The 57,305-nt window shown below is 62.9% G+C and carries 54 protein-coding genes and 1 other RNA gene (2 of these 55 only partly in view); 16 read left to right on the top strand and 39 right to left on the bottom strand.

The genetic code is table 11. The features are described 5' to 3' along the window. The 6 genes from rodA to MLD24_RS13180 form a co-directional block, all read right to left on the bottom strand. Positions 1–270 carry the 5' end (the start) of a rod shape-determining protein RodA gene (gene rodA / locus MLD24_RS13155; RefSeq protein WP_248167023.1) on the bottom strand. It extends 873 nt beyond the left edge of the window, so 270 of the gene's 1,143 nt are visible here — the first part of the coding sequence; it begins with the start codon at positions 268–270; the stop codon falls past the left edge of the window. Next, the gene (gene mrdA / locus MLD24_RS13160; protein WP_248167025.1) at positions 267–2,162 is read right to left on the bottom strand and encodes a penicillin-binding protein 2; all 1,896 of its coding nucleotides are present in this window, start codon (positions 2,160–2,162) and stop codon (positions 267–269) included. Before mrdA ends, rodA begins: the two co-directional genes overlap by 4 nt. Positions 2,163–2,171: 9 nt before the next feature. After that, positions 2,172–2,642, bottom strand: coding sequence for a 23S rRNA (pseudouridine(1915)-N(3))-methyltransferase RlmH (rlmH, locus tag MLD24_RS13165; RefSeq protein WP_248167027.1), 471 nt, complete (start codon positions 2,640–2,642; stop codon positions 2,172–2,174). After that, entirely contained in the window at positions 2,642–2,992 is a 351-nt protein-coding gene (rsfS, locus tag MLD24_RS13170) for a ribosome silencing factor (protein WP_248167029.1), read from the bottom strand. The genes rlmH and rsfS overlap by 1 nt, the downstream gene beginning before the upstream one ends. 70 nt (positions 2,993–3,062) lie before the next feature. Then, positions 3,063–3,728, bottom strand: coding sequence for a nicotinate-nucleotide adenylyltransferase (gene nadD / locus MLD24_RS13175; RefSeq protein ID WP_248167031.1), 666 nt, complete (start codon positions 3,726–3,728; stop codon positions 3,063–3,065). A gap of 23 nt (positions 3,729–3,751) precedes the next feature. Further along, entirely contained in the window at positions 3,752–5,008 is a 1,257-nt protein-coding gene (locus MLD24_RS13180) for a glutamate-5-semialdehyde dehydrogenase (protein WP_248167033.1), read from the bottom strand. A gap of 190 nt (positions 5,009–5,198) precedes the next feature. Between MLD24_RS13180 and MLD24_RS13185 the strand changes: the two genes are divergently transcribed. Genes MLD24_RS13185 through MLD24_RS13195 form a run of 3 tightly spaced genes read left to right on the top strand, consistent with a single transcriptional unit; the run spans position 5,199 to position 8,646 of the window. Further along, a complete protein-coding gene (locus MLD24_RS13185; RefSeq protein WP_248167035.1) occupies positions 5,199–6,206 on the top strand; it encodes a GGDEF domain-containing protein in 1,008 nt (335 codons plus the stop codon). Continuing rightward, complete coding sequence (locus MLD24_RS13190; protein WP_248167037.1) at positions 6,203–7,201, top strand: GGDEF domain-containing protein; 999 nt, start codon at positions 6,203–6,205, stop codon at positions 7,199–7,201. Before MLD24_RS13185 ends, MLD24_RS13190 begins: the two co-directional genes overlap by 4 nt. Further along, the gene (locus MLD24_RS13195) at positions 7,198–8,646 is read left to right on the top strand and encodes a bifunctional DedA family/phosphatase PAP2 family protein (protein WP_248167039.1); all 1,449 of its coding nucleotides are present in this window, start codon (positions 7,198–7,200) and stop codon (positions 8,644–8,646) included. Before MLD24_RS13190 ends, MLD24_RS13195 begins: the two co-directional genes overlap by 4 nt. A 34-nt stretch (positions 8,647–8,680) precedes the next feature. On the opposite strand, the gene MLD24_RS13200 is transcribed toward MLD24_RS13195, so the two are convergent. Both MLD24_RS13200 and MLD24_RS13205 read right to left on the bottom strand, forming a co-directional pair. Beyond that, entirely contained in the window at positions 8,681–9,268 is a 588-nt protein-coding gene (locus MLD24_RS13200) for an LON peptidase substrate-binding domain-containing protein (protein ID WP_248167041.1), read from the bottom strand. Between the two features lie 18 nt (positions 9,269–9,286). Beyond that, the gene (locus MLD24_RS13205) at positions 9,287–10,543 is read right to left on the bottom strand and encodes an HDOD domain-containing protein (RefSeq protein ID WP_248167043.1); all 1,257 of its coding nucleotides are present in this window, start codon (positions 10,541–10,543) and stop codon (positions 9,287–9,289) included. Positions 10,544–10,917: 374 nt separating this feature from the next. Between MLD24_RS13205 and ilvD the strand changes: the two genes are divergently transcribed. After that, positions 10,918–12,753 (top strand): dihydroxy-acid dehydratase, encoded by a 1,836-nt coding sequence (gene ilvD, locus MLD24_RS13210; RefSeq protein ID WP_248167045.1) that lies wholly within the window; start codon positions 10,918–10,920, stop codon positions 12,751–12,753. Positions 12,754–12,849: 96 nt separating this feature from the next. On the opposite strand, the gene MLD24_RS13215 is transcribed toward ilvD, so the two are convergent. Continuing rightward, positions 12,850–13,257: a peptidoglycan-binding domain-containing protein gene (locus MLD24_RS13215; protein ID WP_248167046.1), complete on the bottom strand. Its 408-nt coding sequence runs from the start codon at positions 13,255–13,257 to the stop codon at positions 12,850–12,852. Between the two features lie 121 nt (positions 13,258–13,378). Next, on the bottom strand, positions 13,379–14,479 hold the full coding sequence (locus MLD24_RS13220) for an AI-2E family transporter (protein WP_248167048.1): 1,101 nt from the start codon (positions 14,477–14,479) through the stop codon (positions 13,379–13,381). Positions 14,480–14,701: 222 nt separating this feature from the next. Between MLD24_RS13220 and MLD24_RS13225 the strand changes: the two genes are divergently transcribed. From MLD24_RS13225 to MLD24_RS13235, 3 genes are all read left to right on the top strand, one after another. After that, positions 14,702–15,046 (top strand): hypothetical protein, encoded by a 345-nt coding sequence (locus MLD24_RS13225; RefSeq protein WP_227172220.1) that lies wholly within the window; start codon positions 14,702–14,704, stop codon positions 15,044–15,046. Between the two features lie 120 nt (positions 15,047–15,166). Next, positions 15,167–15,415, top strand: coding sequence for a hypothetical protein (locus MLD24_RS13230; protein ID WP_227172221.1), 249 nt, complete (start codon positions 15,167–15,169; stop codon positions 15,413–15,415). A 121-nt stretch (positions 15,416–15,536) separates the two neighbouring features. Further along, entirely contained in the window at positions 15,537–16,436 is a 900-nt protein-coding gene (locus MLD24_RS13235) for a haloalkane dehalogenase (protein ID WP_248167050.1), read from the top strand. Positions 16,437–16,469: 33 nt separating this feature from the next. Here the strand turns inward: MLD24_RS13235 and MLD24_RS13240 are convergent, their stop codons facing one another. Next, entirely contained in the window at positions 16,470–17,255 is a 786-nt protein-coding gene (locus MLD24_RS13240) for an acyl-CoA thioesterase (RefSeq protein WP_248167052.1), read from the bottom strand. A 327-nt stretch (positions 17,256–17,582) separates the two neighbouring features. Between MLD24_RS13240 and MLD24_RS13245 the strand changes: the two genes are divergently transcribed. Beyond that, complete coding sequence (locus MLD24_RS13245) at positions 17,583–19,103, top strand: DEAD/DEAH box helicase (protein WP_227172224.1); 1,521 nt, start codon at positions 17,583–17,585, stop codon at positions 19,101–19,103. On the opposite strand, the gene folA is transcribed toward MLD24_RS13245, so the two are convergent. The 4 genes from folA to MLD24_RS13265 form a co-directional block, all read right to left on the bottom strand. Further along, positions 19,082–19,597 (bottom strand): type 3 dihydrofolate reductase, encoded by a 516-nt coding sequence (gene folA, locus MLD24_RS13250; RefSeq protein WP_248167054.1) that lies wholly within the window; start codon positions 19,595–19,597, stop codon positions 19,082–19,084. The genes MLD24_RS13245 and folA overlap by 22 nt on opposite strands. Positions 19,598–19,627: 30 nt before the next feature. Beyond that, a complete protein-coding gene (locus MLD24_RS13255) occupies positions 19,628–20,467 on the bottom strand; it encodes a thymidylate synthase (RefSeq protein ID WP_248167056.1) in 840 nt (279 codons plus the stop codon). Continuing rightward, complete coding sequence (gene lgt, locus MLD24_RS13260) at positions 20,467–21,252, bottom strand: prolipoprotein diacylglyceryl transferase (RefSeq protein WP_227172227.1); 786 nt, start codon at positions 21,250–21,252, stop codon at positions 20,467–20,469. Before lgt ends, MLD24_RS13255 begins: the two co-directional genes overlap by 1 nt. 65 nt (positions 21,253–21,317) lie before the next feature. Next, positions 21,318–22,115, bottom strand: coding sequence for a sulfite exporter TauE/SafE family protein (locus tag MLD24_RS13265; RefSeq protein WP_227172228.1), 798 nt, complete (start codon positions 22,113–22,115; stop codon positions 21,318–21,320). A 99-nt stretch (positions 22,116–22,214) separates the two neighbouring features. Here MLD24_RS13265 and MLD24_RS13270 point away from each other — a divergent pair, with 99 nt between their 5' ends. The 4 genes from MLD24_RS13270 to dxs all read left to right on the top strand — a co-directional run bounded on the left by MLD24_RS13270 (position 22,215) and on the right by dxs (position 26,248). After that, positions 22,215–23,003 carry an NRDE family protein gene (locus MLD24_RS13270; protein WP_248167058.1) on the top strand — a complete coding sequence of 263 codons (789 nt, stop codon included), beginning with the start codon at positions 22,215–22,217 and terminating at the stop codon, positions 23,001–23,003. 40 nt (positions 23,004–23,043) lie between these two features. After that, complete coding sequence (locus MLD24_RS13275; RefSeq protein WP_227172230.1) at positions 23,044–23,298, top strand: exodeoxyribonuclease VII small subunit; 255 nt, start codon at positions 23,044–23,046, stop codon at positions 23,296–23,298. Further along, positions 23,299–24,198 (top strand): (2E,6E)-farnesyl diphosphate synthase, encoded by a 900-nt coding sequence (gene ispA, locus MLD24_RS13280; protein ID WP_248167059.1) that lies wholly within the window; start codon positions 23,299–23,301, stop codon positions 24,196–24,198. It begins immediately after the preceding gene. 109 nt (positions 24,199–24,307) lie between these two features. Then, on the top strand, positions 24,308–26,248 hold the full coding sequence (gene dxs / locus MLD24_RS13285) for a 1-deoxy-D-xylulose-5-phosphate synthase (RefSeq protein WP_248167061.1): 1,941 nt from the start codon (positions 24,308–24,310) through the stop codon (positions 26,246–26,248). A gap of 37 nt (positions 26,249–26,285) precedes the next feature. Here the strand turns inward: dxs and ribA are convergent, their stop codons facing one another. From ribA to MLD24_RS13315, 6 genes are all read right to left on the bottom strand, one after another. Beyond that, on the bottom strand, positions 26,286–26,900 hold the full coding sequence (gene ribA, locus MLD24_RS13290) for a GTP cyclohydrolase II (protein WP_227172233.1): 615 nt from the start codon (positions 26,898–26,900) through the stop codon (positions 26,286–26,288). A gap of 100 nt (positions 26,901–27,000) precedes the next feature. Further along, positions 27,001–27,480 (bottom strand): cyclic pyranopterin monophosphate synthase MoaC, encoded by a 480-nt coding sequence (moaC, locus tag MLD24_RS13295; RefSeq protein WP_227172234.1) that lies wholly within the window; start codon positions 27,478–27,480, stop codon positions 27,001–27,003. A gap of 34 nt (positions 27,481–27,514) precedes the next feature. Beyond that, complete coding sequence (locus tag MLD24_RS13300; protein WP_248167063.1) at positions 27,515–28,453, bottom strand: Nudix family hydrolase; 939 nt, start codon at positions 28,451–28,453, stop codon at positions 27,515–27,517. A 2-nt stretch (positions 28,454–28,455) separates the two neighbouring features. Continuing rightward, positions 28,456–29,673: a bifunctional glutamate N-acetyltransferase/amino-acid acetyltransferase ArgJ gene (gene argJ / locus MLD24_RS13305; protein ID WP_248167065.1), complete on the bottom strand. Its 1,218-nt coding sequence runs from the start codon at positions 29,671–29,673 to the stop codon at positions 28,456–28,458. A 95-nt stretch (positions 29,674–29,768) separates the two neighbouring features. Then, positions 29,769–32,516, bottom strand: a complete 2,748-nt coding sequence (gene secA, locus MLD24_RS13310; RefSeq protein ID WP_248167066.1) for a preprotein translocase subunit SecA — start codon at positions 32,514–32,516, stop codon at positions 29,769–29,771. Between the two features lie 187 nt (positions 32,517–32,703). Continuing rightward, the gene (locus MLD24_RS13315) at positions 32,704–33,648 is read right to left on the bottom strand and encodes a M23 family metallopeptidase (RefSeq protein ID WP_248167068.1); all 945 of its coding nucleotides are present in this window, start codon (positions 33,646–33,648) and stop codon (positions 32,704–32,706) included. A gap of 310 nt (positions 33,649–33,958) precedes the next feature. On the opposite strand from MLD24_RS13315, the gene MLD24_RS13320 reads away from it, so the two are divergent. After that, on the top strand, positions 33,959–34,405 hold the full coding sequence (locus tag MLD24_RS13320; RefSeq protein ID WP_248167071.1) for a DciA family protein: 447 nt from the start codon (positions 33,959–33,961) through the stop codon (positions 34,403–34,405). An 11-nt stretch (positions 34,406–34,416) separates the two neighbouring features. Here the strand turns inward: MLD24_RS13320 and lpxC are convergent, their stop codons facing one another. The 18 genes from lpxC to rsmI all read right to left on the bottom strand — a co-directional run bounded on the left by lpxC (position 34,417) and on the right by rsmI (position 54,294). Continuing rightward, a complete protein-coding gene (lpxC, locus tag MLD24_RS13325; RefSeq protein ID WP_227172240.1) occupies positions 34,417–35,334 on the bottom strand; it encodes a UDP-3-O-acyl-N-acetylglucosamine deacetylase in 918 nt (305 codons plus the stop codon). Positions 35,335–35,587: 253 nt separating this feature from the next. Then, positions 35,588–36,745, bottom strand: coding sequence for a cell division protein FtsZ (gene ftsZ / locus MLD24_RS13330; RefSeq protein ID WP_227172241.1), 1,158 nt, complete (start codon positions 36,743–36,745; stop codon positions 35,588–35,590). A gap of 112 nt (positions 36,746–36,857) precedes the next feature. Then, positions 36,858–38,093, bottom strand: a complete 1,236-nt coding sequence (ftsA, locus tag MLD24_RS13335) for a cell division protein FtsA (protein WP_227172242.1) — start codon at positions 38,091–38,093, stop codon at positions 36,858–36,860. A 33-nt stretch (positions 38,094–38,126) separates the two neighbouring features. Next, positions 38,127–38,966: a cell division protein FtsQ/DivIB gene (locus tag MLD24_RS13340; protein ID WP_248167072.1), complete on the bottom strand. Its 840-nt coding sequence runs from the start codon at positions 38,964–38,966 to the stop codon at positions 38,127–38,129. Beyond that, a complete protein-coding gene (locus tag MLD24_RS13345) occupies positions 38,959–39,915 on the bottom strand; it encodes a D-alanine--D-alanine ligase (RefSeq protein ID WP_248167075.1) in 957 nt (318 codons plus the stop codon). Before MLD24_RS13345 ends, MLD24_RS13340 begins: the two co-directional genes overlap by 8 nt. Positions 39,916–39,930: 15 nt before the next feature. Then, entirely contained in the window at positions 39,931–41,376 is a 1,446-nt protein-coding gene (gene murC / locus MLD24_RS13350; RefSeq protein WP_248167077.1) for a UDP-N-acetylmuramate--L-alanine ligase, read from the bottom strand. Next, positions 41,369–42,451 carry an undecaprenyldiphospho-muramoylpentapeptide beta-N-acetylglucosaminyltransferase gene (gene murG / locus MLD24_RS13355; RefSeq protein WP_248167079.1) on the bottom strand — a complete coding sequence of 361 codons (1,083 nt, stop codon included), beginning with the start codon at positions 42,449–42,451 and terminating at the stop codon, positions 41,369–41,371. The genes murC and murG overlap by 8 nt, the downstream gene beginning before the upstream one ends. Next, a complete protein-coding gene (gene ftsW, locus MLD24_RS13360; RefSeq protein ID WP_248167081.1) occupies positions 42,444–43,637 on the bottom strand; it encodes a putative lipid II flippase FtsW in 1,194 nt (397 codons plus the stop codon). Before ftsW ends, murG begins: the two co-directional genes overlap by 8 nt. Next, entirely contained in the window at positions 43,634–44,977 is a 1,344-nt protein-coding gene (gene murD, locus MLD24_RS13365; protein WP_248167083.1) for a UDP-N-acetylmuramoyl-L-alanine--D-glutamate ligase, read from the bottom strand. The genes ftsW and murD overlap by 4 nt, the downstream gene beginning before the upstream one ends. A 51-nt stretch (positions 44,978–45,028) precedes the next feature. Beyond that, complete coding sequence (gene mraY, locus MLD24_RS13370; RefSeq protein WP_227172249.1) at positions 45,029–46,114, bottom strand: phospho-N-acetylmuramoyl-pentapeptide-transferase; 1,086 nt, start codon at positions 46,112–46,114, stop codon at positions 45,029–45,031. After that, entirely contained in the window at positions 46,099–47,478 is a 1,380-nt protein-coding gene (locus MLD24_RS13375) for a UDP-N-acetylmuramoyl-tripeptide--D-alanyl-D-alanine ligase (RefSeq protein WP_248167085.1), read from the bottom strand. Before MLD24_RS13375 ends, mraY begins: the two co-directional genes overlap by 16 nt. Beyond that, positions 47,475–48,959: a UDP-N-acetylmuramoyl-L-alanyl-D-glutamate--2,6-diaminopimelate ligase gene (locus tag MLD24_RS13380; protein WP_248167087.1), complete on the bottom strand. Its 1,485-nt coding sequence runs from the start codon at positions 48,957–48,959 to the stop codon at positions 47,475–47,477. The genes MLD24_RS13375 and MLD24_RS13380 overlap by 4 nt, the downstream gene beginning before the upstream one ends. 4 nt (positions 48,960–48,963) lie before the next feature. After that, positions 48,964–50,697, bottom strand: a complete 1,734-nt coding sequence (locus MLD24_RS13385) for a peptidoglycan D,D-transpeptidase FtsI family protein (RefSeq protein WP_248167089.1) — start codon at positions 50,695–50,697, stop codon at positions 48,964–48,966. Between the two features lie 36 nt (positions 50,698–50,733). Further along, positions 50,734–51,141 (bottom strand): cell division protein FtsL, encoded by a 408-nt coding sequence (gene ftsL / locus MLD24_RS13390; protein WP_248167091.1) that lies wholly within the window; start codon positions 51,139–51,141, stop codon positions 50,734–50,736. 1 nt (position 51,142) lies between these two features. Then, positions 51,143–52,129, bottom strand: coding sequence for a 16S rRNA (cytosine(1402)-N(4))-methyltransferase RsmH (rsmH, locus tag MLD24_RS13395; protein WP_248167093.1), 987 nt, complete (start codon positions 52,127–52,129; stop codon positions 51,143–51,145). Beyond that, complete coding sequence (gene mraZ / locus MLD24_RS13400) at positions 52,126–52,578, bottom strand: division/cell wall cluster transcriptional repressor MraZ (protein WP_248167095.1); 453 nt, start codon at positions 52,576–52,578, stop codon at positions 52,126–52,128. Before mraZ ends, rsmH begins: the two co-directional genes overlap by 4 nt. Before the next feature lie 452 nt (positions 52,579–53,030). After that, positions 53,031–53,380, bottom strand: an RNA gene (gene rnpB, locus MLD24_RS13405) — RNase P RNA component class A. Between the two features lie 38 nt (positions 53,381–53,418). Beyond that, positions 53,419–54,294, bottom strand: a complete 876-nt coding sequence (rsmI, locus tag MLD24_RS13410; protein ID WP_248167097.1) for a 16S rRNA (cytidine(1402)-2'-O)-methyltransferase — start codon at positions 54,292–54,294, stop codon at positions 53,419–53,421. 225 nt (positions 54,295–54,519) lie between these two features. Here rsmI and MLD24_RS13415 point away from each other — a divergent pair, with 225 nt between their 5' ends. The 3 genes from MLD24_RS13415 to MLD24_RS13425 all read left to right on the top strand — a co-directional run. Continuing rightward, positions 54,520–56,394: a penicillin-binding protein activator gene (locus MLD24_RS13415; RefSeq protein ID WP_248167099.1), complete on the top strand. Its 1,875-nt coding sequence runs from the start codon at positions 54,520–54,522 to the stop codon at positions 56,392–56,394. An 86-nt stretch (positions 56,395–56,480) separates the two neighbouring features. After that, positions 56,481–56,849: a YraN family protein gene (locus MLD24_RS13420; RefSeq protein ID WP_248167101.1), complete on the top strand. Its 369-nt coding sequence runs from the start codon at positions 56,481–56,483 to the stop codon at positions 56,847–56,849. After that, positions 56,846–57,305: the 5' portion of an SIS domain-containing protein gene (locus MLD24_RS13425; RefSeq protein WP_227172259.1), read on the top strand. 131 nt of this gene lie beyond the right edge of the window; only the first 460 of its 591 coding nucleotides appear in the window; its start codon is at positions 56,846–56,848; the stop codon falls past the right edge of the window. The genes MLD24_RS13420 and MLD24_RS13425 overlap by 4 nt, the downstream gene beginning before the upstream one ends.

Below are 57,305 nucleotides of genomic sequence, written 5' to 3' on the forward strand. Positions count from 1 at the left end.
ATACAACCACGGCGCCCAGCGCCGGTACACTGACGGATCAAGCTGGGCGAACACCAGCATCACCACCAGCGCCACACCCATCCGCACCGCCTGGGCTTCAACCACGGCAAAGTTACGGTCGGCGCCGCTGTACAGCACCACCATGCCGCCGGCAACCAACGCCAGCAGCAACAGCAACAGAATCGGGTCCAGGTGCAGGATCGACCACAGCCCACGACGACTGCCAAGGCCGCCGCTGGCCCGCTGACTGAACAGTTGACTGCCGGTCACCGGTCGCCCTCCGTTGGCAGTGCGCTGATGGAAACCACCTCATCCTCCTCCGGGAAACCGTCGATCCAGGCATCAAACAGTTCGCGGGCCACCGGCGCCGCGGTACTGCTGCCACCACCGCCATTCTCGACGATGACCGACACCACGATTTCGGGATCATCCACCGGCGCAAAGCCGACAAACAGGGCATGATCCCGCAGCCGCTCGCGGATTTCGTCGGCGTCGTACTCTTCGTCCTGGGCCAGACTGAACACCTGGGCAGTGCCGGTCTTGCCCGCCATGCGGTAGGAAGCACCAGCGCCGGAACGCCGGGCCGTGCCACGACGACCGTGCATGACTTCCTCCATCGAATCCACCACAAACTCCCAGTCGTCCTGATTCTTCAGCACCATGTCTTCCCGGGTGGCCTCCGGCAACACCGCAGCGAGGGGGTCGTCACCAACCACATCCCGCAGCAGCCTGGGCTGCACCCACTGTCCCCGGTTGGCCATCACCGCGGTGGCAGTTGCCAGTTGCAGCGGAGTCGCCAGCATAAAGCCCTGCCCAATGCCCAGATTGACCGAATCCCCCGGGTACCAGGGTTCGTTGCGGGTAGCCCGCTTCCAGTCCCGGGACGGCAGCAGCCCGGGCAGCGCGCCACGGACGTCCAGCGAGGTGTCCTCGCCGAAGCCGAACTGGTCTAGGTACTCGTACATGGTATCGATGCCCATCCGCACGGCGGCATCGTAGTAATAGATATCACAGGATTCCGCCATCGAACGGGTCAGGTCGACCCAGCCGTGACCACCCCGCTTCCAGTCGCGGTAGCGACGACCACCGGATTTGAGCTGAAAATAGCCCGGGTCCCACACTTCCCGCTCCCGGGTGGTCACGCCGCTGTCGAGAGCGGCCACCGCCATCATTGGCTTGATGGTGGACCCGGGCGGATATTGCCCCCGCAACGCCCGGTTGAACAGCGGCTTGTCGTGGGAGGTGCTCAGTTCGCGGTAGGCCGCCACGCTGATGCCGGTGACGAAGAGGTTGGCATCGAACCCCGGCACACTGGCCAGGGCCAGCAGGCCGCCGGACTCCGGATCAATCGCGACAATCGCTCCGCGACGACCGTCCAGCAGTTGGTAGGCCAGTTTTTGCAGCCGCAGGTCCAGGTGCAGCTTGAGATCTTCCCCGGGCACCGGGTTCTCCCGTGACAACACCCTCAGGGTACGGCCACGGGCGTTGGTTTCCACGTGCTGGTAACCCACCTTGCCGTGGAGCTTGTCTTCATAGAAGGATTCGATGCCGGACTTGCCGATGTAGTTGGTCCCGGCGTAGTTCACCGGATCAATCCGCTGCAGCTCTTCCCGGTTGATGCGGCCAACATAGCCCAACGCGTGGGAAGTGATCTCGCCGTGGGGGTAGTAGCGCACCAGCTCCGCGGCCACTTCCACCCCGGGCAGTTCGTGACGGTGCACCGCCAGCGCGGCAATTTCCTGTTCGTTGAGGTCATAGCGCAGGGGCAGCGCCTGATAGGGTCGGCGGGGTTCGTGCATTCGCCGCTTGAAGCGCTCCACATCCTCTTCGGAGACACTGAGCAGCCGCGACAGCGTGGCGAGGGTGACCTCCAGGTCTGGCACCCGCTCGGGCACGATGGTGACACTGAAGACCGGACGATTCTCCGCCAGCAGGGTATCGTTGCGATCGTAGATCAGACCGCGGGTGGGAGGAACCGACTGCACCTGAACCCGGTTCTTGTCCGACAGGGTGGTGTAGGTATCATGCTCCACCACCTGCAGCTGGTACATCCGCGCCACCAGCCCGCCCAACATCAGCAGTACGATCGCCAGGGCCACCAGCGACCGACGCTGGAACAGGCGGCGCTCGGCGGCGGTGTCTTTGAACTCGCCCCAGGGCATGGCGGTTTCCTAAGCGCGGTGGTACGGGTGGTTGCGGGTAATGCTCCAGGCGCGATACAGCTGCTCGGCCAGCAGGATACGCACCAGCGGATGAGGCAGGGTCAGCGGCGACAGCGACCACAGCTGGTCAGCCCGTTCACGACAGACCTGAGGCAGGCCATCCGGCCCGCCCACCAGGAAGCTGACATCACGACCATCGAGCTGCCAGGCTTCCAGTTGCTGGGCGAGTTTCTCCGTCGACCAGGGCCGACCGCCCACTTCCAGCGCCACCACCCGGTCGCGCTCGCCGGCAGCCGCCAGCAGGCTGTCGCCCTCTTTCTGCATCAGCCGGGGAATGTCCGGGTTCTTGCCCCGGTGCGCCATGGCAATCTCGGTCAGTTCCAGGGGCAGCTCCGGCGGCATCCGCCGGGCGTATTCCTGATAGCCCTGGGTGACCCAGTCCGGCATCTTCTGGCCGACGCACAAAAGGCGCAGCCGCATTATTCGCTGCCAGCCGCACCCAGGTCGGGAGCATCGCGCCAGAAGCGCTCCAGATCGTAGAACTCGCGGGTCGCCGGCATCATCACGTGCAATACCACGTCGCCGAGGTCCACCAGAATCCAGTCACTGGCCTTGTCCCCTTCCACGTTGGCTGCGCGAACGCCCTGCTCCTTGGCCTCTTCGACCACGGATTCCGCCAGCGATCGGACGTGCCGGTTGGAGGTGCCGGAAGCCAACACCATGTAATCGGTCACGCTGGTACGGTCGCGGACATCGATCACGCTGATGTCCTGCGCCTTGATGTTTTCCAGCGCGGTTACCACCAAGTCTTTAAGCTGCTCTGCCTGCATAATCACCCTGTTAGTGGGCCGGCGGCGGGCGCCGTCGACCTCAATGTCGTCTCAAGGCGGGATTGTAGCACTAAGAAACGTGGCCAGACGACTGGCGATCACCGCAATAACGATACAACCCGCGCTGGCGAATCGCCTGCCACACCGCATCAGGGATCAGGTAACGGGGCGAACGGCCATCGGCGATACGCTCCCGCACACCGGTGGCGGAGATCTCCAACAGCGGCAACTCCAGAAAATGACAGCGTCCGGCCGGGGCCTGGTGCAGCGCTGACAGGTCGGCACAATGGCGCTCGGCGAGCAATCGTGCCGGCGCACTGTCCGGGTCAAGCTCAACGCCGGGACGGGCTATTACCAGCAGGTGGGCCAGTTGGGGAATCTGCTGCCAGTCCTGCCAGCGGTCAAAGCCGGCGAAGGCATCGGTACCCACCACCATCACCAGGGGCTCGTCCGGCCCCAGCTCGGCCCGCAACTGCCGCAGAGTGATGGCGGTGTAGGAGGCACCGTCACGAGTCAGTTCCTGATCATCGATCCGCAACCCAGGCTCTCCGTCCACCGCCAGCTGCAGCAGCGCCAGGCGGTCGGCGCTGGTGGCGCCAGGGCTGGCCCGATGCGGCGGAATGTGGCAGGGCACCAGGCTGAGCGCCGGCACCTGCAACCGCTCCCGCAACTCCACCGCCAGCCGCAGGTGACCGTTGTGTACCGGATCGAAGGTGCCGCCGTAGATTACGTGCATAATCGTCTCAGCTGACCGCCGGATCAGGTACGGATGTGGCCGTCACCAAACACCACGTACTTCTGCGATGTCAGGCCTTCCAGGCCAACCGGGCCACGGGCATGGATCTTGTCGGTGGAAATGCCGATCTCCGCCCCCAGCCCATACTCGAAACCATCCGCAAAGCGTGTCGAGGCATTGACCATCACCGAGCTGGAATCCACCTCAGTCAGGAACCGGCGCGCCCGGGTAAAGTTCTCGGTCACAATGCAGTCGGTGTGCTGGGAGCTGTAGCGGTTGATGTGGGCAATCGCAGCATCCAGGCCCGCCACCACTTTGACCGCCAGGATCGGGGCCAGGTACTCCTCACTCCAGTCCGCCTCCGTGGCCGCCACAACCTGTGGCAGGATTGCCTGGGTCGCGGGGCAACCACGCAGCTCTACGTCCTTGGCACTGAAAGCTTCCGCCAACAGCGGCAACAGGTCGGCTGCAATTTCCTCATCGACCAGCAGGGTTTCCATGGTGTTGCAGGTACCGTACCGCTGGGTCTTGGCGTTGACGGCCACGGCCAGAGCCTTCTCCGGATCGGCATGACTATCGATGTAGACGTGGCAGATACCGTCCAAATGCTTGATCACCGGCACCCTGGCGTCAGCGCTGATGCGCTCGATCAGGCCCTTGCCGCCGCGCGGCACGATCACATCGACGAACTGCGGCATGGTAATCAACTCACCCACCGCAGCCCGATCGGTGGTTTTGACCACCTGCACCGCGGTCTCCGGCAGGCCGGCCTCCGCCAGCCCCCGCGCCAGGCACGCGGCAACGGCCTGATTGGAGTGAATGGATTCGGAACCGCCCCGCAGAATGGCCGCATTGCCGGACTTGAGACACAGGCTGGCGGCTTCCACCGTCACGTTGGGGCGGGATTCGTAAATGATGCCGATGACACCCAGCGGCACCCGCATCCGCCCGACCTGGATACCGGACGGACGATAGGTCATGTCGGTGATCTCACCAATCGGGTCCGGCAATGAGGCGACCTGGCGCAGGCCCTCGATCATGGTGTCAATGCGAGCCGGGGTCAGTTCCAGGCGATCCAGCATGGCCGGGTCCAGGCCGTTTTCCCGCCCCTTGTCCAGATCCTTGATGTTGGCCATGGTGAGTTCATCGCGGGCGGCGTCCAGAGCCTCAGCCGTCGCCAGCAAGGCCTGGTTGCGCATCGCGGTGGTCGAGCGTGCCACCAGGGTCGCTGCGGCCCTTGCCTGCTCGCCCAGTTCCGCCATGTATGCTGCAATTTCCATCTCATTACCCCAGCAAGAAACATAGAACGCCCTACTTTACCTGTACCGGGTAAAGTACGCACCCCGTGGACGCGGTCTCCGGACCTCTCGCCGTTCGCGACACACCGCCAATCCCCGGCGATTCGGATTTATTCAGGGGCTCGCAAACGTTTATGATAACGCCACAGACGCCGACGAAAGGATCGACATCATGGGCCAGATGGCCGACTTATTTCTGCTGAGGCGATTTGCCCGCATAGGCTGCGGCGCCCTGATGATACTGGCGCTGTATGCCCTGGCGAGCGGCCTCTGGGTGGCCGGCGTGGCGGCACTGCTGGCAGCGGCACTGATCTGGACCACTCCGGCCTTTGGCCCGGACCGGCCACGCCAGCCCTGGCAGTCGCTGACCCGGGGGTTACTGATCGCCCTCACCCTGCTGCTCTGCGGCAGCCTGTGGCAAACGCCCTGGACCATTGGCCATTGGCTGTATGCCCTGCCACTGATCGCGTTCGGTCTGCTGCCGCTGAGCTGGGCCTCGCTGCTGAGCCTGTTCTGCGTGGGTGCGGTGATGGGGGCCAACCAGGTCGCCGTGGGCGATCCGGTTCGACACCAGTTCATCAGTTCGCTGCTGCTGACCCTGGCTCTGTCCGGCCTGCTGGTGTATCTGCGCGAGTACAAGGCCCGACAACTGGCGCCACTGCGGCGCACCGACGAACTCACCCAGGCCGCCAGCCGGGAATACCTGTCCGCCGACCTGCACAAGGAAATCCAGCGCAGCGAGCGTGAAGGCACCGACATGTCGGTGGTGCTGATTGGCCTGGACAGCCACCTCAGCGACAGCGATGCCGACGAAGACATCCGCTCGGTGCTGCCACGAATCGGACGCTTCTTGCATTCGCAACTGCGGGACTTTGACAGCTACTACCGCGTTGCCGACCTGCAGTTCCTGGTGATCCTGCCAGGCATCGCCACCGCCGACGCCGCCCAACGTGCCGAACAGATCCGCAAAGGACTGGGCACCCTGTTGGGCTCCCATGGCCTCAAGCTCACCGCCAGCGCCGGGATCGCCGGGCTCAACATTGGCGATGACGCCGACAGCCTGCAGCTGTCGGTGGGCAACGCCCTGCGTCGGGCGCAACAGCAGGGCGGCAACCGCGTCCAGTCCTACAGCACCTGGTCTGAGTCCCAGGCAACACCGGCCAAGGGAGTCACACCGTGACCGAAACCCGCCTTCGCACCTACACCCACCTGGCGGGCTACGGCCTGACCACCCTGTTCATTGCCGTGCTGGCGATGCAGAACCTGCGCTACGGCTTCTACCCACTGTTCTATCTTGCCAGCGGCCTGGCCCTGCTCACCCTGGCGGGCATAGCCTACACCGTCCTGGCCCGGCGCCAGCAGCTAAGGGCCCCCGGCCACGGTTTCATTCTGGCGGCCCTCAACGGGATTGTCGTGGCCGCCCTGTTCACCCTGGACCACGCCGATATCAGCCACTGGTGTCTGCCTCTGCTGATGCTCAACCTGTTGATCCTGCCGTTGCGCCACGGCCTGATCCTGTCGCTGCTGACGGCGACCCTGCTGACCCTGTTCCTGCTGATCCACCAAAGCCTGTCGGACGCTGTGCTGGTTGGCTTCGCCGCCATCATCCTGATCAGCGCCGGCGCGCTGTACATCTGGCATTACGACCATATGGCCCAGTCAGCCGAGGACCTGGCCATTACCGACCCGGTCACCGGTGCCCACAACGCCCGCTTCCTGGACGAAACCCTGCAGAAGGAAATCAGCCGCAGCAACTTCACCGGTCACCCGCTGTCGGTGATCGCCCTGGGCATGGATTACCTGGACCAGAACCGGGATCTCCACGGCGAAGCCGGCCTGGCGGTGTTCTATCGCGAGGTGACCCAGCACCTGTTCGGTGTCATCCGGGCGGGCGACACCCTGTACACCCTGGGCCAGGGCGAGTTTTTCCTGATCCTGCCGTTTACCCCCGAAGAAGGCGTTCGCGTGATCGCCGAGCGGGTCCGACGCTCCATCGCCGAACGGGAGTGGCCGGTGGTGGGCAGCACCACCTTCTCCCTTGGCAGCACCACCCGGATTGACAGCGACAACCTCGCCGACGCCCTTCGCAAACGGGCCTGCCATGCGCTTTCAGAGGCCCGCCGACGAGGTCATGATTCGATCTGGTACAGTGTCGGAGAGCCGCCCAGCGCATGACCGGCGACAGCCTTCAACCCCTGCTCGACTGGCTGGCGGCCCACCCTGGCTGGCTGGCGCTGGCCCTGGCACTGGTGGCTTTCCTGGAGTCCCTGGCGATTGCAGGGATCGTGGTACCCGGGGTCGCCATCCTGTTCGCCATTGCCGCCCTCGCCGGGCAGACCGGGATGCCCCTGTGGCAGGCGCTGACCTGGGCCGGGCTGGGCGCTGTCGCCGGTGACGGCATCAGCTTTTGGCTGGGCCGGCGCTTTCAGGGCGGGCTGGACCGGGTCTGGCCGTTTCGCCGCTACCCCGGCCTGCTCGACCGGGGGGAACGGTTCTTCCATCTTCATGGCGGCAAGAGCGTGGTCATCGGCCGCTTCGTCGGCCCCATTCGTCCGGTCATACCGCTGGTGGCCGGGGCATTGATGATGCCGTCCCGCCGATTCCTTGCCTTCAACATCCTGTCAGCAATCGGCTGGGCGCCGGCCTACATTCTCCCGGGTTACCTGGTGGGCAGCGCCCTCGGCCAGCACCTCGACCTGCCGCCGCATTTCTACCCGGTACTCGGCGGCAGCCTGCTGGTACTGATGGCGATCTACCTGATGCTGTTCCGGTTCCAGCTGGGGCTCAACAGTGACAGTCGGCTGTACCAGCAACTGGCGACCCTGATGGCCCGCTACAACAGCACCCACCGGTTCTGGCGCGGGCTCAGCAGTGAGCGGCCGGCCTCCGGCGGGGAGTTTCCGCTGCCGTCGCTGATGCTCGCCCTAGGCTGCGGTGCGCTGTTTCTGATCTGGTCGCTGCTGGTATCGGCAACCAGTCAACTGGATGCGCTCAATCACTGGACCGCCGGCTTCTTCAGCATCCTGCGCCACCCCTGGCTGGACCCGGCCATGGTGCTGCTGACCCGGATCGGCGACCCGCCGGTGCTGCTGGCACTGGCACTGATGGCGGCCCTGGCCCTTGGCTTTCGCGGTTACTACGCCGCCGCTGCGCATGCTTTCCTGGCCTGTGTCGCCACCACCATCCTGGTCGCCGGCATGAAAGCGGGTTTTGCCATTCCCCGGCCCGAGCTGGTCGCCCAGCCGCCCGGCTCGGGCGCCTTCCCCAGCGGCCATACCACCGGCATCACCGTTACCCTGGGGCTGCTGGCCAGCTTTGTCGCCAGAGAGTTCGGGGCCCGCCGACGCTGGCGGATCTATCTGGTGTTCAGTGTGCCGATGGTGCTGATCGCCCTGTCACGGCTTTACCTCGGGGTGCACTGGTTTACCGATGTGGTGGGTGGGCTGCTGCTGGGGCTGTCAATCTGCGGTTTCGTGCGTGCCAGTTACAGCCGCTATGATCAGGTGCCGCTGGGAATGGATGTGGTGCTGGGCCTGGCGCTGCTGATCTTGACGGGGTGGGTAACCGGCTATCTGGCGATTACCTGGGATACTGCCATGGCGGCCTACCAGCCGCGGTAGCACGGCGCGCGGCGGTGAGTTAAACAGCGGCGTTTCAGTCCAGCTCGTCGACCAGTTCGGCCAGTTGCGCCAGCCGCTCGACCGGATCGTGCAGCTCCAGCAACCGCTGTTTTTCGTCCTTATGAATTGGCAGCAGCTCGGTCAACCGCCACCCCACCATGCGGGCATCGGCATAGTCCACAGCCATCTCCAGTTCCCGGACCACCGGATGCCGGCACAGCGCCTTCAGTACCAGCGGCAGCTCGCCAAATTCATCTGGAACCGCCACCTCGGGCTCGTCATCCAGCGGTGTCAGGTTGCCCAGGTGAAGACCGTCGGGCGCCTGCCAGCTGTGCTCGACCACGACCTTGCGGTCGCCTTCCACGGTGATGCCCAGCAGGCCATTTTCCAGCTGACGGAAATCCACGATGCGAACATAGGTGCCAATGTCATAGAACGAGGCCTGGGGGGTGGCTTCGCCACCTTCCCGCAGCAGCACCACCACGAAGCCCCGCTCTTCCTTCAGGCAGCGGGTCAGCATATCGATGTATCGCGGCTCAAACAGCTGCAGCGGTATCCGCCCCTGGGGCAGGATGACGGAATTGAGGGGAAACAGCGGTACGTGCTGGGTTGGCAGAGTCACGGCGATTGCAGCTCCAGGCTAGTGAATCGACAACAGTTGCTGGACCTCGTCGATCCGGGCCCGGGCTTCCGTCAGCAGCTTGAGGCTGCGGGACACGTTCAGTTCCAGCTCGCCCAGGCGGCGGTAGGCCGGCACCTGCTCAAACCGCGGCAGGTTGGCGCTCTGATTGGCGCCGATCAAGGCATGCAGGCGGGCGACGATGACCACGTCCACCAGTTGCGGTGCGGCCTCGCGGCACTCGTACTCCCAGTCGTCGGCGTAGCGGGCGGTTTCCACGAAGCTGGCCGGGAAGTTCCAGTTCTCCAGCACCGCGGCACCGACGTCGCCGCGCAACTCGGTGATCGCCCGCTTGAGGTTGACCTCATCGGCAAAAAGGTTGACGTGGCGTTCGGCATGCACCACCACCGGCACCACACCAATGTCGTGCAGCAGCCCCGCCAGCAAGGCCTCTTCCGGGTTGATCCGGGTGACACTGTCCGCCAGTACCCAGGACAGCGCCGCCACTTCCCGGGACCGTTTCCACAAATCTTCCATGGTTTTCTGCAGTAACGGCTGGCGACTCTGGAACACTTCCCGTAACGCGAACACGGTCACCAGCTGCCGGGTGGTGTTGGTGCCCAGCCGCACCACCGCCTCACGAACGTTGCGAACGTCATTGAAACCCCGGTAGAGCGGACTGTTGCAGGCCCGCACCAGCTTCGCCGCCATCGACGGGTCGGCGGTGATGGCGCTGGCAATCTGGTCGGCGGTGGAGTCTTCCCGATCCGCCATGCGACGCACTTTCCAGGCCACATCGGGCACGCTCGGCAGGGTCAGCTGGTTGGAGCGCAGATCGGCGTAGAACTCCATCATCAGCTGGTGCTCTTCGTCGGGTTCTCCGCCCTCGTCAGTGCTGCTGTCCATGTCCACCTGATTCACCGGCGCGGTTCGCAACATCTGGTTCAGCACATCCTGCTCCACCACCAGGAATTCGCAGGGCTGGGTGGCAAGCACGTCGTACATTCGAGGCTGCAGGCGGGCAACGGCATTAACGGCCTGGTCACTGCCCGCCTGGATACGGGAGCGGCGACCGTCGATCGACTCCAGCTCCACCGACCCCGCCAGCAGGAAGAAGTCCAGTCCGTCCCGGGCGCCCCGCTCCATGACCTTCTGACCAGGAGCCAGCTTGCGATGTTCGGCACGGCTGGCCAGCAGGACCAACTGATCGTCGGTCAACCGGTTCAACGGCTGAAACTGCTTGAGACGACGAGCTGGCGCGGTTTCCTGGCCAGACATAAGCACTCTCCTTCAACATGAGTTCTGAGGGACGGATGGTGGTGATCCGACAGAGCCAGACCGCAGAACGGCCATGATGTTCCCTATCCAGAGGGAAACGCGGCAACACAATGTTAACCATTGTAATATCACCAGTACAAAACAACCACGGCATTGACTTTTCTGTTGACCTGCAGCTGCCGAAGATTTCGGTCAGAGATGGTCCGGAGTTAATCAGAGGCGCCTTAAGCCTTTATTGCCCTAGCAACACCAATAGGGGAATCTGGTATGCTCTGAGGTTACCCCGGGCCGTCTTTTACTCGACGCGCAGAACCGACGAAGTGACGCTGACACCGGGGGCTGCGTAACTCACCGATGACGAGAGATCCATCCCGATGCCACAGTACCGCTCAAAGACTTCCACCGCCGGCCGCAATATGGCTGGCGCCCGCGCGCTCTGGCGTGCCACCGGCATGAAGAACGAAGATTTTGGCAAACCGATCATCGCAATCGCCAACTCCTTCACCCAGTTTGTGCCCGGCCACGTCCACCTGAAAGATCTCGGCCAACTGGTCGCCCGGGAGATTGAAGAAGCCGGCGGTGTGGCGAAAGAATTCAACACCATTGCAGTGGATGACGGCATCGCCATGGGTCACGACGGCATGCTGTACTCGCTGCCTTCGCGGGAGATCATTGCCGACTCGGTGGAATACATGGTCAATGCCCACTGCGCGGACGCCCTGGTGTGCATCTCCAACTGCGACAAGATCACCCCGGGAATGCTGTTGGCCGCCATGCGCCTGAACATTCCCACCGTTTTTGTTTCCGGCGGACCAATGGAAGCGGGCAAGACCAAGCTTTCCGAGCACAAGCTCGACCTGGTGGACGCCATGGTGATTGCCGCAGATCCCAACGCCAGCGACGAGCAGGTGGAAGAATATGAGCGTAGCGCCTGCCCCACCTGCGGCTCCTGCTCCGGCATGTTCACCGCCAATTCCATGAACTGCCTGACCGAAGCCATCGGCCTGTCGCTGCCGGGCAACGGCTCATTGCTGGCAACCCACGCCGACCGCGAGCAGCTGTTCCTGCAGGCCGGTCGTCAGATCGTCGCCAACGCCAAGCGCTACTACGAAGAAGACGACGCCAGCGTACTGCCGCTGAGCATCGCCTCCATGGCGGCGTTCGAGAACGCCATGGTGCTGGACATTGCCATGGGCGGGTCCACCAACACAATCCTGCATCTGCTGGCCGCCGCCCAGGAAGCCGGCGTCGACTTTGACCTGAGCCACATTGACCAGCTGTCCCGCAAGGTACCCCAGCTGTGCAAGGTCGCCCCCAACTCACCCAAGTACCATATGGAAGACGTCCACCGGGCCGGCGGCATCATGGGCATCCTGGGTGAACTGGACCGGGCCGGATTGCTCAACACCAGCCTGCCAACCGTGCACAGTAAAACCCTGGGCGATGCCCTGGACGCCTGGGACATCATGCGCCAGCCCTCCGAGGCGGTGGTGGAAATGTACAAAGCCGGGCCTGCTGGCATCCCCACCCAGCAGGCCTTCAGCCAGAGCACCCGCTGGCCGTCGCTGGACGGCGACCGCGCCAACGGCTGCATCCGATCGCTGGAGAATGCCTACTCCACCGAGGGCGGTCTCGCGGTGCTGTACGGCAACATTGCCGAAGACGGCTGCGTGGTGAAAACCGCAGGTGTGGATGAGAGCATCTACGTCTTCGAGGGGCGGGCACGGGTCTATGAAAGCCAGGACGCCGCGGTTCACGGCATTCTTGAGGATGAGGTCCAGGCCGGCGAGGTGGTGATTATTCGCTACGAAGGCCCCAAAGGCGGGCCGGGCATGCAGGAAATGCTCTACCCCACCAGCTACCTCAAGTCCAAGGGGCTGGGCAAGAACTGCGCGCTGCTGACCGACGGCCGTTTCTCCGGAGGCACCTCCGGGCTGTCCATCGGGCATGCCTCACCGGAAGCCGCGGCAGGCGGTGCGATCGGACTGATCGAGAACGGTGACACCATCGTGATCGACATCCCCAACCGCAGCATCAATGTGCAGCTCGACAAGGACGAGCTGGATCGCCGCCGTGCTGAACGCGACCAGCAAGGCTGGAAGCCGGCACAGCCCCGCGCCCGCAAGGTATCGGCGGCGCTCAAAGCTTACGCCCTGCTGGCCACCAGTGCCGACAAAGGCGCAGTGCGGGATCTCAGCAAGCTCGACTGATCCCCCAGCACGCCATCAGGCAGGTCGGCGCCAGAACGTGGCGTCGACCTGCTGTCACCGGGGACTGCAGGCCGAGACACACAGAGTCACCGAGACTCAGAAGAACGACCAGCCGCCGTCCTCGTCTTCCTCGATCACATCGTCTTCCACCACCGCGTCTTCCGGCTCGGGCTCAGCCGCAGTGCTCGCGGCAACCGGCTCATCTTCGGCACGGGGCGCAGCGGCCAGCTTCACTTCCACCATGCCCAGGGCCTTCTTGGTGGGCTCATCCAGCTCTCCGCTGACCTGAAGCCCGGCCTGATCACGCTGAAAAGCCCGCAGTGCAGCGCGGGTACTGTTGTCCATGGAGGCGCTGACATTCCGGATGTCGTAACCGGCGCCGTAGAGGGCATTCTTGAGGGCGACCACATCGTTGGCGGCCGTCGCGGGCAGCGACACCATGGCGGTGCCCGCGGCGAGCACGGATGTGGCGATAAGGGAACGGAGGTCTTTCAACGAGTGCATGCCTGTCTCCTGGATATCATCCTTATTATTGTTGGGGCCGCGAGCACGGCACAAGAACACGGCGCCCGCAATCACCATATCACAGAGTCAGAGCGACCGCCTGTCGACAGGTCTGTGTCCGTCAGGTCGCCGACGAGTCGTCGTCAGGTAGATCCCTGGGCCCCAGTCCCAGGGTGGTGTCATGCTCACCGAACTCGCGAATGAAGATACCCCAGAACGCCATGAACAGTGCCGCCACCAGCGGCCCCATGACAAAGCCATTGATGCCGAACATCACGATTCCGCCAAGGGTCGACAGCAACACGATGTAGTCCGGCAGCTTGGTGTCACGTCCCACAAAAATCGGCCGCAGGATGTTGTCCGCCAGGCCAATCACCACCACCCCAAACGCCGTCAGCACGGTGGCCTGCACCCAGTCGCCGACCGCAAACAGATACACCGCGGCCGGCACCCAGACAATGGCCGCCCCAACCGCTGGCAGCAGTGAGACGATGGCCATCACCACCCCCCACAGCAGCGCGCCCTTGATCCCGAGCACCCAGAAAATAAAGCCCCCCAGGGCCCCCTGAATGATGGCGATCAGCAGGTTGCCCTTGACCGTGGCCCGGGTCACTTCGGCAAACTTGGCGAACAACAGCCGCTCGCGGGCATCCCCCAGCGGCAGCGCCTTGATCAACAGCTCCACCAGCTTGTGACCATCCCGCAGCAGGAAGAACGCGAGGTACACCATCAGCGCCAGACTGAGGAAAAACTGAAAGGTGTTCTGCCCCACCCCCAGGGCCTGCTTGGCGAGAAACTGACTGCCGCCAACGAATGCATTGACGGCCCGCTCCCGCAGCCCACTGAGATCGATGTCGAACTGGCTCAACAGGGACTGAATGGCCGGAAATGACTGGGTTACCTTGTCGATGTACTCCCCCGGCCGCAGCTCGCCGTCCTGGATCTGCTGATACAGCGATACCCCTTCCGCCACCAGCGAGGTGATCAGCACAATCACCGGAATCACCACGATCACCATACACAGGGTGAGGGTCAGCAACGCCACGGTGTTGGGCCGGTCTCCGATCCGGCGCAGCAACCACTGCTGTACCGGGTGGAAGATCAATGCAATCGCCACCGCCCAGAAGATCGGGCCAAAGAAGGGCTTCATCAGCAACACGAAGGCAAGCGACACCCCAACCAGCAAGGCCAGAAAAGTCCGTGTTTCCAGTTTTTCGTACATTCGCAGTTCCTCAAGGTTATCCGTGGCGGGGCCGGCGGACAGAGTAACGGATCAAACACCAAAGGCACCAGCGCCAGGACAGCGACTTGGCAACAACACCGCCATTGGGGTTATAGTGAAAGGTTGTTGCCTGGGAACATCAGGTCGTGAACGTTTCGGATGATTACCTGTCCGATCTGCTGCGCCGGTTCCCGATGACTGAGTCAGAAAGGGGTTCCTTCGTTGGAAGCCACGGATTTCAACATCGACACAGCGCTTGAGGCGGCCCTGGCGCTGAACCAGGTGCTGGCCGCCCGCCGCCACCGCCGCAAGGTGCTGGGGCAGGACGTCCTGGTGCCAGGCCAGCTGGGCGACGCCCTGCACCTGCCCCGCATTGTCCGGCGTCTGCAGAGCAAGCAGAGCCGGCAGCGGGAGTTGGGCCTGGAGGACTTCCAGGCGCTGTGGCCAACGCTGTCCGCCGGTACCCGTGACAAGGTGCTGGATGGCCTGGGGTGGTATGACCCCAAGGAACTGGACTGGGACGACAAGCGCTCCAACCGGCGCCCCGTGCCAGGCCAGGATGACTGAGATGTAATCCGAAACCATCACCCCCGTGGTATAAGGGAGAGCGGTACCTATCAGAATCAGTAATAGAAGGAAAATTGTCACATTGCGCGAGTAATGTGGACAATCCAGAGGAGGAAAACAATGGATAGACAAGAGTATTTCGAAGCCATTCTGGTCGAGGGGAACGCCGTTCCCACCCTGCAGTGCGGCCATTGCCATTCAACACTGTCCCGCGCACGGATCTTTGCCAACGACGGCGATGACCGTTACCAGATTCCCTGCAACACCATCGCCCTGTGTTCGGCCGACGATTGCGGTGCCGTCAACTGCTGCGATTCAGCCCTGTCCAAGCTGGAAAATCCAGACGTTTTGCTGCAAATCGCATCTTGAATCAAACGGCCAACGCACTGTTACGCAAACCAAACACTACGAGTTCTCAGCTGCTATATCCTGATTGATATCTGGCCGGAGCGTCCGGTCACGCAACCACTCAGTCAGGACAGTCGATGGCATGCGTATTCTGAGAACCGACGAGGCCCGCTTTACCGGCCTTCCGGACTACCCGTTCACACCCAACTACCTTGAAGTTGAACCGGGTCTGAGGATGCACTACGTGGATCAGGGCCCCCGTGACGCGGCGCCGGTTGTCATGCTGCACGGTGAGCCTTCCTGGTCCTACATCTACCGCCACATGATCCCCCCTGTGGCGGCCGCGGGCCACCGGGTACTGGCTCCGGACCTGATCGGTTTCGGCAAGTCCGACAAACCCGCCCACCTGTCTGATTACAGTTACGAGCGTCACATGCAGTGGCTGAACCAGTGGCTGGATGCATTGAACCTCGACAACATGACACTGGTATGTCAGAACTGGGGATCACTGCTGGGCCTGCGTCTGGTGGCCGAGCAGCCCCACCGGTTTGAGCGCATCATCATCGGCAACGGCATGCTGCCCACCGGCGAGCAGCGGCCGGCGGCGTCGTATTCACTGTGGAAGGCGTTTGCCACCTACAGCCCCTGGTTCCCGATCAGTCGCATGGTACAGCTGGGCACCGGTCGTACCCTCAGCACCCAGGAGCTGGCCGCCTACGAGGCGCCGTTCCCCAGCAGCGAGTTCAAAGCCGGTGCGCGGGCGTTCGCCAAACTGATTCCTTCGTCCCCCAACGACCCGGCCGTGGCCGCCAACCAGGCCGCCTGGAAACAGCTGGAGCGCTGGCACAAGCCGTTCATCACCTGCTTCAGTAACGGCGATCCGATCAGCCGGGGCAACGACCGCTACATGCAGCGCCGCATCCCCGGCGCCCATGGCCAGCCCCACATCACCCTGCGCGGCGGTCACTTCCTGCAGGAGGACGCCCCGGAGGCGTTCGCCCGCATCATCAACGATGCCTGCCGACCGGAACTGGCCGCCTGATACCGGCGGCCACCCTCTTCGGGCCGACCAGCCTTAGCCAAACACCGTAACCGTCTGGCGACTCAACGCCACCAGCTCGCCCGACGCACTCCAGATCTGCGCCTGGGTGTGACCGTACCCGGCCGCCGCCTGATCGATGCTGGCGCGGTACAGCAGCCAGTCGTCCGGCGCGAGTGTCGGCCGCGGGTAGACAAACTCCAGGGTCCAGCTCAGGGAGCTGGCCGGTGCCGGCTGCTTCAGATGGGGCAACAGCGCCGGCGGCCAGGCATCCACCAGCGCCACCAGGTGAGCATCGGTCAGCGCCTCGGGCTGCTCCCGGAAACGCATCCAGCCCCCCATCTCCCGGCTGTCGCTCCCGGAGAACGGCAAGCCGCCAAAGGTCCAGCGCATGTCCAGGTGCTGAATGAAATCCGGAGTAATGCCCGGCAGATGCGGCAACGCCTTCAGGCTGTTGGCGGACGCCACCTCGGGTGCACGATCACCCGCTACGGCAACAGCGGACGCCCGTGAGCCACCGAAGCTGCCCAGCATGGCCAGCCGGACTTCGCCCTGTTGCAACATCCGCCCCTGCACCTGACTCACCGCCTTGCCTTCTCGCAGGACCTCAACCTCGATCTGTACCGGCTCATCCGCCGCCACCGGACCCACAAAGGAGATCTGCAGAGCTCGCATGGCGCGGTCCCCGGTAACCGCCTGCTGCATCTGTCGGGCCACCACCGCAGCCACCAGACCTCCGAAGGTTGCCCGCCCCTGGGCCCAGCTGGCAGGAAACGCCAGCTCCCCGGAACCCGCCGCCGTAAGCAGTTCATCAAATTGCATTGCACACTCCTCTTCAACCTGAACTAAGTTAGGGTCAACCGGTACTACGCTAGGATCAATATGAACTACATTAGGATCAGCAAGTACTACGTTGGGGTCGGGATACACGACCTCCGCCTCTAACACTGATTTGGCCCCAACACCAAGGGCCTACGGCCACTGAAGGGCCGGCCAGAATGACCGACCGCACCGCTCAGGGCAAGCCGGCCCCGGCATCTACCTATGGTTACCAAGGGGTCATTCATATATAAAAGCGGCCAAAACCGCTATAATGAAATCGATGCGTGCGCCCACCCTGCGGCGCCCCCTCCACTTCCGAGTAATTTGATGTCTACAGAATCCTTTGCCGAGCTTGGCCTTGATGCGGCCGTTCTCGAGGCCGTCACGGCCATTGGCTACGAAACCCCGTCGCCCATCCAGGCCCAGTCCATTCCGATCCTGCTGGGCGGCAAACACCTGCTGGGCATCGCCCAGACCGGTACCGGCAAGACCGCAGCCTTCGCACTGCCGCTGCTGAGCCGTATCGACGCCTCCAGCAATCACCCCCAAATCCTGGTGCTGACGCCAACCCGGGAGCTGGCCATTCAGGTTGCCGAAGCGTTCAATAGCTACGCCAGCCGGTTCCGCGATTTCCATGTTCTGCCGATCTACGGCGGGCAGGATTTCTATCCCCAGCTCAAGGCCCTCAAGCGTGGCGCCCAGGTAATTGTTGGCACCCCGGGTCGGACCCTGGACCACCTGCGTCGCGGCACCCTCAAGCTTGATCGCATCAAGGCACTGGTGCTGGATGAAGCCGACGAGATGCTGCGAATGGGCTTCATCGACGATGTTGAAGCCATCCTGGCCGCCACCCCGGCGGACTGCCAGCGGGCGCTGTTCTCCGCCACCATGCCGCCGCAGATTCGCAAGGTTGCACAGACCTACCTCAGCGACGCCCAGGAAGTTAAGATCGAGAGCCAGACCCGCACCGTCGAGCGGATCTCCCAGTTCATGCTGCCGGTCTACGCCGAACGCAAACTTGATGCCCTCACCCGCATCCTGGAAGTGGAACCGTTCGACGCCGCCATCATCTTCGTGCGCACCAAGGCCGAAACCGCACTGCTGGCTGACAAGCTGTCCGCCCGCGGCCATGCGGTTGCGCCCCTGAACGGCGATCTCAACCAGCGCCAGCGTGAACAGACGGTCGAAGACCTGAAACGGGGCAAGAAAGACATCGTCATTGCCACTGACGTCGCCGCCCGCGGCCTGGATGTCCCCCGCATCACCCACGTCATCAACTACGATGTGCCTTACGACAGCGAAGCGTACATCCATCGGGTAGGCCGTACCGGTCGCGCCGGTCGCAGCGGCAAGGCCATCCTGCTGGTCACCCCGCGGGAGCGCAGCTGGCTGCGCACCTTGGAGCGGGCCACCAACTCACCGATGGAGGCCTACCAGCTGCCGTCACCGGCGGATCTGCTGAAGCTGCGGGAACAGCAGTTTGAAAGCCAGCTGCTGGGCTTTGTGGAAGACCCCAAACTGGCCAAGGCCATGGCGCTGCTGGATGACATCGCCGAGCGGAACGACATGGACATCGCCATGCTCGCCGCGGCACTGGCCTGCGGCATGGAGGCGGGTCAGCCCGGCCTGCTGCCACTGGAGCAACCGGCGGATCTGCCGATTCCCTCTGCGGCACCGCGCCGCAAACAGGGTGGAGGCGGTCGCCCCCACGACAAGCGCCGTGGTCCGCGTCCGGGTCAGAAGCCTGGTTTCAAGAAAGGGCCGAAGGGTCGTGGTCGCCCGGACGGCTACAAAGGCAAGAGTGGCGGTGGTAGCAACGGCGGTCGTCAGTCCGACCGCAGGCGCTGATACACCACGAAGCTGTAGTCGTAAGGGTTGTTATCGGACGCGGAGAAATCCTCCCGTCCGATTTCCTCCCACTGATCCCAGTCCACTTCCGGGAACCAGGCATCACCCTCCACCTCTGCGTGCACCTGGGTGATGTACATCCGATCCACTTGCGGCAACGCCTCGGCGTAGATCTGGCCGCCGCCAATCACCATCACCTCGTCACCTCCCTCCAGCTCCGCCTGGGCTTCGGCCTTGACCAGCGCCTCGGCCAGTGAGCGCACGGTGGGAATGCCTTCCGGCGCGGACCACTGCGGATTCCGGGAAATCACCACATTCAGCCGTCCCGGCAAGGGCCGCCCAATGGATTCCCAGGTCTTGCGTCCCATGATGATCGGCTTGCCCATGGTGGCCTGCTTGAAGTAACGCAGATCACCCGGCAGGTACCAGGGCAAGGCGTTGTTGCGGCCGATCACCCGGTTGCGGGCCATGGCGACGATCAGGGCAGTTCTCATATCAATCTCTCGGTTCTTTCAGTTACACCACTAAATGGCAATCGGAGCACGGATCAGCGGCCAGGGTTCGTAACCCTCGAACTCGAAGTCATCCAGCTGATAGTCAAAAATGCTGTCCGGCCGCCGGCGGATCACCAGCTTCGGCAAAGCCCGGGGTTCCCGCCCCAGCTGTTCGAATACGATGTCGTCGGTGAGATGGTTCTGGTACAGGTGACAGTCACCGAAGGTGTGAACAAACTCCCCCACCTCCAGATCACACTGCTGCGCAATCATGTGAGTCAGCAGGCTGTAGGAGGCGATGTTGAAGGGCACACCCAAGAACAGGTCGGCGCTGCGCTGGTATAGCTGGCACGACAGCCGACCGTCCGCCACATAGAACTGGAACAGGCAATGGCATGGCGCCAGCGCCATCCGCCCCTGCTCAACGTTGGCCTGAGGGGCGATGGTTTCATCCGGCAACTCCGCCGGGTTCCAGGCCGACACAATCAGCCGGCGGGAATTGGGTTTGCTGCGAATCTGTTCGATAACATCGCTGATCTGGTCCACCACCTCACCATTGGGACACTGCCAGCTACGCCACTGCTTGCCGTAAATCGGCCCCAGGTCGCCATTCTCCAGCGCCCACTCGTTCCAGATCGAGACCTTGCGCTCTTTCAGCCAGGTGTTGTCCGTCGAGCCGTTCAGGAACCACAGCAGCTCATAGATGATGCTGCGCAGGTGGACCTTCTTGGTGGTGACCAGCGGGAAACCCTTGGCCAGATCAAAGCGGATCTGGCGGCCGAACACCGAGCGGGTGCCAACGCCGGTGCGGTCGCCCCGGTCGGTCCCATTGTCGACCACGTCCTGCATCAGTTCGAGATAGGCTTTCATCAGGTGTTTCTCCGATAGGCAAATACAATCAGGCCCAGGCCGGCCAGAATCATCGGCAGCGACAGCAACTGCCCCATGGTCAACCAGTCAAACGCAAGATAACCGAGCTGGGCATCCGGCTGGCGCACAAACTCCACCAGAATCCGGAAACAGCCGTACAGCACCAGGAACAGGCCAGACACCGCCATCGTCGGCCGTTTACGGGAAGAGAACCACCACAGCGCGATGAACAACGCCACTCCTTCCAGCGCAAACTGGTAAAGCTGGGAAGGATGCCTCGCCAGCAGGTCTGGCGCCTGGGGAAAGACCATGCCCCAGGGCACATCCGTGGGGCGGCCCCACAACTCGCCATTGATGAAGTTGCCGATGCGGCCGGCCCCCAGACCCACCGGCACCAGCGGCGCCACGAAGTCCGCCAGCTCAAAGAAGGTGCGTCCAATCTTGCGGGCATACCACCACATGGCCACCATGACCCCCAACAGGCCACCGTGGAATGCCATGCCGCCTTCCCAGACTCGGAACAGCCACAGCGGATCGGCCAGGAACTGGTCAAAGTTGTAGAACACCACATAGCCGAACCGGCCGCCGAGAATCACCCCCAGGGCGATGTAGAACAGCAGATCCCCCATCTGCTCCTCATTGAGGGGAGACCAGGGCTTACGGGTACGCAGCCGCCCCAGCCACCAGCCCACCAGGAAGCCCACCAGATAGGTCAATCCATACCAGTGCACTTTCAGGGGCCCCACAGAGATGGCGACCGGATCAAACTGGGGATGACGAAGCATCGATTACCTCAATTGTCAGCAGATAAATGGGTCAGGCCAGACGACAGCCGGCCGATGATCAGGTCTCAGTGAAACAGGAAGCGCACGCCCACCACGATCAGCAGCAGTGCGAAGATCCGCTTCAGCAGGCGGGCATCCAGCCGGTGGGCCAGATTGGCGCCAACCCGGGCGAACAGCACGCTGGTCAACACAATGCCAAGCAGTGCCGGCAGATAGACATAGCCCACGCTGTACTCAGGCAACTGGGGCTGGGACCAGCCGGTCGCCAGATTGGTGAGCGCACCGGCAACCGCAATCGGCAGACCGCAGGCCGCCGAGGTGGCCACCGCCTGCTGCATACGCACATTGCACCAGCTCAGAAACGGTACTGTCAGGGTTCCGCCGCCAATACCGAAGATCGCCGAGGCCCAGCCAATGCCGGCGCCGGCAGCCCCCAGCCCCGTACCACCCGGCACATCACGACTGGGACTGGGGTTTACTTCCAGCAGCATTTTCAGCGCCACCAGGATGACAAAGATCCCAATGATCAGTTCCAAGGCCGCACCGGACAATAGTGAAGCTGTCCAGGCACCGAGCACCGCCCCCAGCACAATGCCAACAGTCATCGGTCGGAACAGATCCCAGCGAACCGCTCCCTTGGCGTGGTGGGTACGCACCGAACTGATGGACGTGAACACAATGGTCGCCAGCGACGTTCCCACCGCCAGGTGCGCGGCCACATCCGGGGTCACACCCTGAAGCCCGAAACTGAAGATCAGCACCGGCACGATCACCAGACCGCCACCAATCCCGAACAGCCCCGCCAGGGTGCCGGCCAGGGCGCCCAGGCCGAGATAGAGAGCAAACAGAACCAGCAGCGACATTGGTCGATCATCCCGCCTGAAAAAACAAGGCTGGTATGATACACAAGCGCTGTCGAGAACACATTCCGCATCCCGCCGGCCGTTACAAAAGGACGCCCTATGTGCCTGATCGCTTTTGCCTTGGGACAACACCCCGACTACCCGCTGGTGGTGGCAGCCAACCGGGACGAGTTCCATCAGCGCCCCACCGCCGCCATGGACTGGTGGCCCGAGCCCAACATCCTCGCCGGTCGCGACCTGCAGGCCGGCGGCACCTGGCTGGCAGTGACCGCCAATGGCCGCGTGGCGGCGGTCACCAATGTCCGGGAGGGCACGCCGGAGCCGGCCCGGCTGAGCCGTGGCGAGCTGCCATTGCAGGCGCTCGCCAGCACCGAGGCGGTCAGCACCCACCTGGCACAGCACGGCACCGACTACGGCGGCTTCAACCTGGTGGTGCTGGGCACCGGGGGGCGACTGGACCAGGGTTGGTACTACAGCAACCGCGATGCTCACCCCGGCCGCCAATTACACCGGGCCAGCTACGGTCTCAGCAACCACCTACTCCAGAGCCCATGGCCCAAGCTGCTGCGATTACGCCAGGCGGTGATGACCACCCTGATGCTGGCACCGGCGGATGACACCTCCGGTCTGCACCAGCGGCTGATCCGACCATTGCAGGACCAGACCCCGGCACCGGATCACGCCCTGCCGGACACCGGCGTTGGCCTGGCTACCGAGCGCTTTCTGTCGTCCCCTTTCATCGTGGGGGAGCACTACGGCACCCGCGCCACCACCATTGTCACGGTCCGCCGTGACGGCGAAGTGACGGTGACCGAACAGAGCTGGCGCCCCGATGGCCACCCCAACCAGCGGCGACAGTTCTGCTGGCAGCGGGAACCTCTGATATAATCCCGCGAAAAACCGCCTGAGCAATGGGAGAGCCGGCACCATGGCCGATCAGCCAAGCACCACCTCGATTGCCGATTTCGAGAAGTCCCTCAACGAACTGGAACGCCTGGTCCGAGACCTGGAACAGGGGGAACTGTCGCTGGAACAATCCCTCGGCGCCTTCGAACAGGGCGTCAAGCTCACCCGGGACTGCCAACAGGCCCTGAAAGCCGCAGAACAGCGCATTGAGCAACTGGTTCAGCTGGAAGACGGCAGCCTCCAGTCGACACCGTTCAAGCCCGACGAGAACGCCTAAATGGAACAGAACACGGACCATACCCTGGTGTTCCTGGGTTCCTGCCAGGAGAGCGTTGACGCCGAGCTGACCCGCCTGCTGGACCAGGCCAGCGCCGCGCCGGCCCGCTTGCGCGAAGCCATGGCCTATAGCCTGCTGGGGGGAGGCAAACGCATCCGTCCGGCGCTATGCCTGGGCGCCGCCCAGGTGGTGGGGAACAGCGTTGAGGAAGCGCTGGTACCGGCCTGCGCCATTGAAGCGATCCACGCCTACTCGCTGGTACACGATGACCTGCCGGCGATGGACGACGACGACCTGCGGCGCGGTCGCCCCACGGTCCACATTGCGTTCGACGAAGCCACCGCCATCCTCGCTGGCGACGCCCTGCAGACCGCCGCATTCGAATGGCTGGCCAATGCCCCGCAGCTCGATGCTGACACCCGCCTCAAGATGGTGGCGGAACTGGCCCGGGCCAGTGGCCAGAGCGGCATGGTGGGAGGTCAGGCGATCGACCTGGCGTCCGTCGGCAAGGCACTGTCGCTGGACGACCTGGAAACCATGCACCGCCACAAGACCGGCGCCCTGATCGAAGCCAGCGTTCGCATTGGCGCCCTCACCGCCGGCGACCACGCCCGCGAGCGACTGCCGGCGCTGAGCCGCTATGCCCGCGCCCTGGGGCTGGCCTTTCAGGTCCAGGACGATCTGCTGGACATCGAGGGCGACACCGCGGTGATCGGCAAACCCCAGGGATCAGACGCTGCCCGGGACAAGCCCACCTACCCCGCCCTGCTGGGTGTGGACGGCGCCCGCTCCCACCTCCGGGACCTGTTGACCCAGGCCCAGGACGCTCTGGCAGACTGCGGCACAGAAGCCGACCCGCTGAGGGCCATGGCCGACTTCGTGGTGAGCCGCAGCCACTGATCGATACCATCGATCCAGGGCGCGGCCATCCCGTATAATACGGCGGTATCAATCGCCCCCACATAGCACTACCATCGGTAGCAGAACCACGCGGAAAAGACCCAAGCGGATGCAGGATACATACACATTCAAGGAAATCCCCCCGCAGCGCCCCAACACGCCGCTGCTGGACCGGATTGACACCCCAGACCAACTGCGCGAGCTGTCGGCTGCCCAGTTGCCCGAGCTGGCGCGGGAACTGCGCGCCTTCCTGCTGTGGTCAGTCGGCCAGACCGGCGGCCATTTCGGAGCAGGCCTGGGGGTGCTGGAGCTGACGGTAGCCCTGCACTATGTGTTCAACACCCCGGACGACCGCCTGGTGTGGGACGTGGGCCACCAGGCCTATCCTCACAAGATCCTTACCGGACGCCGCGAACAATTGGGCACGATCCGCCAGAAGGATGGTCTCGCGGGCTTTCCCAAGCGCGCCGAGAGTGAGTACGACACCTTTGGCGTCGGCCACTCCAGCACCTCCATCAGTGCCGCCCTGGGCATGGCGATTGCCGCCCGGATGCAGGACACCGGACGCCGCAGCATCGCGGTGATCGGCGATGGCGCAATGACCGCCGGCATGGCGTTCGAGGCGCTCAACCACGCCGGCCACCTGCGGGCCAATATGCTGGTGATCCTCAACGACAACGACATGTCGATTTCCCACAACGTTGGCGGCCTGTCCAACTACTTCGCCAAGCTGCTGGCCAGTCGCACCTACAATCAGGTTCGCGACAGCAGCAAACGACTGCTGGAAGGCACACCGCTGAAGGCGCTGGCCCGCAAGACCGAAGAGCACTTCAAGGGCATGATTGCCCCCGGCACCCTGTTTGAGGAGCTGGGCTTCAACTACATCGGCCCCATTGATGGCCATGACCTGCCGCTGCTGGTGGACACCCTGGAGAACATCCGCGCCCTAGAAGGCCCCCAGTTCCTGCATGTGGTCACCAAGAAGGGCAAGGGCTTTGCCCCCGCTGAGGCCGATCCGGTGGGCTACCACGCCATCAACAAGATCGAACCGGCACCGGCCAGCAAACCCCAGGTGGTGGACAAACCCGCCCAGCCGGCGCCCCGGCCCAAGTACGCCAACGTCTTTGGCCAGTGGCTGTGCGACGCGGCGGAACAGGATGCCCGGGTGGTTGGCATCACCCCCGCAATGTGTGAAGGGTCCGACCTGCTGGCGTTCTCCAAGCGTTTTCCGGACCGCTATTTCGACGTTGCCATTGCCGAACAGCACTCGGTCACCCTGGCGGCTGGCCTGGCCTGTGACGGCGCCAAGCCGGTGGTGGCCATCTACTCCACCTTCCTGCAGCGGGCCTACGATCAGCTGATCCACGATGTCGCCATCCAGGATCTGGACGTGCTGTTCGCCATCGACCGGGCAGGCCTGGTCGGTGAAGACGGCCCCACCCACGCTGGCGCGTTCGACCTCAGCTACCTGCGCTGCATTCCCAACCTGGTGGTGATGGCGCCGGCGGACGAGAACGAAACCCGCCAGCTGTTGCACACCGGCCTGATGCACGACGGCCCCGCAGCCGTGCGCTACCCCCGGGGCACCGGCCCCGGCGTCGACATGCAGCAGACGCTGACCCCCCTACCCCTGGGCAAAGGCCGGATGCGGCGGGAAGGCAAGCGCATTGCCATCCTCAATTTCGGCACCCGCCTGAGTGCTGCCGAGCAGGCCGCCGAGGCGCTGGATGCCACCGTGGCGGACATGCGCTTCGTTAAACCGCTGGACGAGGCTCTGGTGCTGGCACTGGCAGAGAACCATGACCTGCTGGTCACGGTGGAGGAGAACGTCATTGCCGGCGGCGCCGGCAGTGCGGTAGGTGAATTCCTGCTGGCACAGGGCCTGGCTCAGCCCCTGCTGCAACTGGGCCTACCGGATCGCTTTGTCGATCACGGCAAACACGGCGAGCTGCTCAGCGAATGCGGCCTCGACGCCGACGGCATCCGCCAGGCCATCGAACGGCGCCTCGACAGCCTGCCCCAGGGCCAAACCCTGCAGGCGGTGAGATAGATTCCCGACGGGGCCGACGGCCCCGCCGATACCCCGACTAGCCTTCGGGATCGTCGTCCTGATGGGTTTCCAGCCAGTGTCCCAGCTTACTCTGCTTGGTAGCCAGGTAGCCTTCGTTGTGAGGGTTGCGACCAACGTGGAGGGGAACCCGTTCGGCAATGTCGATGCCGTAGGACGTCAGCGCGGCAACCTTGCGGGGGTTGTTGGTCATCAGCCGCAGGCTGCGGATACCGAGGTGGTCGAGCATGTCCTTACACATGCTGTAATCCCGCAGGTCGGCGGCAAACCCCAGCTTCTCGTTGGCCTCGACCGTGTCGGCCCCCTGGTCCTGCAGATGATAGGCGCGGATCTTGTTCAGCAGCCCGATGCCACGACCTTCCTGGCGCAGATACAGCAGGATGCCCCGACCTTCCCGGGCGATGCTGCGCAGGGCTTCTTCCAGTTGGTAGCCGCAGTCACAACGCATGCTGTAGAGGGCGTCGCCGGTCAGGCATTCGGAATGGGTGCGGGCCAGCATTGGTTCGCTACGGTCGAGCTCCCCCAACGTCAGGGCAATATGCTCCTTGCCAGTGTCCGGTTCCTCGAAGCCGTGCATGTCGAAGACACCAAAAGGGGTGGGAAGCCGGCAGGTCTGAACGTAGCGAACGGCCACAGTAAATCCTCGTGGTTAATGCGGTAAGCCGGGCATTTTAGCAGAACGGCGGCCTCACGCGCAGCCACCGCTCATCGTCAAACGGCTCACCGGCCCAGCCTCAATCGTCGGCGCGCCAGTGACCGCTGCGCCCACCCTTTTTCTCCAGCAGCCGGACCTGCTCCACGACCATGCCCCGGTCTACCGCCTTACACATGTCATAGAGGGTCAATGCCGCCACGCTGGCGGCCGTCAGCGCCTCCATTTCCACCCCGGTCCGGGCCGCGAGCTTGCAGCGGGCCTCAATATGCACCGCCGAGACCTCCGGCTGTGGCGTCAGCACCACTTTGACCGAGGTCAGGTTGAGGGCATGACACAGTGGAATCAGTTCGTGGGTCTTCTTCGCCGCCATGATGCCGGCGATGCGTGCGGTCGCCAGTACATCGCCCTTGGGGTGCTCGCCATCGACAATCATCGCCAGGGTGGCGGGCGCCATGCGGATCAGTGCTTCGGCACAGGCCTCACGCTCGGTGACCTGTTTGTCGGTCACATCGACCATGCGGGCCTGGCCCTGGTCATCCAGGTGGGTCAGTTTAGTCACAGTAATACCTCAGTTCGAAGAGTCTCACGGCAGCTCAACGCCACCAATAGCCAATACCGGCGATGCCCTGGCCGCCAGCCTCCCGGGCCTGGCTCACATCGTCCGGCCCCAGACCACCAAGGGCATACACCGGCACCGTCGCCGCGGCCGTCAGGGCCTGGAACCGGGCCCAGCCCATCGCGGCAACGTCCGGATGGGTCCGGGTCGGCTGTACCGGCGCCAGGGTCACAAAGTCGGCACCCAACGCGATGGCGTGGGCCAGTTGCGCCTCATCGTGACAGGATACGCCAAGCCAGCAAGACGCCGGTACCGGACGCTCGTCCAGACCCGCCGCTTCCCGCCAGGGCAGGTGCAGGCCATCGACGGCAAGCCCCTGCAGGCAGCCCGCCGAACCGTGTGCCAGCAGCGTGACACCGGCTTTGCGGCACACCTCCTGGGCCGCGGCCGCAAACGCCTGGTAGTCCTCGGCGCAAAGCCAGGGCGCCCTCAACACCACCATCCCGGACTGGTGCTGAAGCTGCTGACGGAGCCGCTCGACGCCCTGCTCGACGTCGTCGAAGCCGCCGCTTATGGCCAGCTGACAGGGCAACCGCAGGGCCCGAATGATGGGGCGGTTGGCGGCGGGAAAATCCTCATCCCGGAGCTGATCCGGTGCCAGCCACTGGATTGGCTGACCTTCGCGGCCATGGGCCTCCCCCTCGGCCGCATCGCTGCGCCAGACATCCAGGAACACCCGTTTGTCACCATAGTCGTGGCGTATGCCAATCACCGGCTGCAGGGACGCCGGCGGCACCTTGAGTCCGGTTTCTTCATCAATCTCCCGTACCAGCGCCATCTGGACGCTCTCACCAGGCTCCACCTTGCCACCGGGAAACTCCAGCAGCCCACCCTGGTGGACGCTGTCCGGGCGGCGGGCAATCAGTACCCGCCCCTGTCGGTAGATCACCGCAACCGCAACATGAACCTCTTTCATGCTCAGGTCCGGTACTCAGCGTTGATGGTGACGTAGTCATGGGAGAAATCGCAGGTCCAGACCCGCTCAAACACCTCACCCCGGCGCAGGTTGATGTGGATGGTGATCTCCTCCCGATCCATCACCGCCTGGCCACGGGCTTCGCTGTAGTCCGCAGCCCGGCCGCCGTCCCGTACCAGACAGACATCCCCCAGCCAGATCTCCAGGGCGTCCAGGTCCAGATCGTCGATTCCGGCCCGGCCAACCGCGGCGAGAATTCGCCCCCAGTTGGGATCGGAGGCGAACAGCGCGGTTTTCACCAGTGGCGAGTGGGCCACGGTGTAGGCTACGGCCAGGGCTTCTTCCTGGGTGGCCGCCTCACTCACCTCCAGGGTGACAAACTTGGTTGCCCCCTCGCCATCACGGACAATGGCGTGGGCCAGCTCCAGGTACACCTGTGCCAGGGCCTCGCGGAAGACGCCCAGCTCCGCACTGTCGGCGGTCAGGCTGTCACCGCCGGCGGCACCGGTCGCCACCAGCATGCAGGCGTCGTTGGTGGAAGTGTCGCTGTCGATGGTGATGCGATTGAAGGACTGATCCCCCAACTCACTGGCAAGCGTCTGCAACAGGCCGGGCTCGATGTCGGCATCAGTGGCGATGAAGCCCAGCATGGTGGCCATGTTGGGGCGAATCATGCCAGCGCCCTTGCTGATCCCGGAGATGGTGATCACCCGATCACCCAGGGTGACCTGTGTCGACGCCCCTTTGGGCCGGGTGTCGGTGGTCATGATGCCGGCCGCCGCCTCCGCCCAGGCACCTTGATCCAGGTTGGCCAGCGCGGCCGGTAACGCCGACACCAGTCGCTGCAGTGGCAGTGGCTCACCAATCACCCCGGTGGAAAACGGCAACACCTGGCTGGGCGCCACACCGGCAGCCTGGGCCAGCGCCTCACAGGTCGCCCGGGCATCCGCCATGCCCTGGGCTCCGGTGCCGGCGTTGGCGTTGCCGGTATTGATCACCAGATAGCGGGGCTGGCCCAGCTGCAAGTGTTCGCGGGCAACCCGTACCGGCGCGGCGCAGAAGCGGTTCTGGGTGAAGATGCCGGCTACCCGGGCGCCCTCCGCCAGCTCGAAAACCACCAGATCCTGGCGCCCGGGGGTCTTGATCCCGGCACTGGCTACTCCCAGACGAACGCCGCCAACCGGCGCAAACTCAGGCAAGGTACCCGGACCTACCGCCATGCTCTCTCTCCTGTAATGATGGGTGTCTGTAAACGAAAAACCCGCAGCCTGGCGATGCCAGGGTGCGGGTCCAGTAACGCCAGCTTGTGTCTGTATCAGCTCACTTTGCCATGGCACTGTTTGTACTTCTTGCCAGACCCGCAGGGACAGGGCTCGTTTCGCCCCACCTTTCGCTCCTGGCGCACGAAGGTTTCCGGCGTCGCCTGGCCGGACTGGTCGCCGCCACGCTCACCTTCCGGCTGCTGCGCCGCCGCCGTGGCACTGCCTTCGTCATGGCGCAGGCGGGCAGAGGCCAGCTCCCGCTCCAGCTCGGCCTTGCGACGACGCTCAATCTCTTCCATCTCTTCCTGGCTCTGTACCCGGACGTGGCAGAGAATGCGGACAACATCCCGTTTCATGCTGTCGAGCATGGTCTCAAACAGGTTGAAGGCTTCGCGCTTGTATTCCTGCTTCGGATTCTTCTGGGCGTAGCCCCGCAGGTGGATACCGCGACGCAGGTGATCCATGTTGGACAGGTGCTCTTTCCACAGCGTATCCAGCACCTGCAGGAACACCTGCTTCTCGAACTTGCGCATGGACTCGGCGCCCACCACCTCTTCCTTGCTGGCGTAGACCTTGACGATCTCTTCCAGAATACGCTGACGCAAGGTCTCCTCGTGGAGTTTCTTGTCTTCGTCCAGCCACTGCTGGATCGGCAGTTCAGCCGCCATCTCCTGCTGCAGCTGAGCCTCCAGGCCCGCCACATCCCACTGCTCCGGCATGCTCTGGGGCGGAATGAACTCGCTCACCAGGCTGTCCACCACATCTTCGCGGATGGTGTGGACCATGTCGGAAACATCCTCGGCAGCCATGACCTCGTTACGCTGGTCGTAGATCACCGTACGCTGGTCGTTGGCTACGTCGTCATACTCCAGCAGGGTCTTACGCATGTCGAAGTTGCGACCTTCCACCTTGCGCTGGGATTTTTCGATGACGTTGGTCACCATCCGGTGCTCGATGGCCTCGCCCTTCTTCATGCCCATCGCCTGCATCAGGTTCTTCACCCGTTCCGGAGCGAAAATCCGCATCAGGTTGTCTTCCAGCGACAGGAAGAAGCGGGAAGAACCGGGATCGCCCTGACGACCGGCCCGGCCCCGCAGCTGGTTGTCGATACGGCGGGATTCGTGACGCTCGGTACCGATGATGTGCAGACCGCCGGCTTCCAGCACCTGATTATGGCGCTCGCTCCAGGCCGCCTTGATCTTCGCGACCTGCTCTTCAGATGGATTCTCAAGGGCCGCCACTTCCGACTCCCAGTTGCCCCCCAGCACTATGTCGGTACCCCGACCGGCCATGTTGGTGGCAATGGTCACCGCACCGGGACGACCAGCCTGGGCGATGATCTGGGCTTCACTCTCGTGCTGCTTGGCGTTGAGGATCTTGTGCTCGATGCGAGCCTTGCGCAGCAGCATGGACAGCAGCTCGGAGGCCTCGATGGAGGCGGTACCAACCAGGATCGGCCGGCCCTCGGCTGTTACATCCTTGACCTCATCGATGATGGCCTGGAATTTCTCTTCCTGGGTGAGGTAGATCAGGTCGTTGTAATCGATCCGCTGGATGGTCTTGTTGGGTGGAATCACCACCACATCGAGACCATAGATCTGGCGGAATTCGAAGGCTTCGGTATCGGCGGTACCGGTCATCCCCGCCAGTTTGTCGTAGAGACGGAAATAGTTCTGGAAGGTGGTGGATGCCAGGGTCTGGCTCTCAGCCTGGATGTTGACCCCTTCCTTCGCCTCGATGGCCTGGTGCAGCCCCTCACTCCAGCGACGACCCGGCATGGTCCGGCCGGTGTGCTCATCGACGATGACCACCTGGCCACCCTGGACAATGTAGTCGACGTCTTTCTGGAACAGATGGTGGGCGCGCAGAGCCGAATGGACGTGGTGCAGCAGCGCCAGGTTAGTGGCGGAGTACAGGTTTTCACCTTCCTTCAGCATTTCCCGCTGCAGCAGCAGCTCTTCAACCTTCTCATGACCGGACTCGGTCAGTTCAACCTGACGGCTTTTCTCATCGATGGTGAAATCACCGGTAGGCTCACCGTCCTCCGGCGCCTCACCGCGCTCAAGGTTGGGGACCAGTTCGTTGATCTCGCGGTACAGTTTGGAACTGTCTTCGGCGGCACCGGAGATGATCAGCGGGGTACGGGCCTCATCGATCAGGATCGAGTCGACCTCATCGACAATGGCAAAGTGGAGGTCGCGCTGGACCTTGTCCGCGGTGCTGAACGCCATGTTGTCCCGCAGGTAGTCAAAGCCGAACTCGTTGTTGGTGCCGTAGGTGATGTCGGCCTGATAGGCTTCACGCTTCTCGGCAGGAGACTGGCCGGCAACAATCACCCCGACCTGCAGGCCGAGGAACCGGTACAGTTTGCCCATCCACTCTGCATCCCGGCGGGCCAGGTAGTCGTTCACCGTCACCACGTGCACGCCTTTGCCTGGCAGAGCGTTGAGGTATACCGCCGCGGTGGCTACCAGGGTCTTACCTTCACCGGTCTTCATCTCGGCGATACGGCCTTCGTGCAGGGTGATACCACCGATCAGCTGAACGTCATAGTGACGCATGCCCATACTGCGACGGCTGGCCTCGCGCACGGTGGCAAAGGCCTCGGGCAGCAGTGCCTCCAGGGCTTCGCCTTCGTCCAGGCGACGACGGAACTCAGCGGTCTTACCCTGCAACTCGCTGTCAGACAACGCCCCATACTGCTCTTCAAGCTCATTGATACGCGTAACTGTCTTGCGCATTCTCTTGATTTCGCGGGCGTTTTTACTGCCAAACAACTTCGTTGCAAGCTTCGTGAACATAGACCACTGCTTCTTTGATTAAACGTAGGGAGCCGGCATTCTAACCTTATTTCGCACAAGGAAAAAAGGCAGGTCCGACGGCAACGGCGACTGACACGCAAAAACCGGCACATCGGGGGAGTTCCGGCAAGGAGGGAGTGCGGTGGGGAGAGGCGGTCACGCCAGCGTGTGGGCCGCTGGCGTGCCGTCAGCGACTGGCGCGCTGGATGTAATGCTCTGGGTTCTGACTCTTACCGTCCTGCAGCACTTCAAAGTGCACATGGGGGCCGGTGGAACGTCCCGTGCTGCCCATCAATGCCAGCACCTGGCCTTTCTCGACAATATCACCCACCTGGACCTTCAGGGTCTTGCAGTGGGCGTAGCGGGTAACCAGTCCATCACCATGGTCGATTTCAACCAGATTGCCATAGCCACTGCGCTTGTCGGAGTAAGTCACCACCCCGGCGGCAACGGCGATGATGTCGCTGCCATCCTTGCCGGCAAGGTCCACGCCACCATGCCAGGTGCGACGACCGGTGAACGGATCGGAACGGTAGCCATAGCGGGAGGACAGCCAGCCCCAAGTGATCGGACGACCTGCCACGAAGCGCTCGTCCTCCAGCTGCTTGTGAGAGATCAACGAGTCGAGCAGGCGCAGCTGCTGCTCCCGGTCAGCGATTCGGGCCTCCAGCTGTGCCACCATCTCCGTCAGCTCCGGCGTGGAGAAAGACTCTCCCGGCAGGGCGTCTTCCGGACCACCAACGGCCGCAGGCTGATCAAAATTGAATTCTTCGCTGGCAATCAGGCCGGATTCCACGAAGCGCTGGCCCATGGCATCCAGGCGCAACAACCGCCCCTGCATCTGACCAAGACGCAGGGTCAGGGCGTCTACCTGTTGCGCGGTGCGACGCTGCAGATCCGCCAACTGCTGATCCTGCTCGCTTAACCGCCCCTGCCACTCACGCACCAGCGGTGAAGTTACCACCACCGGCGCCTGGGCCCCTGAGGTAGCACCGCCACCAGCCTGATAGCCGGCCCACACCGCCAGCGCCAGCAGGGACATCCCGACGGCCACCAACAGCAGGACGGCTGGCAGTCCGAGGGAAACCACACGGGACTGTCCGTGACGCTTGCCGACCAGGATAATATTCATGTCATGTTCTGGATTCATACGGGAACCGCTGCACCTTCCGCTGGTTGCGTTTCCCACTGGATAACTGGAACTGCCGGCGTACGTGGCAAAAACCGGGGCAGGATACCCCTTGCCACTCCGTTGCAGGCAGTCTGGCGCTCATTGGCGAGGCATCACGGGGAAACGGCACAACCAAGACTGAAACAATCAGTTGGCCCCCATGGACACGCCCGCCCATCTCAATGTAAAACGAGTGTAATACAGGACCTACTGAATAAACGTGCCGAAGTGTAACTAAATGTAACGGACGCCGTCGAGCAAAACCTGAACAATGAAGAAAAAAGCCAGCCTGGATCTCACCCCCAACGCCACTCGCCAGGGCCCGATCCTGAGGAGTCTGCTGTCAAAGGCGGAACTGCATCACCAGGTCGAACGCCAGGTTTTGGCAGCGCTTCCCGAGCGACTGCAGTACGGCGTTCGTTTTGTCAGCTACCTCGATGGCGAACTGACACTCAGCGCAGAGTCAGCCACCGTGGCCACCCAGTTGCGCTACCGGCAACATGAAATCATGGCGGCACTGCGGGAACAGTCAGTATTGGAGTTCGTGTGGAAGTTCAAGGTCAAGGTGATTCCGGCACGCTTCGCGGCGGAAACCGTGCGTCACGCCAAGACTCTCAGTAACGAAAACGCCCGGCTCCTCAAAGAGGAAGCCGGGCACACGAAGGATAGGAAACTACGCGAGGTTCTCGAAAAGCTCGCCAGTCATACCAAGGATTGAGCCCTCCCGGCTCAACCCTGGGCGGCCAGGACTGGTTTCAGATAGGAGATTGGCGCGGTGCTCTCGTCTTCGAAGGTCACCACTTCCCAGGCGTCCTGCTCGGCCCGCAGCTTGCGCAGCAGCTTGTTGTTCAGGTCGTGCCCTGACTTCACGCCGCGGAACTCGCCAATCAGGCTGTTGCCCAGGAGGTACAGATCGCCAATGGCGTCCAGTACCTTGTGCTTGACGAACTCGTCGTCGTAGCGCAGGCCGTCCTCGTTGAGGATCTTGTAATCGTCCACCACGATGGCGTTGTCGACACTGCCACCCAGAGCCAGGTTCATCGCCCGCAGTTTCTCGATATCACGCATGAACCCGAAGGTCCGGGCGCGACTGACTTCCTTCACAAAGGAGGTGCTGGAGAAATCCACCGACGCGGTCTGGGCACGGCCCTTGAACACCGGATGGTCGAAATCGATGCCGAAGCTGACCTTGAAGCCGTCAAATGGCAGGAAGGTGGCTTTCTTGTCGCCTTCTTCGATAGACACTTCCCGCTTGATGCGGATAAACCGCTTGGGAGCGTCCTGCTCGGCGATACCGGCAGACTGCAGCAGGAACACAAAAGGACCGGCACTGCCGTCCATGATCGGCACTTCCGCCGCGCTCAGTTCCACGTAACAGTTGTCGATGCCGAGACCCGCCATGGCGGACAGCAGGTGCTCTACTGTTGCCACACGGACACCGTCCTTTACCAGCGTCGTCGACAGCATGGTTTCGCCGACATTCTCGGCGCAGGCGCGGATTTCGACGACCGGATCAAGGTCCGCCCGTCGGAATACGATACCTGAGTCCACCGGAGCGGGCTTCAGCGTGAGGTAAACTTTCTCACCCGAATGCAAGCCAACGCCGGTGGCTCGGATGGTGTTTTTAAGGGTCCGTTGTTTGATCATCGGTAAATATACCCGTAACAAAAAGTCGATATCTTCTGGGCAAAAAACTGGCCAGAGGATATCAAAGAATGCAACTGAATACCATTTAACCAGCCGGCGGCCACCGGCAGGCATTCAGTCTGCCCGATTAAACCCGGTATCAGTGGTAACCCGGAGACAGCAATCTCCCCGCGATGGTAACCCAGCGGGGTCTTGCCACCCTTGGCCCTACTGACTTTTCTACGGGCAAACAGGGTGCAATGTGAGCACCCTATCAGTCCGCCTGACGACGCAGGAATGCGGGAATATCGAGATAGTCCACACTCTGCTCTTCGCTGTCCTTGCTCTGTTCCATCGCCACATTGCCATTGGCAACCGCGCGACGGCGCAGAACAGCCGGCCGGTCAAGCTGATTGTAATCGGTTGTCCCATCCAGGGAACGGGTATTGTCCACAACCTTGGTGGGTTTCTCGCGATCGCCCCCCAGGCCGGTTGCCACCACGGTCACCTTGAGTTCGTCGGTCATCTCCGGATCGATTACCGTACCCACCACGACGGTGGCCGAATCGGATGCAAATTCCCGAACGATATCGCCCACTTCGGAGAATTCGCCCAGGTTGAGATCCATACCCGCGGTGATGTTGACCAGGATACCCTTGGCGCCCTGCAGGTTGATGTCTTCCAGCAGCGGGCTGCGAACGGCAGCTTCGGCGGCTTCCTGAGCCCGGTTCTCGCCGGTGGCGCGCGCCGTACCCATCATCGCCATGCCCATCTCCGACATCACCGTCTTCACGTCCGCGAAGTCGACGTTGATCATACCGTTGCGGGTGATCAGGTCGGCAATGCCCTGAACCGCGCCCAGCAGAACGTCGTTGGCAGAGGCGAAGGCGTCCAGCAGACTGGTTTTCTTGCCCATCACCGCCAGCAGTTTCTCGTTGGGGATGGTGATCAGGGAGTCCACACACTCTTCCAGTTCCTTCAGGCCTTCTTCGGCCACGCTCATGCGCTTGCCACCCTCGAACACGAACGGCTTGGTCACCACCGCAACGGTCAGGATGCCCAGCTCACGGGCAACGTCGGCAACAATCGGCGCGGCACCGGTACCGGTGCCGCCGCCCATGCCGGCGGTAATGAACACCATGTCGGCGCCCTTGAGGGACTCGGCAATGCGGTCCCGGTCTTCCAGTGCCGACTGACGCCCGACTTCCGGGTTGGCACCGGCCCCGAGGCCCTTGGTGATGTTGCCACCGAGCTGGATCACCTGACGGGGGTCCATATCGGTCAGTGCCTGGGCATCGGTATTGGCACAAATGAATTCAACACCTTCGATGTCGCTGTTCAGCATGTGGCGAACGGCATTGCCACCGCCGCCGCCGACACCGACGACCTTAATCACAGCGTTTTGCTGGACATTATCTACGAGTTCAAACATTCCCCTACTCCTTCGTACTGTTGTCAGCCTGTTCCCGACTGATTTTTTTCGTCTCTGTTTTTTCGAGATACCTTCGTATTGCCGGCATGACCTCCGGCACAGCGCTGGCCCGTCAGAAATTCCCGGTAAACCAGTTTTTCATGCGCTCAACCAGGGACGGCTGTTCCTCCTGCTTGACCGTGGGCTCCTCTCCCAGATCCATCTGGCGGAAGCCATAGATCAACAACCCGACGCCAGTGGCGTAGATCGGGTTGTTGACCACTTCCGTCATCCCGGCAACGGCCTGCGGGCAGGCCAGTCGTACCGGCATGTGGAAGATTTCCTCGGCCAGTTCCACCACCCCTTCCATGGTGGAGGAACCGCCGGTGATCACGATGCCTGCCGGCACCAGGTCCTCAAACCCGGAGCGGCGCAACTCGGACTGGACCAGAGTGAACAGCTCCTCATAGCGAGGCTCAACCACTTCGGCCAGGGCCTGACGGGACAGATCCCGGGGTGCCCGGTCACCAACGCTGGGCACCTTGATGGTCTCATCCGCGCCGGCCAGCTGGGTCAGCGCGCAGGCATACTTGATCTTGATTTCTTCGGCATTCTGGGTCGGTGTCCGCAGGGCCATGGCGATGTCGTTGGTGACCTGATCGCCGGCAATCGGAATGACCGCGGTGTGGCGGATCGCGCCGCCGGTGAACACCGCAATGTCGGTGGTCCCGCCACCCACATCCACCACGCACACTCCCAGTTCCTTCTCATCCTCGGTCAGCACGGCATAGCTGGACGCCAGCTGCTCCAGGATGATGTCGTCGGCGTCCAGACCACAGCGGCGGACGCACTTCTCGATATTCTGGGCCGCATTGACCGCACAGGTAACCAGATGAACCTTGGCTTCCAGACGTACTCCGGACATGCCCATGGGTTCCTTGATGCCTTCCTGGCTGTCGATAACAAACTCCTGCGGCAGGATGTGCAGGACCTTCTGATCCGCCGGTATCGCCACCGCCTGGGCCGCATCAATCACCCGGTCAATGTCCGCCTGGGTCACTTCGCGGTCGCGGATCGCCACAATGCCGTGGGAATTCAGGCTCTTGATATGGCTACCTGCAATCCCGGCATACACCGAGTGGATACGGCAGCCCGCCATCAGCTCCGCTTCTTCGATGGCCCGCTGGATCGCCTGGACGGTGGTTTCGATATTCACCACCACGCCCCGCTTCAGCCCCCGGGAAGGATGCGAGCCAATGCCCACGACTTCGATGGTGCCGTCCAGCTTGCGCTTGCCCACAATCGCAACCACCTTGGAGGTTCCGATATCCAGGCCAACAATCATATTTTCCGTATCAACCGATGACATGTAATTCACCAAAACGTGGTTTTGCCAATGCGTCTATGTGTTCTTGCCCGAGTCTGAAACCAGCGGTTTCCATTGCACCGCAACCCCGTTGCTGTAGCGGGCGTCCACTCGTGTGACCTGGTCCGCCCTGGGTGCCAGCTGGTCCCGGTAAACGGTCAGGAAGCGCTCGAAACGCTGCTCTACCTGATCCCGCCCCAGAGCAACCTCAATGCCGTTTGCCAACCGCAGGGTCCAGGCCCCCCGCTCTTCCAGTGCCAGACCGGCAAAGCCCATCTCTTCTGCCGCCAGGCTCTCGGACAGATGGCGCGCCATATCAATCACGTCCCGGACCCGGTCATCCGGCCCCGCCAACAGTGGCAGGCGGCCCGCGACGTCCCGGTTGGCGGGTGCAAACAGTCGGCCGGTGCGGCTGACCAGTTGTTCATGGTTCCAGTACGCCAGCGGCTTGCGCTCGCGCACGTCCACCACCAGCCGGTCCGGCCAGACCCGACGCACCGCCGCCGAGGCGACCCAGGGGCGCCGTTCCAGCGCGGTCTTGACCTCTGCCAGGTCGGTGGCGAAATAGCTCCGACCGATCCAGTCTCCTACGTGACGTTCCAGGGCATTGCGGTTCTCGCCCACCAGCTCTCCGCGCACATCGATGGCCATGATTTTGCGATCCATCGCCGCCAACACTTCACCGGTGGCCCAGGGCACCATCGCCGCCAGCAGCAGGACGGTGGTACCAAGCCCTACCTGCAACCAGGGAATCGCCCCCAGCAGCGCCCTCAACGGGCCCAGCCGATCCGGCTCCGGGTCCAGCGAGGTTGCCCCCCGCCGCCGTGGTGGCTCGGGGGGTGTGGCGCGTCCGCGCACCAGCACCCGTTCAAGCACCGCGTTCCTCCAGCGTGTCTTGCAGAATTTTCACCACCAGTTCCTCAAAGCTGATACCCGCCGCCCGGGCTGCCATGGGCACCAGGCTGTGATCGGTCATGCCCGGCGAGGTGTTCACTTCCAGCAGCCAGAACTCACCCTCGCGGTCCTGCATGATGTCCACCCGCCCCCAGGTGCGGCAGCCAACCACCTGGAAGGCTTCCACCGCCAGGTGCTGGAGTGCCAGCTCACTCTCCGGCGACAGCCCGCAGGGAATCCGATACTGGGTGTCCCCTGCCAGGTACTTGGCGTCGTAATCGTAGAACTCGTGATCGGTGCTCAGGCCAATCGCCGGCAGCGCCCGCCCCTGCAGCACGCTGACGGTGAACTCCGGCCCCTCGATCCATTCTTCCACCAGCACCAGAGAATCGTGCTCACAGGCCGCCAGGTAGGCCGCTGCCAGCTCGTCCCGGTCCCGTACTTTACGGATGCCGATGCTGGAGCCTTCCCTCGACGGCTTGACACTGAGCGGGAACGTCAGCGCCTGGGCCACGGTATCGGCATCGTCGACCGACGCCATGACCCGGAATCCTGGCGTTGGCAGGCCACAACCGGCAAACACGTACTTGGTGCGCAGCTTGTCCATTGCCAGCGCCGACGCCATCACTTCGCTGCCGGTGTAGGGAATGCCCGCCTGGGACAGGATCGCCTGCAAAGTGCCGTCTTCACCGCCACGACCGTGAAGAGCGATAAACACCCGGTCAAAGTCGGGGGCCTTCACGGTTTCCAGCAGACAACCGCGGACGTCGACGGCAAACGCGTCCACACCGGCGGACTGCAACGCCCGCAACACCGCTTCACCACTTTTCAGGGACACCGCCCGCTCGGCCGAATCGCCGCCCATAAAGACCGCGACCCGCCCCAGGGCGGCTCGGGTCTCTGCGTCAACGCGGTATTCCTGTACTGTCATATCACTCACTGTCCGTTACTCACTTGCCAGAATGCCGGCTGCCGCCAACCGCGACGCCACACCGCCAATATCGCCGGCGCCCTGGGTAATCAGCAGGTCGCCGTCCTGGAGGGTGTTTGCCAGCACCCCCTCAATGTCCTGTTTATCTTCAACAAACACCGGTTCTACCTGGCCGCGCTGGCGAATGCTGCGGCACAGCGAACGGCCATCGGCCCCCGGAACCGGGTCTTCGCCGGCGGCGTACACGTCCATCAGCAGCAGACCATCAACGTCCGACAACACCCGCACGAAATCCTCATAGAGATCCCGGGTACGGCTATAGCGATGGGGCTGATACAGCATCACCAGCCGCCGGTCGGGATAGGCATCTCGGGCCGCACGGACCACGGCCGCCACCTCGGTGGGATGGTGACCGTAATCGTCCACCAGGGTGACGGTGCCATTGTGGGTCTGATAATCGCCGTACACCTGGAAGCGGCGCCCAACACCGGCAAAACCAGCCAGCCCCCGGCAGATGGCGTCGTCATCAACGCCTTCGTCGGTCGCCACAGCAATCACCGCCAATGCGTTGAGCACGTTGTGGCGCCCGGGCATCTTGAGTTCCACCTCAAGGTCTGGCCGACCACCGGGCCGCTTGACCAGAAAACGCGATCGCAGACCGTCGCTGCGAATGTTCTCGGCGCGATAGTCGGCGTCGGGGTTGTCGATGCCGTAAGTGATGATGGCCCGGGAAATGCGGGGAATGATTTCCCGTACGTAGGCATCGTCGACACACATGACCGCCACGCCGTAGAACGGCAGATTGTGGAGGAAGTCGATGAAAGTCTGCTTGAGCTTGCCCACATCACCGCCGTAGGTGTCCATGTGGTCCGCTTCAATGTTGGTCACCACCGAGATCACCGGCGTCAGATGCAGGAACGAGGCATCGCTCTCGTCCGCTTCGGCCACCAGGTAGCGGGAGCCCCCCAACTGGGCATTGGTGCCGGCGCTGTTGAGCTTACCGCCGATCACGAAGGTGGGATCGAGGCCGGCCTCAGCCAGTACGGACGCAATCAGACTGGTGGTGGTGGTCTTGCCATGGGTACCGGCAACCGCAATACCGTGGCGGTAACGCATGATCTCCGCCAGCATTTCCGCCCGGGGCACGATGGGGACCCGACGGGCACGGGCCGACACCACTTCCGGGTTGTCTGCCGCCACCGCCGAGGACACCACCACCACGTCCGCATCGGCACTGTTGCCCTCGGCATGGCCAATATAGACCTGCACGCCCAAAGCACTGAGGCGGTCGGTCACCGCACCACGACGGATGTCCGATCCGGACACATCGTAGCCCTGGTTTTTAAGCACTTCGGCAATGCCGCTCATGCCAGCGCCACCGATACCCACAAAATGGATATGACGGATACGGCGCATCTCAGGCACCTGGTACACCAGCGGTGGGTTGTTTGCATCAGGCATTGGCCGCCTCCAGACAGTAATTCACTACTCGCTCCGTCGCGTCGGGGCGGGCCAGCGCGTGCGCGGCTGCCGCCATGGTATTAATTCGTTCCCGGTCGCTGCCGAGCTCGGTCAGGGCCTCCGCCAGCCCTTCAGCGGTTAGCCGGGACTGCGGCATCAGGATCGCCGCCTTGGCCTGGACCATCTGCTGGGCATTGCGGCTCTGGTGGTCGTCCACCGCATGGGGAAATGGCACCAGGATGGCACCAACGCCCGCCATGCAAAGCTCCGAAATGGTCAGCGCCCCCGCCCGGCACAGCACCAGGTCGGCCCAGCCATAGGCTTCCGCCATATCCCTGATGAAGGGCTCAACCTGCCCCTCCACACCAGCCTCGCGGTAAGCCGCCTGGGCCAGTTCCAGGTGACGCTCACCACTCTGGTGGCGTACTTCGGGGCGCATAGCGTCCGGCATCAGCGCCAAGGCTTCGGGAACCCGCTGATTGATGGCCTGAGCCCCAAGGCTACCGCCCACCACCAACAGTCGCAGCCGACCCTGACGTGCTCCCAGGCGCTCTGCCGGCTCAGCCAGCTCCGCCAGATCCTGTCGCACCGGGTTACCGGTACAACGAGTGACGACCCCGGAACCAAAGCTGCCGGGAAACGCCTCCATTACGGTCTTGGCAAAGCGGGCCAGAATCCGATTGGTCAGGCCGGCAACGGCATTCTGCTCATGCACCAGCAACGGCGTCCGGGTCAGCCAGGCCGCCAGGCCACCAGGCCCGGTGACAAATCCACCCATGCCGATGACACAGTCCGGACGCAGGCTGCGGACCAACGCCAGCGCCTGGAACAGAGCCCGCAACAGCCGGAACGGCGCTTTCAGCAACGCCAGCTTACCCTTGCCACGCAGGCCGGAGACCGCAATCAGTGACATCGGGATGTCGGTGTCGCCGATCAGTCGTTCCTCCATGCCACCGCAGGACCCCAGCCAGTGCACTTCGTGCCCCAGGGCCTGCAGCCGACGGGCGGTTGCCAGGGCCGGGAACACATGGCCTCCGGTACCACCGGCCATCACCAGAAATCGGCGACTAGTCATAGCTCGCGCCTCCCGGCGACGGCGCGCCTTTTTCGGCCTGTTCCAGCCGGTCATTCCGTTCCATCTCCACCCGCGCCAGGATGCCGATGCAGGCGCAGGTCACCAGCAGACTGGAGCCGCCGTAGCTCATCAGTGGCAGGGTCAGCCCTTTGGTGGGCAAGAGCCCGGTACTCACGCCCATGTTGATCACCGCCTGCAGGCCGATCAGCAGGGTGATGCCATAGGCAAAGCTGGCGGCAAACGGCATGTCCGAGGTTTCTGCCCGGCGGGCAATGGCGAAGCCGGAAAGCACCAGCACAGACATCAGCGCCAGCACCAGCAGAGAACCGATCAGACCAAACTCCTCGGCCGTGATCGCAAAAATAAAGTCTGTGTGGGCCTCGGGCAGGAAGAACAGTTTCTGTACCGAGTTGCCCAACCCAACACCGGCCCAGTCGCCACGACCAAAGGCGATCAGCGACTGGGTCAATTGGTAACCGGTATCGAACTGGTCCTTCCAGGGATCGAGGTAACTCACCACCCGCTTGAGCCGGTAAGGCTGAGTGACCACCAGTGCCACACCAATGGCCACGCAGCCGGTAATCAGTGGCAGGAACCGGGTCAGCTTCACGCCACTGAGAAAAATCATTCCCAGGGCCGCACTCATCAGTACAACCGTGGCGCCAAAGTCCGGCTCGATCACCAGCAGCACCGACGCCAGTGCAAGCACTCCCATGGGCTTGATAAAGCCAGACCAAGTGTTCACCAGCTCGTCCCGACGACGCACCATGTAGCCGGCCAGGTAGGCGATCAGACACACCTTGGCGATTTCAGACACCTGGACATTGAACAGACCAAACGGAATCCACCGCGTCGACCCGTTCACTGTACGCCCCAGCGGGGTCAGCACCAGCACCAGCACCAGCAGGCCAACCCCCAGCAGCAGCCAGCCACTGCGCTCCCACCACGACATCGGAACGTTGGCGGCCAGTAGCGCCACCACACAGCCGATGCCGGCAAAGATCAGTTGCCGCACCACGTAGTGGTAGCCGTTACCCACCGTCTCCGCCGCCATGTCCATGGAGGCGGAGGAAATCATGATGATCCCCAGTACCAACAGCGCGCCGGCGCTCAGTAGCAGCCACGGCAATGGCCGCCATTCACGAGCGGGAGCAACAGGCATGGCAAGGGTCGGAATCGCAGTCATGCCAACGCCTCCACCTGCTGCCGGAACGATTCACCACGGGCCTGGTAGCCTTCGAACATGTCGAAACTGGCGCAGGCCGGTGACAGCAGTACCCGATCACCGGCACTGGCATGCGCCGCCGCCTGGGCCACCGCATCCGCCATGGAGTGTGCCCGAAGCACCTCGGTGCCGGCACCGACGGCGTCAGCAATACGGTCGGCATCGGTCCCGATCAGCACCAGGGCGCGAACGTGACGGCTGACCGGTTCGGCCAGGGGCGCGAAGTCTGCGCCTTTGCCATCCCCGCCGGCGATCAGCACCAGCTTGCCGGAAGCCGGCGCCAGACTCTCAATGGCGGCGACAGTGGCTCCCACATTGGTGCCCTTGGAATCATTGATGAAGTCCACCTCGTGCCAGCGGCGAACAAACTCGCAACGGTGGGGCAAGCCGTGAAAGCGTTGGGCCGTCGCGACCATGGAAGCCATGGGCAGGCCGGCCGCTTGTCCCAGCGCCAGCGCCGCCATCACGTTGCTGATGTTATGACGCCCGATCAGGGCCAGCGATTCCGCCAGCAACAGATTGTCGAAACCAAACGTGATCCAGGTGCCTTCGTCGTCGTCCCGGGTGCTGAAGGTGTCCGGGTTTACCCGATGGAAGCCGTAGCACAGGAAGCGCACGCCATCCCGGGCCATGGGGGTACTCAGGGCGTCGTCCAGATTGACCACGGCGTGCTGGCAGCCCCGGTAGATTCGCTGCTTGGCCTGGAAGTAGGCCATCTTGGAGTCGTAACGGTCCATGTGATCGTCACTGACATTGAGCACCGTCGCGGCCAGAGCATTGAGGGCGTCCGTGGTCTCCAGCTGGAAACTCGACAGCTCCAGGACGTAAAGCTCAACCGCCGGGTCCAGCAGCTCCAGCGCAGGCGTACCAATATTGCCGCCCACCGCCACATTCATACCGGCATCCCGGGCCATCTCGCCCACCAGGGTGGTCACGGTGGTCTTGCCGTTGGAACCGGTGATCGCCACGATCGGTGCCTCGGCGGCTTCGCTGAACAGGTCGATGTCGCCGCGGATACGGGCGCCCTGCTCCGCTGCCCGGCGAATCGCCGGCTCAGCCACCGCCACGCCCGGGCTGACCACCAGCTCATTGAACCCCGCAAACAACTCTGCATCGAAGCCCCCCAGAAACACCGGCACCTCGGGCCATTCGGCCTGGAGTTCCGCCAGCCCCGGGGGCGCCTGACGACTGTCGGCCACGGCGACGTCCCGCCCCTGCTGACGCAGGTGACGAACGCAGGAAAGCCCGGTCTTACCGAGCCCTACCACCAGTGTTCGACGATCCGATGCGATGACTGTCATAACCTTCCGCAATTACTCAGTGTGAAACCCACAAGGTTGTGGCCTTTGCCCTTAACGAATCTTCAACGTGGCCAGTCCCACCAGAACCAGCACCACCGTAATCACCCAGAACCGCACAATCACCCGCGGCTCCGGCCAGCCCTTCAGTTCAAAGTGGTGATGCAACGGCGCCATCCGGAAAATGCGGCGTCCGGTCAGGCGGAACGACGCCACCTGCAGGATCACCGACACGGTTTCCATCACGAACACCCCGCCCATGATGAACAGCACGATCTCCTGGCGCACAATCACCGCCACAACCCCCAGCGCCGCACCCAGTGCGAGGGCGCCAACGTCCCCCATGAAGACCTGGGCCGGATAGGTGTTGAACCACAGGAATCCCAAACCGGCCCCCACCAGGGCACCACAGAATACGATCAGCTCGCCGGTCCCCGGCAGATGGGGAATCAGCAGATAGTTGGCGAACTGGGCATGGCCGGACAGGTAGGCAAAGATACCCAGCGCCGCCGCCACCATCACCGTGGGCATGATCGCCAGACCATCGAGACCGTCGGTGAGGTTGACCGCGTTACTGCTGCCGACAATGACGAAGTAGGTCAGCAGAATGAAAAACACCGGTCCCAGAGTCAGCGACACGTTCTTGAAGAACGGCACAAACAGCGACGTTTCCTGTGGCAGGTTGGCGCTGTAGAACAGGGCCACCGCAGCCGAGGCGCCAATCACTGACTGCCAGAAGTACTTCCAGCGGGCGGGCAGCCCGCGGGGATTGCGCTCCACCACCTTGCGGTAGTCATCCACCCAGCCAATGGCACCGAAAGCCAGTGTCACCAGCAGGGTGATCCAGACATAACGGTTGCTCAGGTCGGCCCACAACAGGGTACTGATGGCAATCGCCACCAGAATCAGCGCGCCCCCCATGGTGGGCGTGCCGGCCTTGCTGAGATGGGTCTGTGGACCGTCATCCCGAACCGCCTGGCCAATCTGGTACTGGCTCAGTTTGCGAATCATGTACGGGCCAATGAACAGCGAAATCAGCAACGCCGTCAAAATCCCGAAAATGCCGCGCAGCGTCAGGTACTGAAAGACCGTCAGCGCGGAAAAGTATTGCGATAGAATCTCTGTCAGCCAGAGCAGCATGAATCTGTCACCTTGTTTTTTAACCCCTCCGCCACACGTTCCATGGCGGAACTCCGAGAGCCTTTGAGCAACACGGTAACCGGTTGTCCACCCTGGCCCAGCAGGTATTCGACAGCCTTGTCATGGCTGTCGAATACCTGCGTCGATTGTCCAAATCCGTCGCCATAACCCTCACAGCCAGGCCCGACAGCCAGCAGCTGCTCGATACCCAGCTCGCGGGCAAAGGCACCCACATCCCGATGCAGCCGACGACTGTCCGGACCCAGCTCAGCCATGGTGCCAAGCACCGCGATCCGTACTCCGTCGTAACCGGCCAGCACCTTCAGTGCCGCTTTGGTGGACGACGGATTGGCGTTGTAGCTGTCATCAATCAGCGTCAGCGCGGCGTTCAGCCGGGTCGGGCTCAAGCGCCCGCGCACCGGCACCATCGCCGCCAGGCCCTGCTCGACCTGCTCCGGAGCCAGCCCCAGCGCGTAACAGGCCGCAGCCGCCAGCAGAGCGTTCATTACGTTGTGCTCACCGGCCAACGCCAACTCAATCGTCGCCTGCCAGCCATCCGGTCCCTGTATCCGGAAGCGCTGGCCTTCCGGCCCCGACGTCAGATCTCTGGCGACAAACGCCGCTGCGGCATCATCTGCCAGGCTGACCGACAGCACACGACGATCCCCCGCCCGACGCTGCCACCGGGAAAAGGCGGCATCATCACGGTTCAGCACCACCACACCGTCGTCGACCACGCCATCAATCAGCTCACCTTTGGCCACCACGATGTTGTCGTAGCTGCCAAAACCTTCCAGGTGGGACTCGCCGGCGTTGGTGATGATGCCCACCCGGGGCCGGGTCAGTTGAATGGTCTGGGCGATCTCACCGACGCCGCTGGCGCCGTGCTCGATGACCGCGTAACGGTGTTCCGGCGCCAGCCGCAGCAGGGTCAGCGGCACCCCGATGTGGTTGTTGAGATTACCGGCCGTTGCCAGTGTCGACGCCACGCCGCCAAGAATGCTGGCCAGCATCTCCTTGACGGTGGTTTTGCCGCTGCTGCCGGTGACCGCAACGCACGTCGCCTGACAGCCCCGCCGGTTTTCCTGGCCGAGACGAGCAAGCGCGGCCAGCGTGTCCGGCACAATCAGTTGCGGCAGATCCACCGCATCGTCCAGCGTATCCACCACCGCAGCCACCGCGCCCGCGGCTTTTGCGGTCGCCAGGAACCGGTGACCGTCAAAACGCTCGCCTCTCAGGGCAACAAACAGATCGCCCGGGCGCAACTGACGGGTGTCGGTGGAGACTCCGCCAACGTCTGGCCCAGACACCGTATCGGCGCCCAGCCAGGACGCGATCTCGGCCAATGAGCATGGGCGGATCACGCCACACCTCCATTCAGCGACAGGGCATGGCGCACCTGCTCGACATCGCTGAACGGCAGCCGCTGCCCAGCGGTTTCCTGCCAGGCTTCGTGCCCCTTACCCGCCACCAGCACCACGTCGCCCGACTCAGCAAGGGCGACGGCCTGGCGAATGGCGGCCGCACGATCGTGCACCACCGCCACCCGATCCGGCTGGGCAAAGCCGGCCAGGATATCGGCGACTATCGCCTCTGGCGCTTCACTACGGGGGTTGTCATCGGTCACGATCACGCCATCGGCGGCCGCTTCGGCTTCCCGCGCCATTTCCGGTCGCTTGCCGGCATCCCGGTCGCCGCCACAGCCAAACACGCAGATCAGCCGTTTGCGGGCATGGGGACGCAGGGCCGCCAGTGCATTGGCGAGCGCATCCGGAGTATGGGCGTAGTCCACCACCACCTGCACCCCGTTGGCGCCGGTAAACGATTCCAGCCGCCCGGGTGGAGGCGTCAGTCGCTCAACCGCCTGGGCGACCCGCATCACCGGGACGCCGAGACTCAACACCGCGCCCATGGCCGCCAGCAGGTTACTGGCGTTAAAGGCCCCGAGCAGGGGCGCGGAGATCTCAAACGATCCCCACTGCCCATCCACCGACGCCTCAAAACCACCCGTCACCGGCTGGAACCGGGTCAACCACAGCTCGGTCTGGGCCTCGTGCAGGCTGTAACGAACCCGGTCGCACTGACCGTCCAATTGTTCGTAAAGCTGACGACCGAAGGGATCGTCAAAATTGATGACGGCAAAATGCAGCTCTTCGCGCCGGAACAGTTTTGCCTTGGCGGCGCCATAGGCACCCATGGAACCGTGGTAGTCCAGATGATCCCGGGTCAGGTTGGTAAACACCGCACCGGTCATGGACAGGTTATCGATGCGGCCCTGATCGAGGGCGTGGGACGACACTTCCATGGCCGCCGCCCGGCCCCGCTGTGCCAGGATCTGTCCCAGCAGACGGTTAACCGTTACCACATCCGGGGTGGTGTGGGTCGCTGTCTGCAACCGGCCCGGCATGCCGTAGCCCAGAGTGCCGATCACGCCACAGGGAGTGCCGGTCTCATTCAACAGTTGGGCAATGTACTGGCTGACCGAGGTCTTGCCATTGGTTCCGGTCACCCCAATCAGTCGCAAACGCTGGGACGGATGTTCAAAGAAGCGGTCAGCAATGGCGCCCAGACGAGCCCTCAGCTGAGGCACTGGCACCAGCAACGCGCCGTGAAACTCCCGGCACTGACCCGGCGCATCCACGTCCAGCAGGACCACGGTTGCGCCCCGCTCGATGGCGACCGCAACGTAGTGATCGGCGGGCGTTCGGGCACCGGCCACGGCGATGAACGCATCGCCCGCCTTGACCTCGCGACTGTCGGTCGCCAGGCCATGAATGGTGACATCAAAAACCGACGGTACCTCAACAATACCGTGCAACAACGAACTCAGGGATGTGATGCACATAGCGTTAACCCCGCTCTCCGGTGCGCTGGACAGGACGCTGTCCCAGCTCCAGTTCTGGCTTCACATTCAGTAGTCGCAATGCATCACTCATCACCCGGGAGAACACCGGTGCGGCCACTTCACCGCCGTAGTATTCACCCGCCTGAGGTGCATCGACTGCCACCACGGTTACAATTCTCGGGTTGTCGATAGGCGCCATGCCCGCAAACACGGCCTTGTACTCGCTGTCTTCATAACCTCGCTTACCCACCAGGTGAACCGTGCCGGTCTTGCCTCCGGCCGAATAGAACCCTGGCTGCGCACGCCGTCCGGTGCCATGCTCAACCACCTCCCGCAGCATGTCGCGGATCTGGGCAGTGACCCGTTCCGACAGCACCCGCTCCCCCTGGGGCGGCTGCTCCAGTTTCAGCAGACTGAGCGGATAGCGGGTACCACCATTGGCCAGCACCATGTAGGCCTGCGCCAGCTGCAGCGCGTTGAGGCTCAGACCATAACCGTAGGACAACGTGGCTTCCTCCACGGGGCGCCAGCGCGGGGGCGACGGCAGTACGCCCACAGCCTCGCCGGGAAAACCAATGCCGGTGGCCTGTCCCAGCCCAAGCCGGAAGTAAAGGTCCCGCACCACATCGCCCCCAAGATCGTTGGCAATGCGGCTGATACCGACGTTGCTGGACTTGGTGATCACCGTGGTCATATCGACAACGCCATAATTGCGGGCGTCGCGAATGGTAAAACGACCAAATCGCCGATAGCCCGGCGATGTGTCGATGGTGCTGGAAACCTTGTAGCGCCCGGATTCCAGGGCGGCGGCCATGGTAATGGCCTTCATCGGTGACCCGGGCTCAAAGAGATCCGTCACCGCCTTGTTGCGTAACCGCTCGGAACTGAGCTGGCTGCGATCGTTGGGGTTGTAGGAATGCTGATTGACCATTGCCAGCACCTCCCCGGTATTCACATCCAACATCACCAGGGTGCCACCGTGCGCCTTATGGGCGGTAACAACCGCCTTGAGCTCCCGGTACGCCAGATACTGCAGACGCAGATCCAGGCTCAGCACCAGATCCTGACCCGGGCTGGCGTCACGGATCAGCGACAGATCCTTGATCACACGCCCACGATTGTCCTTGAGCACCCGTTTGGACCCGGGCTCTCCCCGCAGCCAGTCGTCGTAGGAGAGTTCCATCCCCTCCTGACCCTGTTCATCAATGTTGGTGAACCCCACCACATGAGCAGTTACTTCGCCGGCAGGGTAGAAACGCTGGTACTCACGGCGCCCATAAACCCCAGGGATACCCAATTCCAGAATCTGTCGCGCCACGCTGGGTTGCATCTTGCGCTCCAGATAAATGAAGCGACGTTCGGCGTACCGCCGCAACCGCTCACGCAACTCACCTTCGGGAACCCCCAGCAGACGGGCCGCGGCAGCCAAACGCGGGTCTTCCGGGTCCATTTCCGACGGATTGGCCCAAACAGTCTGCACCGGCGTACTAACCGCCAGCGGCTCACCGTAACGATCGGTGATCATGCCGCGATGGGCGTCTACCGATTCCACCCGAATCGTGCGGACGTCGCCCTGCTGTCGCAGAAACTCCTGATCAACCACGTGCAGGTCCACCAGTCGCCAGGCCAACACCGTCACCAGCACCAGAAACACAGACACAACAGAACCAAACCGCCAGGCTCTTAGCCCGGCGGTCAGTCGTTGACGCCATGTCGGTTGCTGTTGTGGTGCTGACACAAGCCGTACCTGCTCAGATCGCTGTCATTGTGTGTACTACCTGCCACCAGCCGCTGGCGACGCCAGCGGAACCAGCACGATGTCCTGTTTACCAGGCACGATCATGCCCAGGCTGTCGCCCGCCAAATGCTCAATTCGTCCATGGGCACTCAGCGCGCTCTGCTCCAGCAGCAGCTGACTCCACTGCCGCTGGTAGGCATCACGCTGATCCTGTAACGTGGATAATTCATTAAACAGCCCACGATTGGTGTGCGCACTGACCACCACGCCCAACGCCGATGCGATCAGCACGGCCACCAGGCCCAGGGTAATCACCAGATCCCGCTGCGCCAGCGAGATAAAAATCCGCCGCGACAGCCGATACGCGCTGGAAAACCCGGCCTTGACCGCATCCCGGTTCAGCTTGGTCGCCTTAACCGGGCGCTCCAGGGTCACCGCTCCCATTTTACGCTCCTTCCCCGGCGTTCTCCGCCATATCGCTGCGCTTTTCCAACACCCGCATCACTGCGCTACGGGCCCGCACGTTGTCACTGACCTCGTCCACTTCTGCCTTCATCGCCTTACCCACCAACCGGTAGGCAGACTGTTCTTCGCTGGCCATCACCGGCAGCCCTTTGGGCAACTGCGGACCACGGGCCAGATCCCTCATGAAGCGCTTGACGATGCGATCCTCAAGAGAGTGGAAACTGATCACCACCAGACGTCCACCGGGGGCCAGTTTCGATACCGCCGCGTCCAACCCCTGCTCCAGATCCTCCAGCTCCCGGTTGATAAAGATCCGGATGGCCTGAAAGGTTCGGGTGGCCGGATGTTTGTGCTTCTCTTTTTTTGGCACTGCAGTACTCACCAGCTCCGCCAATGCCCGAGTGGTCTGCAGAGGCTCCTCCTGGCGCTGGTTGATCACTGCCCGGGCAATACGGCGAGAGAAACGCTCTTCGCCATAACGCCAGATCACATCGGCAATTTCTTTCTCTTCGGCCGACGCCAGCCAGTCCGCGGCACTGGGACCACGGGTGGTGTCCATGCGCATATCCAGAGGACCGTCCCGTAAGAAGCTGAAGCCGCGAGCGGCATCGTCCAGCTGCGGCGATGACACTCCCAGATCCATCAGCACCCCATCCACCGCTGACCAGGACTGCTCATCCATGGCTGATACCAGCTCTGCGAAAGAGCCGTGAAAATGCCGGAAACGGGCATCCTCAGTCGCCAGCGTTTCAGCAAAGCCGATGGCTTCCGGGTCCTTGTCGATCCCCAGAAGCTGGGCCTGAGCCCCCAGGCGCGCCAGCAATAGCCGGCTGTGACCGCCTCGCCCGAACGTGCAGTCGATGTAGCGCCCTTCCGGGTTGGTGATCAGCAGGTCAACCGCCGTGTCCAGAAGCACGGAACGGTGTAGCTGTTGACCGTCCGCGCGCTCTGTCGGCCGGCTAGTCATAGGTCCAGAGCCTCCATCTCGGGAGGCATCTCGTCATCATCAGCGGCTTCATCAAGCCAATCGAACCAATGCTCTTCACTCCAAAGCTCCAGTTTTTTGCCCTGGCCCACCAGCATCAGTTTCTTGTCGAGCTTGGCGTAATCCCGCAGCGTCGGCGGCACCAGGACGCGGCCGGCCGAATCCAGTTGCAGACGGGTGGCATACCCCAACACGGTGCGCTGGAGTCGCCGAACGGCCTTCTTCATGCTGGGAAGCGCATTGATCTGTTCTTCGACGGCGGCCCACTCCGGCTCCGGGTAGACCATCAGGCAGCGGTCGCCGGTCGCGCTGGCAGTCAATACAATGCGGCCATCACAAAGCTGTGCGAGTTCCTCACGCAGCTTTGCGGGGATCGCCATGCGACCCTTCGCATCCATATTGATGGCATGACTGCCGAGAAAATTGCTCATCATTGCTTGCCAGCGCTTGAGGGCACATACGGGGTGGGTGGCGGAAACCGGTCAATCGTTCTGAGCCCTGAGACGTCACAGATAAAGACGCAAGCCCCAGGAGTCCCGGGCGCAGCCAGTACCACCAAAACACCACATCCCGACTCATAAACCCACTAAAAACCACTTCCAACCACTTTTTCCCACTTTTGCACACTATAGAAACACGCCAAACACAATGCAAGCGCCACCAGGAACGACACGGTCACAAAACTTTCTTTAATGACAAGGAGTTACGAGCTTTCGAGGAGAAAACGGGCGAGATTAAAGATAAGAAAGACAACCAAATCAATTACCTGCAATTGAAACCGCAGGAATCGGTGTAAGTTTAAGAATATTTGGCTATTAGGAAGGCGTCGGGAGACCTACGGGAATCACATACTGCGGGTTACGCTGGGTGCCTCTGATGGTTAATTGCGAGTTCGCCGATAAGCCGGGTTCTGTCGTGGACAGTCATTCATCTAGGGCCTGCGTCGCCACAGGCCTCAAGCAACCTACCCGAATCCAGCGCGGGCCACGCCGTTGGATTCCTATTTGGTCTTGCTCCAGGTGGGGTTTACCATCGCCGTGAACTGTTGCCAGTCACGCGGTGCGCTCTTACCGCACCATTTCAACCTTACCGGCGCCCTGAGGCGCTTAGGCGGTATACTTTCTGTTGCACTTTCCGTCGACTCGCGCCGCCCAGGCGTTACCTGGCACCTTGCCCTATGGAGCCCGGACTTTCCTCCCCCAGCGAACTGGCGGCGACTGTCTGGCGAACTCAGGCGAGACCATACCCCCGCGACCGCCCAGGCGCAAGCATTACCGCTCCTGCCGTAACGCCAGAGCCCGCTGGTAGAGCTCATTGCGAGACACCCCGGAGACCTCCGCCACGATCTTCGCGGCTTTTTTTACCGGCAATTCAGGCAACAACAGCGCCAGCAGCCGATCCACATCAAGATCGCCACCCGGCTCGACATCCCGCGCCCCCCGAACCATCACCACAAACTCGCCACGGCGGGCATTGGCGTCCTCCCGCAGTACCTCCAGCAACTGTCCGGCGGTACCGTGGTAAAACGACTCATAGGTTTTAGTCAGCTCGCGGGCGATGGCCATTTCCCGGTCTTCGCCAAACACCAACGCCATGTCGGCAACGGTATCGGCAATCCGGTGCGGCGATTCATAGAACACCATGGTGGCCGTCTCCCGCTGCCATGCTTCCAGCGCCGTGCGACGCGCACCGGACTTGGCAGGCAGAAAGCCGGCAAAGGTAAAGCGATCGGTGGGGAGACCAGCGGCACTCAACGCCACCACCAGAGCGCAAGGGCCCGGCAACGGCACCACCTGCACGCCCAGCTCGCGAGCTTGACGTACCAACACGTATCCCGGATCGGAAATCAGCGGGGTTCCGGCGTCTGACACCAGGGCCGCTGACTCCCCGGCCTGGAGCCGATCAATAAGTCCACCCGCGCGATCCCGCTCGTTGTGGTCATGGAGCGCGACCATCGGCTTGCTCAGCCCCAGGTGCTGCAGCAGCCGGCCACTGTGGCGGGTATCCTCAGCCGCCACAAAATCCACTTGTGACAACACCTTGGCGGCTCTTGTTGAGAGATCATCGAGATTACCAATCGGTGTCGCCACGATGTACAGCACTCCCGCCCGGGATTGCCCTCCCCGCTCTGCCTGTCGCTCACTCACGCCTGAACACTCCTGCTGCAGCCCCGATGACCGCCAACTCATGTGAAATCAACTGGGACCTGATAAACTTGGCCGCCTGGGAGACGGACCTCTCCGGAAAACACCCATGGCAGGCCAAGTGCCCGCCCGGGGAGCGCCGATCCACTCCCCTATAATGGAACACTGCATGATGCCGCCCTTTGGGCGGCGTCACAAGCGATACGCCAGGAGTTGCGCGAGCCGGACATGAAAAGACACCAGTTGACATCGCCCATTCTAGCCACCGTGCTAGCCACCGCCTTGGTAGCAGGTTGCAGCTCCATCAACCTGCGAACTCACAGCCCCAGTTCGGCCGCTGAGGCGGTCAGCCTGGCTGCCGAGGAAAGCGATCAACAACTTGCCCAGCAATACCTGCTGCGCAGCGCCCGCGCCTTCCAGCAGCAGGGCGATCACCGGTCGGCCCGGCGGATACTCCGCAGCGATGCGCTTGCCACGCCACTGCCAGCGCTGCAGCCGGAACTCGACCTGCTGTCCATGGTCAGCGCCGAAGCGCTTACAGACCAGGGCTGGGCCCGGCAGCTGGTGGTCAGTCGCGCCCGGGATGCGTTCAGCCAGTATGCCGATGACGAGGCCGTTCGCGCCGCGTCACTGCAGGCGTCGCTTTATCGCCAGCTCGACCGCCCCGCCGATGCCGCGCTAACGTTGATGGCGCTGGTCGACAGCGGGCTGGTCGATAACACCATCCCCTGGCATAACCGCATCTGGCGCGCCCTGAAACAGACTTCGGACCAGACCCTGGCCAACCTCAGCCAGCAGGCCAGCAACTACAACGCCCAGGGCTGGCTTGAGCTCGCCGCGCTGCTTCGCAGCGACGACGGCGACATCAACCTGGACCGCCAGGGTCGCCGTATCCGGGACTGGCAATACAACTGGACCGGCCATCCGGCCGCTGCCAACCTGCCAGACGAACTTCGCCTGATCGCCTCGCTGGCACAACAGCGACCAGAACGAATCGCCCTCGCGCTGCCGCTGTCCGGTACCTACGCCAATGCCGGCCAGGCCATTCGGGACGGTTTTCTCTCAGCCTTCTATCTGGATGAGCACCGGGGTGACGCCGACAGTGATATTCGGGTGATCGACACTCACGATCTGGACGCAAAGGGCCTGCTGACAGCACTGAAGGAGGCCGAGCCAGACCTGATTGTCGGCCCCCTGCGCAAGGAACTGCTCACCGAACTCAGCCGACTGGCGCCGTTCCCGGTGCCGGTCCTGGCGCTGAACTACCTGCCCGACAGCCTGCAGGCACCCGAGGACCTCTACCAGTTCGGACTCGCCGCCGAAGACGAGGCGCGTCAGATCGCCGACCGCCTGAAACAGGATGGCCTTGGCCGTGCTTTGGTACTGGTGCCTCAGGGTGACTGGGGCAGCCGTTTTGAGCAGGCACTGCAACAGGCACTCAGTGAAGACGAAGGCGCGGTGCTGGACGTGGTGCATTACGCCGACAGCGACAACCTGCGCGAGCTGACCGCCAATCTGCTGGGCATCTCCGTGTCGCGTGAGCGGGCCATCGACGTTGAACGCACCATTGGTCGCAACATCGAGTTCGAACCGCGCCGCCGTCAGGACGCCGAAGCCATCGTCCTGGTCGCTCAACCGATGATCGCCCGCCAGTTCAAACCCATGTTTGCGTTCTACTACGCCGGCGACCTGCCGGTCTATGCGCCTTCGATTGTGTATGAAGGCAACCCCGATCCCTCCCGGGACCGCGACCTGAACGCCATTCAGCTCACCGATCTGCCCTGGGTTCTGGCTCCGGACAACCCGTTCCGCAACGCCACGCAGGCGGCATTCAGCAACCTCGGCGGCCAGCTCGGTCGACTGTTCGCCATGGGAGCAGACAGTTACCAGTTGACCAACCGCCTGCCGCTGCTGAAACAGATGGCGGATGCCTCCCTGGCGGGCCAGACCGGACAGCTGTCCATGGATCGCCAGGGGCGGGTACACCGCCAGCAACTGTGGGCGCAGTTCCGGCAGGGACAACCGGTGCTGGCCACAGACGCCGGCGAAGACGAAGAACATGAAGAGAACGAGGCGAAGCAGGACGCAGAGCCGATAAACTGACCGCCGGTGCTCCACCCTGGCGTCGCAGAAAGCTCTGCGACTTCGCCAGGGGGGGGACATCAGGCGCATAACCAGCCAGGGACGGCATGAACGAGAAAAAACAGATCGGCGACCGGGCCGAACGGCTGGCGCTTCGCTACCTGAAACGTCAGGGCGTGCGCATCCAGGAGCGGAATGTCTATAACCGCGGCGGCGAGATCGACCTGATTGGCCGCGATCAGGGCACTCTGGTGTTCTTTGAAGTCCGCTACCGCGGCGAAACCAGCCTGGGCAATGCCGCCGAGTCGGTCGACCCAGGCAAGCAACGCAGGCTACTCCGTGCGGTGGAATTCTATCTTCACCGCAACCAGCTATGGCAGGCCGATGTCCGTATCGATGTGATCGCCATCGAGCCGGATGGCCACAACCAATTTCGAATCGATTGGATCAGAAATGCAATTCAGGGCAGCACATGAGTGATGATTTCAGCCTAATCAACGGCTGGTTCGCCAGCCATATGGAACATACCGCACAGGCCGCCAGCGCTACCGGCGAGGGCATCAGCCAGTCGGCGGATGCCGTGGTGCAGACGTTGCTCGCCGACGGCAAAGTCATTGCCTGCGCCAACGGCAATGCCAACATTCTGGCGCAGTACTTCTGCACCGCCCTGTTGAACCGGTTTGATCAGGACCGGCCAGCGCTACCGGCGATCAACCTGGGAGCAGACGCCACAACCTATTCCGCCATCTGTCGGGATAACCGCTTCAATGACACGTTTTCCCGCCAGGTACGCGCCGTTGGTAAGCCCCACGACCTGCTGCTGGTCATCGTGGATGATGGTCACAAGGCCAATCTGATCCAGGCCATTCAGGCTGCCCATGACCGCGATATGCGGGTGGTTGTACTCAGCGCTAAGGAGAAAACCGACATCA

The sequence above is a fragment of the Marinobacter xestospongiae genome, assembly GCF_023156385.1.
GTDB lineage: Bacteria > Pseudomonadota > Gammaproteobacteria > Pseudomonadales > Oleiphilaceae > Marinobacter > Marinobacter xestospongiae.

What these genes read in the sequence shown, in the direction of transcription:
- murC (WP_248167077.1), bottom strand. Translation starts at nt 41,376, where the DNA reads ATGCCTGATGCAAACAACCCACCGCTGGTGTACCAGGTGCCTGAGATG.
- MLD24_RS13265 (WP_227172228.1), bottom strand. Translation starts at nt 22,115, where the DNA reads ATGTCGCTGCTGGTTCTGTTTGCTCTCTATCTCGGCCTGGGCGCCCTG.
- MLD24_RS13245 (WP_227172224.1), top strand. Translation starts at nt 17,583, where the DNA reads ATGTCTACAGAATCCTTTGCCGAGCTTGGCCTTGATGCGGCCGTTCTC.
- MLD24_RS13270 (WP_248167058.1), top strand. Translation starts at nt 22,215, where the DNA reads ATGTGCCTGATCGCTTTTGCCTTGGGACAACACCCCGACTACCCGCTG.
- MLD24_RS13345 (WP_248167075.1), bottom strand. Translation starts at nt 39,915, where the DNA reads ATGACAGTACAGGAATACCGCGTTGACGCAGAGACCCGAGCCGCCCTG.
- ftsA (WP_227172242.1), bottom strand. Translation starts at nt 38,093, where the DNA reads ATGTCATCGGTTGATACGGAAAATATGATTGTTGGCCTGGATATCGGA.
- rsmH (WP_248167093.1), bottom strand. Translation starts at nt 52,129, where the DNA reads ATGACTAGCCGGCCGACAGAGCGCGCGGACGGTCAACAGCTACACCGT.
- ftsW (WP_248167081.1), bottom strand. Translation starts at nt 43,637, where the DNA reads ATGACTGCGATTCCGACCCTTGCCATGCCTGTTGCTCCCGCTCGTGAA.
- mraZ (WP_248167095.1), bottom strand. Translation starts at nt 52,578, where the DNA reads ATGAGCAATTTTCTCGGCAGTCATGCCATCAATATGGATGCGAAGGGT.
- ilvD (WP_248167045.1), top strand. Translation starts at nt 10,918, where the DNA reads ATGCCACAGTACCGCTCAAAGACTTCCACCGCCGGCCGCAATATGGCT.
- nadD (WP_248167031.1), bottom strand. Translation starts at nt 3,728, where the DNA reads ATGCACGTAATCTACGGCGGCACCTTCGATCCGGTACACAACGGTCAC.
- murG (WP_248167079.1), bottom strand. Translation starts at nt 42,451, where the DNA reads ATGACTAGTCGCCGATTTCTGGTGATGGCCGGTGGTACCGGAGGCCAT.
- ispA (WP_248167059.1), top strand. Translation starts at nt 23,299, where the DNA reads ATGGAACAGAACACGGACCATACCCTGGTGTTCCTGGGTTCCTGCCAG.
- MLD24_RS13195 (WP_248167039.1), top strand. Translation starts at nt 7,198, where the DNA reads ATGACCGGCGACAGCCTTCAACCCCTGCTCGACTGGCTGGCGGCCCAC.
- MLD24_RS13205 (WP_248167043.1), bottom strand. Translation starts at nt 10,543, where the DNA reads ATGTCTGGCCAGGAAACCGCGCCAGCTCGTCGTCTCAAGCAGTTTCAG.
- MLD24_RS13420 (WP_248167101.1), top strand. Translation starts at nt 56,481, where the DNA reads ATGAACGAGAAAAAACAGATCGGCGACCGGGCCGAACGGCTGGCGCTT.
- mrdA (WP_248167025.1), bottom strand. Translation starts at nt 2,162, where the DNA reads ATGCCCTGGGGCGAGTTCAAAGACACCGCCGCCGAGCGCCGCCTGTTC.
- rlmH (WP_248167027.1), bottom strand. Translation starts at nt 2,642, where the DNA reads ATGCGGCTGCGCCTTTTGTGCGTCGGCCAGAAGATGCCGGACTGGGTC.
- MLD24_RS13240 (WP_248167052.1), bottom strand. Translation starts at nt 17,255, where the DNA reads ATGCAATTTGATGAACTGCTTACGGCGGCGGGTTCCGGGGAGCTGGCG.
- MLD24_RS13180 (WP_248167033.1), bottom strand. Translation starts at nt 5,008, where the DNA reads ATGGAAATTGCAGCATACATGGCGGAACTGGGCGAGCAGGCAAGGGCC.
- rsfS (WP_248167029.1), bottom strand. Translation starts at nt 2,992, where the DNA reads ATGCAGGCAGAGCAGCTTAAAGACTTGGTGGTAACCGCGCTGGAAAAC.
- MLD24_RS13185 (WP_248167035.1), top strand. Translation starts at nt 5,199, where the DNA reads ATGGGCCAGATGGCCGACTTATTTCTGCTGAGGCGATTTGCCCGCATA.
- secA (WP_248167066.1), bottom strand. Translation starts at nt 32,516, where the DNA reads ATGTTCACGAAGCTTGCAACGAAGTTGTTTGGCAGTAAAAACGCCCGC.
- folA (WP_248167054.1), bottom strand. Translation starts at nt 19,597, where the DNA reads ATGAGAACTGCCCTGATCGTCGCCATGGCCCGCAACCGGGTGATCGGC.
- lgt (WP_227172227.1), bottom strand. Translation starts at nt 21,252, where the DNA reads ATGCTTCGTCATCCCCAGTTTGATCCGGTCGCCATCTCTGTGGGGCCC.
- MLD24_RS13300 (WP_248167063.1), bottom strand. Translation starts at nt 28,453, where the DNA reads ATGAAAGAGGTTCATGTTGCGGTTGCGGTGATCTACCGACAGGGGCGG.
- MLD24_RS13380 (WP_248167087.1), bottom strand. Translation starts at nt 48,959, where the DNA reads ATGTGCATCACATCCCTGAGTTCGTTGTTGCACGGTATTGTTGAGGTA.
- mraY (WP_227172249.1), bottom strand. Translation starts at nt 46,114, where the DNA reads ATGCTGCTCTGGCTGACAGAGATTCTATCGCAATACTTTTCCGCGCTG.
- MLD24_RS13275 (WP_227172230.1), top strand. Translation starts at nt 23,044, where the DNA reads ATGGCCGATCAGCCAAGCACCACCTCGATTGCCGATTTCGAGAAGTCC.
- MLD24_RS13255 (WP_248167056.1), bottom strand. Translation starts at nt 20,467, where the DNA reads ATGAAAGCCTATCTCGAACTGATGCAGGACGTGGTCGACAATGGGACC.
- MLD24_RS13415 (WP_248167099.1), top strand. Translation starts at nt 54,520, where the DNA reads ATGAAAAGACACCAGTTGACATCGCCCATTCTAGCCACCGTGCTAGCC.
- murD (WP_248167083.1), bottom strand. Translation starts at nt 44,977, where the DNA reads ATGACAGTCATCGCATCGGATCGTCGAACACTGGTGGTAGGGCTCGGT.
- MLD24_RS13320 (WP_248167071.1), top strand. Translation starts at nt 33,959, where the DNA reads ATGAAGAAAAAAGCCAGCCTGGATCTCACCCCCAACGCCACTCGCCAG.
- ftsZ (WP_227172241.1), bottom strand. Translation starts at nt 36,745, where the DNA reads ATGTTTGAACTCGTAGATAATGTCCAGCAAAACGCTGTGATTAAGGTC.
- dxs (WP_248167061.1), top strand. Translation starts at nt 24,308, where the DNA reads ATGCAGGATACATACACATTCAAGGAAATCCCCCCGCAGCGCCCCAAC.
- MLD24_RS13215 (WP_248167046.1), bottom strand. Translation starts at nt 13,257, where the DNA reads ATGCACTCGTTGAAAGACCTCCGTTCCCTTATCGCCACATCCGTGCTC.
- ftsL (WP_248167091.1), bottom strand. Translation starts at nt 51,141, where the DNA reads ATGGGAGCGGTGACCCTGGAGCGCCCGGTTAAGGCGACCAAGCTGAAC.
- argJ (WP_248167065.1), bottom strand. Translation starts at nt 29,673, where the DNA reads ATGGCGGTAGGTCCGGGTACCTTGCCTGAGTTTGCGCCGGTTGGCGGC.
- MLD24_RS13235 (WP_248167050.1), top strand. Translation starts at nt 15,537, where the DNA reads ATGCGTATTCTGAGAACCGACGAGGCCCGCTTTACCGGCCTTCCGGAC.
- lpxC (WP_227172240.1), bottom strand. Translation starts at nt 35,334, where the DNA reads ATGATCAAACAACGGACCCTTAAAAACACCATCCGAGCCACCGGCGTT.
- MLD24_RS13315 (WP_248167068.1), bottom strand. Translation starts at nt 33,648, where the DNA reads ATGAATATTATCCTGGTCGGCAAGCGTCACGGACAGTCCCGTGTGGTT.
- MLD24_RS13220 (WP_248167048.1), bottom strand. Translation starts at nt 14,479, where the DNA reads ATGTACGAAAAACTGGAAACACGGACTTTTCTGGCCTTGCTGGTTGGG.
- MLD24_RS13230 (WP_227172221.1), top strand. Translation starts at nt 15,167, where the DNA reads ATGGATAGACAAGAGTATTTCGAAGCCATTCTGGTCGAGGGGAACGCC.